General features: G+C 48.0%; 57 protein-coding genes (2 of these 57 only partly in view). 16 read left to right on the forward strand and 41 right to left on the reverse strand.

The annotated features are described in order from the left end of the window. The 3 genes from HP398_RS23235 to HP398_RS23245 form a co-directional block, all read right to left on the reverse strand. Positions 1-682: the 5' portion of a stalk domain-containing protein gene (locus tag HP398_RS23235; protein WP_254476309.1), read on the reverse strand. 152 nt of this gene lie to the left of the window's left edge; 682 of the gene's 834 nt are visible here — the first part of the coding sequence; the start codon lies at positions 680-682; its stop codon lies off the left edge, out of view. Positions 683-758: 76 nt separating this feature from the next. After that, on the reverse strand, positions 759-1,697 hold the full coding sequence (locus tag HP398_RS23240) for an AEC family transporter (RefSeq protein WP_069847811.1): 939 nt from the start codon (positions 1,695-1,697) through the stop codon (positions 759-761). 13 nt (positions 1,698-1,710) lie between these two features. After that, on the reverse strand, positions 1,711-2,112 hold the full coding sequence (locus HP398_RS23245; RefSeq protein ID WP_017250604.1) for a hypothetical protein: 402 nt from the start codon (positions 2,110-2,112) through the stop codon (positions 1,711-1,713). An 818-nt stretch (positions 2,113-2,930) separates the two neighbouring features. Between HP398_RS23245 and HP398_RS23250 the strand changes: the two genes are divergently transcribed. The 5 genes from HP398_RS23250 to HP398_RS23270 all read left to right on the forward strand — a co-directional run bounded on the left by HP398_RS23250 (position 2,931) and on the right by HP398_RS23270 (position 7,011). Next, on the forward strand, positions 2,931-3,758 hold the full coding sequence (locus HP398_RS23250) for an amino acid ABC transporter substrate-binding protein (RefSeq protein ID WP_173623761.1): 828 nt from the start codon (positions 2,931-2,933) through the stop codon (positions 3,756-3,758). A gap of 80 nt (positions 3,759-3,838) precedes the next feature. Beyond that, the gene (locus tag HP398_RS23255) at positions 3,839-4,672 is read left to right on the forward strand and encodes an amino acid ABC transporter substrate-binding protein (RefSeq protein WP_173623762.1); all 834 of its coding nucleotides are present in this window, start codon (positions 3,839-3,841) and stop codon (positions 4,670-4,672) included. Continuing rightward, positions 4,659-5,354: an amino acid ABC transporter permease gene (locus HP398_RS23260; RefSeq protein ID WP_017250607.1), complete on the forward strand. Its 696-nt coding sequence runs from the start codon at positions 4,659-4,661 to the stop codon at positions 5,352-5,354. Before HP398_RS23255 ends, HP398_RS23260 begins: the two co-directional genes overlap by 14 nt. Before the next feature lie 17 nt (positions 5,355-5,371). After that, a complete protein-coding gene (locus HP398_RS23265) occupies positions 5,372-6,106 on the forward strand; it encodes an amino acid ABC transporter ATP-binding protein (protein WP_017250608.1) in 735 nt (244 codons plus the stop codon). A 530-nt stretch (positions 6,107-6,636) separates the two neighbouring features. After that, positions 6,637-7,011, forward strand: coding sequence for a YybH family protein (locus HP398_RS23270; protein ID WP_017250610.1), 375 nt, complete (start codon positions 6,637-6,639; stop codon positions 7,009-7,011). Between the two features lie 89 nt (positions 7,012-7,100). Here the strand turns inward: HP398_RS23270 and HP398_RS23275 are convergent, their stop codons facing one another. Both HP398_RS23275 and HP398_RS23280 read right to left on the reverse strand, forming a co-directional pair. Then, the gene (locus HP398_RS23275) at positions 7,101-7,871 is read right to left on the reverse strand and encodes an ANT(4')-I family aminoglycoside nucleotidyltransferase (protein WP_173623763.1); all 771 of its coding nucleotides are present in this window, start codon (positions 7,869-7,871) and stop codon (positions 7,101-7,103) included. A gap of 162 nt (positions 7,872-8,033) precedes the next feature. After that, positions 8,034-8,957 carry a LysR family transcriptional regulator gene (locus HP398_RS23280; RefSeq protein ID WP_173623764.1) on the reverse strand — a complete coding sequence of 308 codons (924 nt, stop codon included), beginning with the start codon at positions 8,955-8,957 and terminating at the stop codon, positions 8,034-8,036. Positions 8,958-9,101: 144 nt separating this feature from the next. On the opposite strand from HP398_RS23280, the gene HP398_RS23285 reads away from it, so the two are divergent. Further along, on the forward strand, positions 9,102-9,584 hold the full coding sequence (locus HP398_RS23285; RefSeq protein ID WP_017250613.1) for a DinB family protein: 483 nt from the start codon (positions 9,102-9,104) through the stop codon (positions 9,582-9,584). Positions 9,585-9,657: 73 nt separating this feature from the next. On the opposite strand, the gene HP398_RS23290 is transcribed toward HP398_RS23285, so the two are convergent. Together HP398_RS23290 and HP398_RS23295 are read right to left on the reverse strand one after the other, a co-directional pair. Continuing rightward, on the reverse strand, positions 9,658-10,173 hold the full coding sequence (locus HP398_RS23290) for a DUF3841 domain-containing protein (RefSeq protein ID WP_017250614.1): 516 nt from the start codon (positions 10,171-10,173) through the stop codon (positions 9,658-9,660). Positions 10,174-10,292: 119 nt separating this feature from the next. Further along, the gene (locus HP398_RS23295; protein ID WP_017250615.1) at positions 10,293-10,844 is read right to left on the reverse strand and encodes a nitroreductase family protein; all 552 of its coding nucleotides are present in this window, start codon (positions 10,842-10,844) and stop codon (positions 10,293-10,295) included. A gap of 157 nt (positions 10,845-11,001) precedes the next feature. On the opposite strand from HP398_RS23295, the gene HP398_RS23300 reads away from it, so the two are divergent. Further along, the gene (locus HP398_RS23300; RefSeq protein WP_173623765.1) at positions 11,002-11,718 is read left to right on the forward strand and encodes a GDSL-type esterase/lipase family protein; all 717 of its coding nucleotides are present in this window, start codon (positions 11,002-11,004) and stop codon (positions 11,716-11,718) included. 40 nt (positions 11,719-11,758) lie between these two features. Here HP398_RS23300 and HP398_RS23305 read toward each other — a convergent pair whose 3' ends face one another. Next, positions 11,759-12,541 (reverse strand): SagB/ThcOx family dehydrogenase, encoded by a 783-nt coding sequence (locus HP398_RS23305; protein ID WP_173623766.1) that lies wholly within the window; start codon positions 12,539-12,541, stop codon positions 11,759-11,761. Between the two features lie 125 nt (positions 12,542-12,666). On the opposite strand from HP398_RS23305, the gene HP398_RS23310 reads away from it, so the two are divergent. After that, complete coding sequence (locus tag HP398_RS23310; RefSeq protein ID WP_173623767.1) at positions 12,667-13,548, forward strand: LysR family transcriptional regulator; 882 nt, start codon at positions 12,667-12,669, stop codon at positions 13,546-13,548. A gap of 21 nt (positions 13,549-13,569) precedes the next feature. Here the strand turns inward: HP398_RS23310 and HP398_RS23315 are convergent, their stop codons facing one another. After that, entirely contained in the window at positions 13,570-14,349 is a 780-nt protein-coding gene (locus tag HP398_RS23315) for a GNAT family N-acetyltransferase (RefSeq protein ID WP_017250619.1), read from the reverse strand. A 29-nt stretch (positions 14,350-14,378) separates the two neighbouring features. Further along, the gene (locus tag HP398_RS23320; protein ID WP_173623768.1) at positions 14,379-15,806 is read right to left on the reverse strand and encodes an aminotransferase-like domain-containing protein; all 1,428 of its coding nucleotides are present in this window, start codon (positions 15,804-15,806) and stop codon (positions 14,379-14,381) included. A gap of 165 nt (positions 15,807-15,971) precedes the next feature. Here HP398_RS23320 and HP398_RS23325 point away from each other — a divergent pair, with 165 nt between their 5' ends. Next, positions 15,972-16,874, forward strand: a complete 903-nt coding sequence (locus HP398_RS23325) for a DMT family transporter (protein WP_173623769.1) — start codon at positions 15,972-15,974, stop codon at positions 16,872-16,874. Here HP398_RS23325 and HP398_RS23330 read toward each other — a convergent pair. After that, complete coding sequence (locus HP398_RS23330; RefSeq protein ID WP_173623770.1) at positions 16,839-17,702, reverse strand: alpha/beta fold hydrolase; 864 nt, start codon at positions 17,700-17,702, stop codon at positions 16,839-16,841. The two genes, HP398_RS23325 and HP398_RS23330, sit on opposite strands and share 36 nt — an antisense overlap. A 45-nt stretch (positions 17,703-17,747) precedes the next feature. On the opposite strand from HP398_RS23330, the gene HP398_RS23335 reads away from it, so the two are divergent. Continuing rightward, positions 17,748-18,674: a helix-turn-helix transcriptional regulator gene (locus HP398_RS23335; protein WP_173623771.1), complete on the forward strand. Its 927-nt coding sequence runs from the start codon at positions 17,748-17,750 to the stop codon at positions 18,672-18,674. Between the two features lie 92 nt (positions 18,675-18,766). Here HP398_RS23335 and HP398_RS23340 read toward each other — a convergent pair whose 3' ends face one another. The 4 genes from HP398_RS23340 to HP398_RS23355 all read right to left on the reverse strand — a co-directional run bounded on the left by HP398_RS23340 (position 18,767) and on the right by HP398_RS23355 (position 23,409). Further along, positions 18,767-19,849, reverse strand: coding sequence for a glycoside hydrolase family 15 protein (locus HP398_RS23340; protein ID WP_173623772.1), 1,083 nt, complete (start codon positions 19,847-19,849; stop codon positions 18,767-18,769). 167 nt (positions 19,850-20,016) lie between these two features. After that, the gene (locus HP398_RS23345; protein ID WP_017250625.1) at positions 20,017-20,841 is read right to left on the reverse strand and encodes an inositol monophosphatase family protein; all 825 of its coding nucleotides are present in this window, start codon (positions 20,839-20,841) and stop codon (positions 20,017-20,019) included. A 268-nt stretch (positions 20,842-21,109) separates the two neighbouring features. Then, the gene (locus tag HP398_RS23350) at positions 21,110-21,322 is read right to left on the reverse strand and encodes a CstA-like transporter-associated (seleno)protein (RefSeq protein ID WP_017250626.1); all 213 of its coding nucleotides are present in this window, start codon (positions 21,320-21,322) and stop codon (positions 21,110-21,112) included. After that, positions 21,319-23,409 (reverse strand): carbon starvation CstA family protein, encoded by a 2,091-nt coding sequence (locus HP398_RS23355; protein ID WP_173623773.1) that lies wholly within the window; start codon positions 23,407-23,409, stop codon positions 21,319-21,321. The genes HP398_RS23350 and HP398_RS23355 overlap by 4 nt, the downstream gene beginning before the upstream one ends. 257 nt (positions 23,410-23,666) lie before the next feature. Here HP398_RS23355 and HP398_RS23360 point away from each other — a divergent pair, with 257 nt between their 5' ends. Beyond that, a complete protein-coding gene (locus tag HP398_RS23360) occupies positions 23,667-24,152 on the forward strand; it encodes an LPXTG cell wall anchor domain-containing protein (protein ID WP_017250628.1) in 486 nt (161 codons plus the stop codon). A 63-nt stretch (positions 24,153-24,215) separates the two neighbouring features. On the opposite strand, the gene HP398_RS23365 is transcribed toward HP398_RS23360, so the two are convergent. The 6 genes from HP398_RS23365 to trxA all read right to left on the reverse strand — a co-directional run bounded on the left by HP398_RS23365 (position 24,216) and on the right by trxA (position 30,015). Then, complete coding sequence (locus tag HP398_RS23365) at positions 24,216-24,998, reverse strand: LytR/AlgR family response regulator transcription factor (protein WP_173623774.1); 783 nt, start codon at positions 24,996-24,998, stop codon at positions 24,216-24,218. Next, positions 24,973-26,700: a sensor histidine kinase gene (locus HP398_RS23370; protein ID WP_173623775.1), complete on the reverse strand. Its 1,728-nt coding sequence runs from the start codon at positions 26,698-26,700 to the stop codon at positions 24,973-24,975. Before HP398_RS23370 ends, HP398_RS23365 begins: the two co-directional genes overlap by 26 nt. A gap of 160 nt (positions 26,701-26,860) precedes the next feature. After that, positions 26,861-27,688: a GNAT family N-acetyltransferase gene (locus HP398_RS23375; protein WP_173623776.1), complete on the reverse strand. Its 828-nt coding sequence runs from the start codon at positions 27,686-27,688 to the stop codon at positions 26,861-26,863. 42 nt (positions 27,689-27,730) lie between these two features. Next, positions 27,731-28,285 (reverse strand): sigma-70 family RNA polymerase sigma factor, encoded by a 555-nt coding sequence (locus HP398_RS23380; RefSeq protein WP_371736778.1) that lies wholly within the window; start codon positions 28,283-28,285, stop codon positions 27,731-27,733. Between the two features lie 95 nt (positions 28,286-28,380). Next, positions 28,381-29,472 carry a 4-hydroxyphenylpyruvate dioxygenase gene (gene hppD / locus HP398_RS23385; RefSeq protein ID WP_017250633.1) on the reverse strand — a complete coding sequence of 364 codons (1,092 nt, stop codon included), beginning with the start codon at positions 29,470-29,472 and terminating at the stop codon, positions 28,381-28,383. A gap of 225 nt (positions 29,473-29,697) precedes the next feature. Continuing rightward, a complete protein-coding gene (trxA, locus tag HP398_RS23390) occupies positions 29,698-30,015 on the reverse strand; it encodes a thioredoxin (RefSeq protein ID WP_017250634.1) in 318 nt (105 codons plus the stop codon). Positions 30,016-30,305: 290 nt separating this feature from the next. Between trxA and HP398_RS23395 the strand changes: the two genes are divergently transcribed. Both HP398_RS23395 and HP398_RS23400 read left to right on the forward strand, forming a co-directional pair. Further along, entirely contained in the window at positions 30,306-30,722 is a 417-nt protein-coding gene (locus tag HP398_RS23395) for an RrF2 family transcriptional regulator (protein WP_017250636.1), read from the forward strand. Positions 30,723-30,811: 89 nt separating this feature from the next. After that, a complete protein-coding gene (locus HP398_RS23400; RefSeq protein ID WP_173623777.1) occupies positions 30,812-31,492 on the forward strand; it encodes a class I SAM-dependent methyltransferase in 681 nt (226 codons plus the stop codon). A gap of 51 nt (positions 31,493-31,543) precedes the next feature. Here HP398_RS23400 and HP398_RS23405 read toward each other — a convergent pair whose 3' ends face one another. The 6 genes from HP398_RS23405 to HP398_RS23430 all read right to left on the reverse strand — a co-directional run bounded on the left by HP398_RS23405 (position 31,544) and on the right by HP398_RS23430 (position 38,423). After that, positions 31,544-32,809, reverse strand: a complete 1,266-nt coding sequence (locus HP398_RS23405; RefSeq protein WP_173623778.1) for a hypothetical protein — start codon at positions 32,807-32,809, stop codon at positions 31,544-31,546. A 169-nt stretch (positions 32,810-32,978) separates the two neighbouring features. After that, a complete protein-coding gene (locus tag HP398_RS23410; protein WP_017250639.1) occupies positions 32,979-34,166 on the reverse strand; it encodes a hypothetical protein in 1,188 nt (395 codons plus the stop codon). Between the two features lie 28 nt (positions 34,167-34,194). Beyond that, complete coding sequence (locus tag HP398_RS23415) at positions 34,195-34,686, reverse strand: hypothetical protein (RefSeq protein ID WP_254476311.1); 492 nt, start codon at positions 34,684-34,686, stop codon at positions 34,195-34,197. A 57-nt stretch (positions 34,687-34,743) separates the two neighbouring features. Beyond that, a complete protein-coding gene (locus tag HP398_RS23420) occupies positions 34,744-36,186 on the reverse strand; it encodes a sensor histidine kinase (protein WP_173623780.1) in 1,443 nt (480 codons plus the stop codon). Position 36,187: 1 nt separating this feature from the next. Beyond that, positions 36,188-36,847: a response regulator transcription factor gene (locus HP398_RS23425; RefSeq protein WP_017250642.1), complete on the reverse strand. Its 660-nt coding sequence runs from the start codon at positions 36,845-36,847 to the stop codon at positions 36,188-36,190. 157 nt (positions 36,848-37,004) lie between these two features. Next, entirely contained in the window at positions 37,005-38,423 is a 1,419-nt protein-coding gene (locus HP398_RS23430) for a hypothetical protein (RefSeq protein ID WP_017250643.1), read from the reverse strand. 133 nt (positions 38,424-38,556) lie between these two features. On the opposite strand from HP398_RS23430, the gene HP398_RS23435 reads away from it, so the two are divergent. Continuing rightward, positions 38,557-40,230 carry a M14 family metallopeptidase gene (locus HP398_RS23435; RefSeq protein WP_173623781.1) on the forward strand — a complete coding sequence of 558 codons (1,674 nt, stop codon included), beginning with the start codon at positions 38,557-38,559 and terminating at the stop codon, positions 40,228-40,230. A gap of 221 nt (positions 40,231-40,451) precedes the next feature. On the opposite strand, the gene HP398_RS31005 is transcribed toward HP398_RS23435, so the two are convergent. Both HP398_RS31005 and HP398_RS23445 read right to left on the reverse strand, forming a co-directional pair. After that, complete coding sequence (locus HP398_RS31005) at positions 40,452-41,396, reverse strand: methyl-accepting chemotaxis protein (protein WP_173623782.1); 945 nt, start codon at positions 41,394-41,396, stop codon at positions 40,452-40,454. A 24-nt stretch (positions 41,397-41,420) separates the two neighbouring features. Further along, positions 41,421-42,176 carry a hypothetical protein gene (locus HP398_RS23445; RefSeq protein WP_017250646.1) on the reverse strand — a complete coding sequence of 252 codons (756 nt, stop codon included), beginning with the start codon at positions 42,174-42,176 and terminating at the stop codon, positions 41,421-41,423. An 84-nt stretch (positions 42,177-42,260) separates the two neighbouring features. Here HP398_RS23445 and HP398_RS23450 point away from each other — a divergent pair, with 84 nt between their 5' ends. Next, a complete protein-coding gene (locus tag HP398_RS23450) occupies positions 42,261-43,673 on the forward strand; it encodes an RsmB/NOP family class I SAM-dependent RNA methyltransferase (protein ID WP_173623783.1) in 1,413 nt (470 codons plus the stop codon). A gap of 77 nt (positions 43,674-43,750) precedes the next feature. Here HP398_RS23450 and HP398_RS23455 read toward each other — a convergent pair whose 3' ends face one another. The 11 genes from HP398_RS23455 to HP398_RS23505 form a co-directional block, all read right to left on the reverse strand. Then, a complete protein-coding gene (locus HP398_RS23455) occupies positions 43,751-43,996 on the reverse strand; it encodes a hypothetical protein (RefSeq protein WP_017250648.1) in 246 nt (81 codons plus the stop codon). Positions 43,997-44,149: 153 nt separating this feature from the next. Then, on the reverse strand, positions 44,150-44,788 hold the full coding sequence (locus HP398_RS23460) for a LysE family translocator (RefSeq protein WP_017250649.1): 639 nt from the start codon (positions 44,786-44,788) through the stop codon (positions 44,150-44,152). A gap of 5 nt (positions 44,789-44,793) precedes the next feature. Then, positions 44,794-45,228 (reverse strand): Lrp/AsnC family transcriptional regulator, encoded by a 435-nt coding sequence (locus HP398_RS23465; RefSeq protein WP_173623784.1) that lies wholly within the window; start codon positions 45,226-45,228, stop codon positions 44,794-44,796. A 624-nt stretch (positions 45,229-45,852) separates the two neighbouring features. Then, on the reverse strand, positions 45,853-47,343 hold the full coding sequence (locus tag HP398_RS23470) for a DEAD/DEAH box helicase (protein WP_017250652.1): 1,491 nt from the start codon (positions 47,341-47,343) through the stop codon (positions 45,853-45,855). A 284-nt stretch (positions 47,344-47,627) separates the two neighbouring features. After that, a complete protein-coding gene (locus HP398_RS23475) occupies positions 47,628-48,704 on the reverse strand; it encodes a M42 family metallopeptidase (protein WP_017250653.1) in 1,077 nt (358 codons plus the stop codon). 141 nt (positions 48,705-48,845) lie between these two features. Further along, positions 48,846-50,132 (reverse strand): MDR family MFS transporter, encoded by a 1,287-nt coding sequence (locus HP398_RS23480; RefSeq protein ID WP_173623785.1) that lies wholly within the window; start codon positions 50,130-50,132, stop codon positions 48,846-48,848. A gap of 77 nt (positions 50,133-50,209) precedes the next feature. Next, a complete protein-coding gene (locus HP398_RS23485) occupies positions 50,210-50,812 on the reverse strand; it encodes a TetR/AcrR family transcriptional regulator (protein ID WP_017250654.1) in 603 nt (200 codons plus the stop codon). Between the two features lie 150 nt (positions 50,813-50,962). Next, entirely contained in the window at positions 50,963-52,399 is a 1,437-nt protein-coding gene (gene pepV / locus HP398_RS23490) for a dipeptidase PepV (protein ID WP_173623786.1), read from the reverse strand. Beyond that, entirely contained in the window at positions 52,386-53,117 is a 732-nt protein-coding gene (locus tag HP398_RS23495; RefSeq protein WP_017250656.1) for a GTP pyrophosphokinase, read from the reverse strand. The genes pepV and HP398_RS23495 overlap by 14 nt, the downstream gene beginning before the upstream one ends. A 133-nt stretch (positions 53,118-53,250) precedes the next feature. Beyond that, positions 53,251-55,332 carry a methyl-accepting chemotaxis protein gene (locus tag HP398_RS23500; protein WP_173623787.1) on the reverse strand — a complete coding sequence of 694 codons (2,082 nt, stop codon included), beginning with the start codon at positions 55,330-55,332 and terminating at the stop codon, positions 53,251-53,253. Between the two features lie 121 nt (positions 55,333-55,453). Then, positions 55,454-55,927, reverse strand: coding sequence for an N-acetyltransferase (locus tag HP398_RS23505; protein ID WP_007722846.1), 474 nt, complete (start codon positions 55,925-55,927; stop codon positions 55,454-55,456). Positions 55,928-56,127: 200 nt separating this feature from the next. On the opposite strand from HP398_RS23505, the gene HP398_RS23510 reads away from it, so the two are divergent. Further along, positions 56,128-56,721, forward strand: coding sequence for a TetR/AcrR family transcriptional regulator (locus HP398_RS23510; protein ID WP_017250658.1), 594 nt, complete (start codon positions 56,128-56,130; stop codon positions 56,719-56,721). Positions 56,722-56,760: 39 nt separating this feature from the next. Here the strand turns inward: HP398_RS23510 and HP398_RS23515 are convergent, their stop codons facing one another. Continuing rightward, on the reverse strand, positions 56,761-57,671 hold the 3' portion of the coding sequence (locus HP398_RS23515) for a peptide ABC transporter substrate-binding protein (RefSeq protein ID WP_173623788.1). Its footprint extends 766 nt past the window's final position; 911 of the gene's 1,677 nt are visible here — the last part of the coding sequence; its start codon lies off the right edge, out of view; its stop codon occupies positions 56,761-56,763.

Here is a 57,671-nt window from a genome sequence, read left to right on the forward strand (position 1 = left end):
TTTGTTTGACATACACAAAAAGCTGCTCCCAGCTCTGCTCGACTTTGGTTACTTGCAGTCCGTAGCCAGGATTCGGCGAGGACCCGCGTGCGATGACATAAAGATCTCCCTGCTTGTGAATGCCTTGCTGTTCTTTTACCGAGTCAATAAATGTACGTTCCTGTTCCGTCAGCTTATCGGCATCAACAAGCGTAAAGCCACTCTCTTCTCCGGCCATCACAATTTCCACCGCCTTTTTCTCGGCATTCCACGTGATTTGATGTCCGGCCTGCTCTGCCATCCATCTCAACGGCAAATACACTTGCTTGTCACGCACGATTGCGCCCTGCCCATCTTGCAGCGACTTGCCATTCAACGCTACTTTTCCTGAAGCCAGTTGAAACGTCAGCGTACCTTTTGCCAGCTTCATTTCTCCATTCGTTGCGTCTTGTTTCCAAGTGCCTTCTAAAATCCGGCTCGCATCCTCGGCAGAGACATACGTACGCTGCTGGACGAGAATCGGTTCTTTTGCCAAGGTAGATTGCTCTCCGTTTACTAAGATCGCAGTTGTCGCTGTTTGTGCTGTGCTAGCCCCTGCCGCCTGCACAGGGTAAGCTGCCAACATCTGGAGTGTCAATGCAACTGCCAAAATCGATTTGCCTTTCATTGTTGTTCCTCCATCCCTGATCATCATTTTCGTCATTCTTTACTTGTTAGACATAGGTTACCTCTGATTCGTTTCACTATGACTGAGATTGGCGAGAGATTAGTGCGAGAGATTAGTGCAAGAGCCAATTTCCCATGACCAGAACAACCGGGATGGACAAGAGCGCCAGCAAGGTAGAACAAACCGTCGTCATGGCACCCATCTCCTCATCTGCCGCGTAGCGCCCGAATAAGATCGAGGCCAATGTCAGGGTGGGCATTGCTACTTGCACAAGGGAAACGCTGACAATATCGCTGTCGATTGAAAAAACGGACAAAAGAAAAGCCGTCATCAGCGGAAAAACAACTAATTTAAACGTGAGTGGCATACTCAAAAGCTTTAATGACACTTGCGGTTTATTGCGCAAAAACATAGGCAAGAGCATACCAATGTACATCATGGCTAACGGAGAAGCGAGCTTGGACAGCGTTCCAAACAGTTGCTTCACAGGCTCAGGTGGCACAAACCCGATGATGGCAGAACCGAGTCCAAAAACGATTGCAATCATCGGGATGTTAATGAGTGTCTTGAGCCCTTTTAAGGAGAAGCTTCCTTTTTCCTGGAGCATCATCACACCAACGGTCCATAGCACAACATCCACGCCTGCGTCGAAAATAGCGGCCAAGAGCGCCCCTTTTGGTCCAAACAATGCCGCACAAAGCGGTAAACCGATGAAGCCTGTATTCCCCAAGCCGGACAAGAGCGCGATCTCCCGACGTTTTTTCACCGGAAGCGGAAGTGCACGCGCACCTAACCAGCCGATGAAAATGCCCAGGCAGTTTAGGATAATTGAAATGAAGAATATTGCAAAAATTTGGTATAAAATTTGTTGATCAATGGTTGTCTGAAAGATCCCGTCTAAAATAATACACGGCATGGCAACATTTACAATAATCGTGATGACGAGTTGGCGGGAGTCCGCAGTCAAGGGTTGCCGGTAGCCGATTAAGCTACCGATCCCAATGATGACAGCCATGATGAGGATGGACTGCTGCAACGTTTGTAGTTCCATGCTGCCCTCCTGCCTACATTTCTACCGGAAGCCATTCGAGTTCGGTCGGCTCCCCTTTTTCACATGTTCGTAGCAAATCTCCGCACAAAGGAACAACTTGCTCAAGCGGAACGCACCAGGAAAGGGGAAAGGCAACTTCACTACCCTCGATGACGAGCGTGGACATTACCGCCGATTGCTTGTCTGCCGCAAGTACAAAGTGCTGCTCAACCGGCTCATGTTCTTTCCATTGCACTAATACTTTACCGTTGTTCCCGCCTGCTACGACCAAATCCACATGGTCTCCATACGCTGCGTGTACCAACGTCCGCGTTACTCCGTCCAATTGAGCGATTTCCTTCAGCACTTCATGCCAAGCTACATGCTTTTGCTCCATTCCACTTCCATCTGTATACATACGCCAGTCGTTTAACATGTTGATTGACTCCTTTTATCGGTGCGCTCTCCTATGAAGAACAAGCACGTAATTGCTTGTAGGCCTTTCAATTCGTACTAATTGTACGCTTCTTGACGAGGAACCTCAACCACTACTTCTGCGGCAAGTTTCGTTCCATGCACATAGCCACCGTATGAATGGAGAATCCTTAAAAGAGATAAAAAGTGTAAACGTTCTGTAGTGGTGGGGAGGAAACAGGAGAAAACGCTCAGCTTCTTGTCCCACCCGCTGGGGGATTCACTGCCCGACTCCATGCAAAAAGCGAAACCGCGTCCAAAGTGGTCATTCCAGGATGCCTTTTTAGAGGTGGACGCTTAAGAGCGTGTTTCGCTTTTTGCATTCCGTCTCGGTCGGTGTACCAAAGATCTTCGCTGTTTTCTCCTGTTTCCTCTAAGCGCTTTCCGTGCTTATCCCGCTTTTTAAAGCTTTGAAAGAATGAAGGAATGTCATTAGTTACGACAGAGAAGAATATTTCCAGACGTAGCGACTTGTGGAGTCCTACCGAGCGGAGAAGCGATTAGCGGGCAAAAGAAACTTAGGCGTGCCCACACGACGAAGCTGCTACCACTTTTGCGTTTCCCCGCTAATCGCTTCGGAGCGGACAGTCTCAGCCCCCAGCAGGACGGAGCCTGGAGCCTAGACTGGAAATATTCTTCTCCCCACCGCAGCTACATAGAACGTTGTCCCCTTCAATTCAAAGTAATCAAATAGGATTTAACAATTTAAAGATTGACAAAGGCATGAACGACCACTACTATGAATCCATGAAATCCGATTAACATAAAGGGGATTACAACATGAAAAAAGTCATTCTGTCTACCTTACTATCTTGCCTGCTACTGGGAATGGCTGGCTGCGGCACTTCTGGTTCTCCTTCTCAGCCGAATCCTACGACTCCGCCTGCTGATCAAGCAGCTTCGCAAAATTTGCTAGAAAAAGTGAAAACCGAGAAAAAACTCGTCATTGGTACGGAAGGTACATACTCTCCGTTTACGTACCATGATCAGTCGGGCAAATTGACCGGCTATGATGTGGAGGTTATCACGGAGGTTGCCAAGCGGCTCGGTGTAGAGCCTATGTTCCAGGAAACCCAGTGGGATGCCATGTTTGCGGGACTCGACTCTAAGCGCTTTGACGTCATTGCCAATCAAGTAGGAATCCGTCCTGATCGTCAGGAAAAGTACGATTTCTCCAAGCCATATACGATTTCCCGTGCGGTTTTGGTGACTCACAAGGACAATGACACCGTCAAAGATTTCAAGGATATCAAAGGGTTAAAAGCCGGACAATCCATGACCAGCAACTACGCTGACCTCGCACGCGCCAATGAGGCAGAAATCGTCGGTGTAGACAATTTCAATCAAGCCATTGACCTGATTGCACAAAAACGCGTGGACGTTGTGCTCAACGATAATTTGTCAGTACTTGATTTCCTGAAACAAAAGCCTGATACGCCCATCAAAGTCGTGGCGAAAAATGCAGAGGGCCAACCAACCGGTTTTATGTTCCGTAAAGGAAGCACAGAACTGACTGACGCGATTAATAAGGTGCTCGATGAGATGCAGCAGGACGGCACCCTTTCCAAGATTTCCGTCAAATGGTTCGGCGAAGATATCACGAAGTAATTCTTAGTCATTGACAAAATTGTCTGTCCCTTTTAGTATGTTCCTATTCAAATTCACATCGGTTTAGTGGGGGTTAATTTATGAAAAAACTATTTTTTTCCCTTCTCGCTTCCACTCTGTTAGTCGCATTGGCAGGCTGCGGGTCGTCTTCAACGGGACAACCACCGCAAAATATTGCCACTCCTGCCCCAACAGAAGAGAAAAAAGAACAAAACTTGTTGGAAAAAGTAAAAGCCGACGGAAAAATTCTGATTGGAACCGAGGGCACGTATGCGCCGTTTACGTTCCACGATCAGTCTGGCAAGCTGACGGGCTATGATGTGGAGGTCGTGACAGAGGTAGCGAAGCGCATCGGAGTAGAGCCTGTTTTTCAAGAAACACAATGGGATGCGATGTTTGCTGGACTCGACTCCAAGCGCTTTGATGTCGTAGCGAATCAGGTAGGCATTCGCCCGGATCGTGAGGAAAAATACGATTTCTCCAATCCATACACCGTATCCACAGCGGTCCTTGTCACCCATAAAGACAACACGACCGTAAAAGGCTTCGAGGATATCAAAGGTCTGAAAGCAGCCCAAACATTGACGAGCAACCTCACAGATATCGCGAAGAAAAACGGAGCGGAAATCGTCGGTGTGGAAGGCTTTAACCAAGCGATCGATTTGCTTGTTTCCAAGCGTGTAGACATTACGATCAACGACGGGATTTCCCTGTTGGACTTCATGAAGCAAAAGCCTGATGTTCCTATCAAAATTATCGCAAAAGATCCGAACGTAGCGAAAAACGGTTTCCTCTTCCGCAAGGGTAGCACAGAGCTGGTTGATGCATTCAACAAAGCACTGGACGACATGACGAAAGATGGTACCCTCGCAAAAATATCAGAGAAATGGTTTGGTGCAGATGTCTCTAAGTAGCTTCTTTGAAAACCCAGAACGCCTGAACCGATGGATCGATATCGCGCAAAGCTCCTTTCTTCCTCTGTTGAAAGGAGCCTTGCTCTATTCTTTGACAATCGCCATCGCCTCCTTTTTCATTGGTCTGATCATTGCGGTTCTCACTGCGCTGGCACGTCTATCCGGCATAAAGCCGCTGATTGCCATCGCCCGCTTTTATGTATCGATCATTCGCGGTACTCCTTTATTGGTCCAATTATTCATCATTTTTTATGGCTTGCCGAGCATCGGCTTGATGATCGATCCGATACCGTCGGCAATCATCGGCTTCTCTCTCAGCGTCGGTGCCTATTCCTCCGAGGTGGTACGTGCCGCGATCTTGTCCATTCACAAAGGGCAATGGGAAGCAGCCTACTCCATGGGGATGACCTACTGGCAAGCACTGCGCAGAGTCGTGCTCCCTCAGGCAGCTCGCGTCTCCATTCCTCCTTTGTCCAACTCGTTTATTAGTTTGGTCAAGGATACTTCGCTGGCTTCGGTCGTTCTGGTACCAGAGATGTTCCGCAAAGCCCAAGAAGTCGTCGCTGCGACATATGAGCCGCTGCTCGTCTATGCGGAAGCAGCCCTTATCTACTGGGTGATTTGCTTCATACTCTCTATTATCCAGGATCGCATCGAAAACAAGCTGGACCGTTATGTCTAAAAAGCAGGTGAAAACGCATGATTACGATCACGGATGTGCATAAACAATTCAATACCTTACATGTACTCAAAGGCATTTCTCTCTCGGTGGAAAAAGGAAAGGTAGTCGTCATCATCGGTCCTTCTGGCTCCGGGAAAACAACCTTGCTTCGCTGCCTGAATGCACTTGAGGTTCCGACCAGCGGTAGCGTCCAAATCGGCGACGTCAAGCTGGACTTTTCCAAAAAAGTAGAGAGAACGAGTATTCCGAAGCTGCGAAAGCAGACCGGGATGGTGTTTCAAAACTACAATCTGTTCCCGCACATGACAGCCCTTGAAAATGTGATGGAGGGACCCGTCACTGTCAAAAAAGTAGACAAAGAAAAAGCACGTGCGAAAGCCGCTGCTCTCCTGACAAAAGTAGGTCTCGGTGACAAGCTGGACCATTATCCTGCACAGTTGTCTGGTGGACAGCAGCAGCGTGTAGGGATTGCTCGGGCACTGGCGATGGACCCGCAAGTCATGCTATTTGACGAGCCTACCTCCGCTCTTGACCCGGAGCTCGTTGGCGAAGTGTTGAGGGTGATGAAGGAGCTTGCCCAGGAAGGGATGACGATGATCGTCGTCACGCACGAGATGGGGTTCGCCCGGGAAGTTGCCGACGAGGTTATTTTCATGGACCAAGGCGTCATCGTGGAGAGAGATACACCGTCCCATTTGTTCGCAAAGCCACGTGAGGAACGCACACGTCAATTTTTGCAGCATTTGAAGTAAGAACCAGAAAAAAGACTCTGTCTCTTGTATAAGAGCACAGAGTCTTTTCTTTGCAATAGTGCCTTAATCATCAATGAAGCAAATCACTAGGAAAATAATAATGAGAATCCAAATGAACCCGCCACCAAAAAAGCCGAAACCATCGCGATTGCACCCCATCATTTACCTCTCCTCTCATTGAAATCAGATGGAAGCACCGATCTGCTGGCAAGGATCGGTACTCCATTCAGCTTATGACGACCGCATCTCTCCTGTATGGATGCCTGTCTATCCCAGTGATTAAAAAGAAAAAAACGGGTGCTTGCCCTCCGCATTTATACAAAACCTAAAATTAACAAATGCTTCATGTTCTCTCTACTCTTCCTTAACATCAGACAACTATCATGAATGTGTCAGACCCTACGATGGACATTACGTCCTCCATTTCCGCCCGAATAGCCCCCTTCTACATCGGGCGGGCTTTTTTTCTTTGCCGTAAACCTATACTATATGGATAAATAGACCATTTTTAGCGGAGAGAGGGATCATTTGTGGAAGGCTATAAACAGGCGTTAGCGCAATATATTGACGCTACCAATACACATGACTTTGCAAATGTAGAAAAAATGCTTCATCCGAACGCCATTTACTGGTTTTCCGACAAGACTTGTACATCCATGAGTGAGATCCGCGCTTACTTTGAAAATGCATGGCATCTGATCAAGGATGAAGTCTATGCGGCTACGGATGTCCAGTGGATTGCTGTCGATCAAAGTTCCGCTAGCTGTGTATATACGTATCAATATCAAGGCTATTACAACGGGGAATTCGTCACGGGAAGTGGCAGAGCTACGAATATTTTTACGAAAACAGAGACAGGGGAATGGAAGCTCATTCATGAGCATCTGAGCGGCAAAGTGGAGTAAGCCCCAAAAATAAAAGCCTCGCTAGGAAGCAAGGCTTTCTTGGTAAGTCGAGACCCCTCGTACAAGGGGTCTCGTTTGTTTTTTATCGATTAAAAAGGGATTCGCTCTGAATGAATCACATACTGATGCTGGGCAGCCCACTCTTGGAGACCATCCCAGAATAATTCGCAAGCGCTAACGATTTTTGCTGGATCAGTCAGATCCCCCGCCATCACCAATCTGGCTACCTGATCGAATCCAGCCGGACGATGCGGCAATTCCATCGCTTCCGGCAAAACCTTGGCCCCTGTCGAGTAAAGCTTTCGGTTGTGCAGCCCGATCAACATCGCACCGTATTGGGCAAACTCCATAGCCAAGTAGGGCAGATAGGTATGTGGGCCGTTTAGATTTACGTTTCGCAACTTGCCAATAAACTCGTACATTTCCCCTACGAGAATACCGTTGATTCCCTCTGTGAACTCTTCCTGCGCTGGTGATTCTGCTGCTTTTTTGAGCGTTTCAAAAAAGTCCTTCGGATCGTACAGACTCAGTGGAGTAAAGAATGGGCCATGTGTCAGCGGCCAATCATCTTCGACAGTAGCGGCAGTGTTCAGCAAAACATCTGCACTGCACACATTTACTTCAGCCTTCCAAGGTCCCGCTGACCATTCGTAGCTAAATTCTATTTCTTCCCCTGATTCTTCTAATACACAAAACATCTCGATATCCGAATAAGGGCCGTCTGTCCCTCGAGAAATGGAACCATACACCCCAATGGCGAGAACTTTTTCTTTGTACACTTCATGTAATCTCGCAGCTATTTCTTGGCAGATTTGAAATCGTTCACTTCGAGATATTTTTACAGGTCCATTCATGTTCATTTACGTACATCTCCCTTGATCTATTTTGGGGTAGTTGACACAAATACATGAATGGAGGACCTCGGGATTAACGGGGGACTTTTTTTGGATGCATGTGAACTTCCTCCCATCGACCAGATCGTGGTTCGTAATGATATGCATTTTACCAAGGAAAGGAAAATCTTACGAGCGATTTTTATTCGTGTTGGGAGCATGAGTGTTGTCGATGGCCGATTGAATATACGCTTGTAGCGTATCGATGAAGGTACGAGCGGCAAACCCCATATATTTGTCTCTGCGATAAACCAAACAGATGTCTTGGCTGGGTGTCGGATGCAAGAGGTTGATGATCGCAATCTCTTCGTCGTTTATGTTTTGCAGCAATAAGCTAGGCAGAATACAGCCCCCGATCCCCTTTTTCACTAGAGTCAATAGAGACAGGAGTGTGGTTGTTTCGATATGAGGCTGCAAGCGAAAGCCTTCCTGTATGCAATAGCGATTGATGAGCTGTCTCACTTGATGATCCGACGGAAACATCACCGTTTTCACATCTTGAAGCTGCTCAAACTTGATTGCCTTTTCCTTGGCAAGTGGATGTGCGGTATGAACCGCAAGCGCGAACTCTTCGTGAAATAGCGGAATGACAGTGATTCTCTCATCCGGCTCAGGTAACACAGTCACGCCCAAATCAATCTCGCCGGATGTGATTTGCTCCACTATTCTTGTAGACTCAATGACGGATAAGGATGTTTTTGGATACAAGCGGTGGAATTCTACAAGAAGAGCATCAAACAACAAATCGGCATCGCCAGGCAGGACACCGATCGTGAGCGTGCCCCCTTCGTTGTTTTTCATGGCAGCAATCGCTTCGCGTGCGTAGTCGATATGGGAAAAAACATGCCGACTCTGTTCCAGCAATACCTTTCCTGCTTCTGTCAGCGTGATTCGCTTGCCTAAGCGGTCAAACAGCGGGACACCCAGCTCATTCTCTAAAAACTTGATTTGCTGACTGAGATTGGACTGCGAGGTACACAGCTTTTCTGAGGCCCGGGAAAAATGCATTTCCTCACATATTGCCATAAAATACTCCAATTGCCTGAGCTCCATTGCTTCACCTCTTGTGCCCATTATCATTTTTACTAATCATTCTAATCGGAAAAGCATGATTGTTGCGATTTCCCCTACGACGTACACTTTAGTTGACGGTAAGATCGCTGTCAATCATAGGAAAATGATAGGGAGGTTTGTCTCATGTCTCAAAGCATGATCACTACAGCCACATCCGTTCGTCAAATTGGCCTGCAACAGATTCCGTTGATTCCTGAGGAGCTATTGGATGTGCAATCCCCCGCTTTTTCAAATACACTTCGCTGGAATATCGGGCATATCGTCTTTTGTTTTCAGCATTTTCTGTCCATCGGCTTGCCTTACCAATCTGACCTGCCCGCTTCCTACGCTACTCTTTTTCAGACGGGAACGAAGCCTTCTGACTGGACGACTGCACCACCCTCGATAGATGAGCTGATTTACTACTTGTCCGTACAGCTTGAACGGTTGGCCTCCGTCACCCCTGACGAGCTAGAGGCAGCATTGCCAGCCCCCATTACAATGGGTCCCTTCCAGTTTACGACGGTTGGAGAAGTCTTTAACTTTGCCGTCATGCACGAGTCCATCCATCTGGGGATCATTTCAAGCATGGTAAAAGTCGTAGCGCAGGAAGCAGCAGCAAAGTAATTGCAAAAAAACGAGACCTGTGAATGGTCTCGTTTTTTCTTCCCCAACCGTGTGCCTCGAGCGTGAGCAACATTTACCTTGCAAGAAAGTACTCGACACTTTTGACATTCGCTATGTCTATTTTCCCCGTTGTTCCTTGCAATTCTCTATCCTCATAGGCGTCCCAACTGGAATCTCGCTTTCTATTCCAGGCAAAGATACGCTCCCAGCTTTCCTCTTTTGAAATCGTACCTTTTCCTTGATGATATTCTTCATATTCCTGTTCACTGTTAGCTAAGAAGTCATTATTTAATACCATATGCCACTCATCATAGTCAGAGAGTAAAACGTCTTGTTCATCCAATTCCACTTTGATTCGAACGAACTGGACTCCACTTTCAAAATAGCCTGTACGCCTCAAATCAGGTTTATCCACCCATAACCAAATCGGGTATTCTCCCCTATACTTCGCTACTCTCTTTTTCATCTGATGAATCATCCATTCGTATTCCTTAGGGAACATCGCATGTTTTCGGTCCCCTTGTAAAAAACCCCGTTCTCGAGCCAATTCCCACACTTCTTGGTTTTGTAACGTCCAAAAAACCCTCATGTCATACACCCTAATCGCATATTTCAAGTTACGTAAACATAATCAAGCACTAGTGTAGCAGGAAGTTGTCCAGTTATCACGAAAAAACGAGACCTCAGATTGGTCTCGTTTTTTTCCATTTATTCGAACCGAGTGAACTTTTCTTCAGCAGATGTGCGTGTGCGTGCTGCTGGTACATTTTCCTGATCGAAAAAACCGAGGTGCAGAAAACCAACGATTTTCTCTCCTGGCGTAACACCCAAGATGGCGTGTGCCTTCGGATCCCAGTTGTGCGCGTTCGTTTTCCAGACTACGCCTAATCCACGCTCCCATGCGAGCAACTGGAAGTTTTGAATGAGAGCTGCCGTCGCACTGAAATCTTCTTCCCATTGTTTTTGGCGCGGATCTTCTTTCATGATGACGACCAAATAGGCTGCCGGTTGGTTGTACATGTCTCGGCGCGCCTGATGGGCTTCTGGGGGATAGCAGGTGATCAACTTCTCTACAAACGCTTCTTTTTTCTCTGAAGATACAAACAGAAATCTCCAAGGCTCACGAATACCATGGTTCGGCGCGTACACAGCGTCATTCAATAGCTCCAAAACAAGTTCTTCGGACACAGTATCTGGTTTATAGTCTTTTTTAATAGAGCGGCGCTCTCGAATGATTTTGGCAATGGACACAACGGTCACCCTCTTCTCTTAGACTCCCACACTTTGATAATGGTTATCAATCTTATTCAGAACATATGTTATCGTGTACACTCGGCAAAATCAAGTAAGAAGTAAACGAAACTGCACACCACGCTTACAGGGATATGGTAAACTTTTGGACGAGGAGGGATGTAGCTTGGACGAACAGCGCCCAGCTCTCATAAAGCCCGGATTTTTCAGTATCGATGCGCCAGCAGACAGACGACGCAACGAATTTGACTTTCATAATGAAGCGCTGCTCTTCCACCAGCAGCCCGTCGATTTTGTTTTTTTCGGCGATTCCATCACGCATTGGTGGGATCTCGCTACCTTTTTTGGTCGGTCGGGTCAGACCATCGTGAATCGTGGAATCGGCGGTGACACAACCGAACAGGCCCGCAGACGTTTTGCCGCAGATGTCCTTCAATTGAAGCCACGTTACGTGGTGATCATGATCGGGATTAACAATACGTGGGCGTTGGATACATTCTTGCCTTCCGACCGACTAACACCTCAAGAGATTAACCAGCAGGTGACCCGTGATGTAGAAGCAATGGTGCATGCGGCTCTCGAGCAAGGCATTCAGCCCATTCTTTGTTCCCTTTTGCCTACATGCATGGACCGATACGCACGCAACTATGAGCGAAACCAACTCGTCATCACGATCAATGAACGTTTTCAAGCGATTGCTGAACAAACAGACTGTCTCTATGTCGATTACCACTCCCGCATGACGGACGCAGATGGTATCACACTGCGCAAGGAATTGGCTGACGACGGACTTCATCCGCATGTCCTCGGCTACCAGCTCATGGCGACCGTTCTCCGCGATACACTTTCTGCACACGACATCGCACTTGGCACACCATCATGAATAAAGGATGCGGCTTCTTATGCCCATCCTTTTTTGCTGCTTATTCCGGTCGACGATCCGTCAGCCAATGCCCACCTGCAATTTTGCCCACGGATGCCATCAAAATAGACAAATGGGACTTGCCATCGATGCCTAAATATTCGTTCATGTCATGATCCATCCAGTGACCAATTGTCGTTACCCCAAGCCCCAGTCCGTTTGCTACCAAATGCAGGTTCTGCGACACGTGCCCGGAATCCCACCAGATATAGCGGTACGCACGTTCTTTGTATTTGTCTTTCGTGCGATCCACCATCGCTGTCCAAACGAAATTGACAGCAGCCCGTCTCGTTACCTCTTGCTCTTCCGTGAACAGATAGGCGATCTCGGACGTGTCTTCTCTCTTCAATCCTTCCAAGCACCAATTCTGTACATCCAGATGATACAGGCCTTTCTCCAGTCCCTCCACGTTGTTAATCATCAGATACGTCTCAATCGGATACAGGGCACCGGCAGACGGCGTCGTGCGTAATTGATAGTCACCCATATCATCTGTGATGCCCTGTGTACCCCACAGTAGGAGATTCAATTCGTTAAGCGTCATTGACTGCTTCAAGAAATTACGCTTGGATCTTCGATTAGCGAGGACCTCCCACAAATCGACGGACGCTGGAAACTGTGGCTTGCCTAAATCAACGCGGGCAAATACCTCTTCATAACGCAAATACGTCGCAGGTCTTTTGGAAAAATCGTAACGAGAGGCCCAGCCTTTTTCCAGCTCGCCCACTCGGTAAGAGGTCGCCTCGATAAATTCATTTGCAATTCGCTGCCATTCGGGATGCATCTATGTTCCTCCTCGTATTTTCTTACTGGTGATGCCTTTTACTATACGAAGCTCTTTTCCATTAGTAAAACAATGATTTATAATATTTTTCATAAGAAAAAACTAATGAAAAGGAACCAGGAGACATGACGCTTACCCAACTGCAAGTGTTTGTCGCCGCAGCAAAAGCTGGAAGCTTCACGCGGGCAGCAGAAGAAATCGGCTTTACGCAATCCGCCGTCTCGCAAATGATTCAGTCCCTGGAAAAAGAGCTCGGTGTCAGTCTTTTTCAACGAAGTCGCAGCGGGATCACTCCGACGAGCATCGGAGAGCGAATGCTTGCGCACGCTCGCGACATTTTGAACATCACATCCTGCATGACGGAGGAAGCAAACGTGGCCCGCGGGATTTCGTCCGGTACCCTGCGTATTGCCTCGATCCCCAGCGTCGCCTCCCGCTTTTTACCTGGACTTTTGGGTAGCTTTCGCAAGCGGTTTCCGGCCGTGGACATCCTGCTTTTGGAAGGCGATAGTGATGAAATTAGCAACTGGCTGCACAGCTCAGTTGTCGACATTGCCTTTACCGTTATGCCTGATAAGGAAATGCAAACGTTGCCGCTCTTGCAAGACGAAATGATGGTCATTTTACCAGATACCCATCCACTGAAAGACAGTCAGACCCTTCGTTTTTCCGAAATTGCGGAGCGTTGTTTTATCATGCCAAAGGATGGCTGCATCCGAAAAATGCTGCAAGAGAATCACATTACCCCAACGGTAACGTTTGAAGTACGTGAGGTGTATACGATTTTGACCATGGTGCAGGAGTATATCGGCGTCACCATCATGCCTGAGCTGTACATGCCACCTGTCATCCCCAAAGTCGTCGCGATCCCTCTGTCGCCCCCTATTACAAGGGAAGTGGTGCTCGCGGTGCGCAACTGGCAGTCGATCTCCCCACTCACGGCAGAGTTCGCCGTTCATAGCCAGCAATATGTAAAAGGCATGGACTTCACGCCAACGAGCAAGTAGCCCCACGAACAAAGCCCTCGCCTATTGGGATTGGCGGGGCTTTTGGTGTGCGAGAAGCTCTGTTAGCCATTTTTCAAATTTGTTGGCACTCATGATTTCATGTGTAATAAATTCACCCTGATAAAACAAGCCAAAGGTCGTCCATATGACAGGCGCGTTCTGTGCTGCTTCCCTCGTTGTCAGCTTGTACGAATGAAAGGGAACACTTTTCGCTTCCGCTACTTTTCTCAATTCTTCCAAAACACCAACAGCAAATGGACACTGTGCTGTGTAATAAATGGTGACGCCATTCTCCTTTGAAGAAGTTGTTCCTGTTTTCTTCAAGGACGGTATAGCAGCTTGTTCATTCCATTTCCATGCCACTAATTGAAAATACGGTTCTGCTTGATCTGCCAGCTCAAACCCCATATGTTCAAAAAAACGTCTCTCACTCAAATACGGGTACTTGTTCTTCCCTACGATATGAACGATTCCGTCCATGCCACGTTTGATAGCATCCTCCTTGCAATGATGCAACAATTGTTTCGCATACCCGTTCTCTTTATATCTGCCAGACACCCACAAGCAGTTGATATACATATAATTGGGCGCTTCAATTGGAACCCAGGCCATTTCCGCAGGCAAGTATTCAATAAACACTTTTGCCCGCTCATCTAAGCGATAAAACACCAATCCTTCATCCATTCGCTCTGTCAGCCACTTCTTCTTCTCGGCTACTTCATGCTCGTATTGTTTTGCACCTAATGCACAGCATATGTGCTCCGTTTCTATATTCTTTTTTGTTATTTCTATATACCCCATTTACTTCCACCTCCATCTTTCCTCTGCTTTTATATACTATCGCGGACGATTTGACCCAGTCTTTCGATACCAGATTCAAAATCGGCGATCGACGAGTACCCATACGACAGCCGGACATATCCTTCTTGCGTCTCCCCGTAAATCTTGCCCGGATTCAGCAGAATGCCCTGGCGTTTGGCTGCTGTAAAGAGCTCCATCATCGAGAGCTTTCCGTTCATTTTCAGCCAGATGAAAAATCCTCCAGCAGGCACTTCCCACGTCGCGTGTTCACTCATGTGCTTCGTAAGTGCCCGGATGGCAGACGCTCGTCTCGTAATTAGCTGCTCTCTGACCTTGTACATATGCCTCTCATACAAGCCACTCGCCAGCCACTCCTCCGCCACACGTTGCGATAGCGAGCTAACCCCGTAATCCGTCTGCATCTTGATATCGGCCAGGCGTTCGATGACTGGCTCTGGCCCCACTACCCATCCAATCCGCAAGCCGGGAGTCAGTGTCTTGGACAGGCTCCCGATGTACAGGACATGTCCATGTTTATCTCTTGCCTTGAGCGGCAGAGGTGGAGGCTCATTCGTCCACAGCTCGCGGTAAATGTCATCCTCGATAACAGGCAGACGCTCTTCTTCACATACACGCAGCAGCTCCAGCCGGCGGTTCTCTGTCATCAGGATGCCTGTTGGATTATGAAAGCACGGATTGGTGTACAGAATCGCCCCTTGCTCCTGTTTTCGCCTCGCATAGATCGCCTGCGCAATCATCCCCTGACGATCCATCGGCAATCCCGCAAGCTCCATCCCCGCCGACTGGAACACATGCAAAGAATTGAGATACGAAGGCTGTTCCAAAAACACGGTTGAACCTCGATGCAATAACCCGACCGAAATTAATTGGAGTGCCTGCAATGCACCAGACACGATGAAGACAGAAGACGGCGAAGCTGTAATTCCTTGTCGTCCGACATAATCACTGACCGCTTGGCGCAGGGGAAGGTACCCTCTCGGCTCTTCATATCCAAATCCGCTTAGGTTCCTCGTCACTCGCTCCATGACTTGCTTCATCGCTTCGACTGGAAACATGTCTGGGGAGAGCTCTCCTTTGCTCAACTGAATCAGGTCTGCCTGGAATTCACGCGTATTGATTTCTTGAACCGCCGTCATGCTTGGCTTGTGCAATCCAGATCTGACGTACTCACTCCAATCCGGAGGTCGTGTCGTAGCCAACAGCGTCCAGGTGTTATTGACGACGACAGTGCCCATCCCCAGCTTTCCCTCGATCAACCCGTCTGCGGTCAATTCCTCCAATGCTGCAATGACCGTGCTCCGATTGACTTCGAACAATTGTGCCAAGTCGCGTTGGCTGGGGATTTTGCTGCCAATCGGCCATTCTCCTGTCGAAATTTTTCCTTTGATAAAATCAATAATTTTCCGATATTTCGGCAACCGTTTCTCTCTGTGCAACCTGATCGATCCCCTTCATCTTCCTCATCTTAATAGGTAAAAGTGGTTGGTTTTTTTGATAGCCGAGTGGTTGCAGATATTTTACCACTTCTTGATTACCATAGAAAAGAAAGAAGAAACAGTGAATAGGTGGTTGGTTTTTTCATTCAAAGGAGGGAAGTTATCTTGTTGCATCATGTCAGAAGTCGTATTTTCGCTGCACATGCTATCAGCATTTTGTTATGGGCCTCGGCCTTTGCTGGTATTCGCGTTGGGCTGCAAGCTTACTCGCCGGAGCATCTCTCGCTGCTTCGCTTTCTTATCGGCTCTCTTTTTCTCGGGATACTCGCACTCTTTTTCCGTATCCGTCTGCCAGAGTTAAAGGATGTCCCAGCTATCTTTATGCTTGGGGGCTTGGGTTTCGCCGTTTATCATACAGCGCTCAACTACGGGGAGATGACTGTAAGTGCAGGTGTAGCCAGCCTCTTGGTCACGACTACGCCTATCTTTTCCGCTCTCCTCGCTCTCCTATTTTTCCGGGAGCATTTCGGGGTAAGAGGCTGGCTAGGTGCACTGATCAGTTTTCTCGGAGTCTCCATCTGCACGATTGGCACAGGGGAGACCCTTCCTATATCAGACGGAATATTCTTGATTTTATTGGCAACCATTAGCGAAAGCATTTACTTTGCGTTTCAGAAGCCACTCGTAGAAAAATACGGCGTTTTCGCATTTACCGCCTACACCTTATGGGCAGGTACCTTATGTATGCTCTTCTTTCTGCCCGGGCTTGGCACAGCGATAGCCCAAGCGCCTTGGGATGTGACACTCAGTGTTGTGTATTTGGGCATTTTCCCTAGTGTTGTTGCTTATTTGTCCCTCGCCTATGTGACTTCTGTCGTTGGTACCTCGGAGGCTACTACCTCCCTTTACATGACGCCAGTGCTCGCTTTTCTGATTGCTTGGGTGTGGCTGGGTGAAGGTCCTACGCTTGTGACGATGGCTGGTGGCGTTGTGACGCTTGTCGGTGTCCTGCTCGCAACGATGAAGCCGCGGTTATCCAGAAGGACTGTCAAGCACCAAGCCTTTTAGAAACTCCAGTATTTCCATGCTTGTCGCTATTGGCGCATCGATCGGCATCAAGTGCTTGGCGTTTGGAATGACTACCGTTTTGCTTTGCGGATGCCTCGTAACTTTTTGGATGAGAGAGAGCTTCACATCGAGCTTTGGCTCAGTCTCTGCTGGGAGAAACAGAACCGGGCATCTCATTTGTGCGTAGGCATCTTCATAGTGCAAATCACAGACTGTCTCCATGATTTGAAGGTTAATCGTAGTCGGTATCTGGTATGTGATCAGCCCATCAGACAGAGGATAGATCGTCACATGCTGAAACCATTTTTCGTAATACGGGTCCCACGGATACCAATGCTGCCTCGCGTATGACGCAAACTCCTCTCGATACTGGAACGCTGGCACTGCACGCTTGCGATACTGCTCCAAAATTTCAGCTTTTGATCCTTCCCGCTCGCCATTTGGGCCCACAAAATCAATCATGCCTGAATCCAGATTGATCAGTGATCGCACACGGTCAGGGTACCTCGCTGCAAAAAAGGTGGCGAAATCTCCGCCGAGAGAATTGCCAATCAGATGCGCTCTATCTACCCCAGCATGATCGAGTACTGCCCGTATATCCTCACATTGCGTACCTATATCGTAGCCAGTAGCCGCATGCTCCGATTGGCCATGCCCACGCAAATCCATACAAATGATGTGGAAATCCTCTGAAAAATAAGGTAACATGTCGTTCCAGATAGATGAGTTCCCGCCTTGGGGGTGCAAGAACAGGATTGTTTCACCATTTCGTGCCCCTTCCAACACATGCAACCTCGTCCCTTGCTGATAAATCATCACTGATTTCACTTTGACTCACCCTTTCATTCGTTTTAGCTAAAGCGAGGAATACATATGAACCGAACAGGTCGTTTACTAGAACTGCTTGCACTTTTCCACACAGGAAAAACCTTTACCGTGAGCGATTTAGCCAATACGTTGTCTGTGTCCAAACGAACGATGCTGCGTGACTTGCACTTGCTCAGCGAGGCTGGTGCGCCCTTGCAAGCTTCCCCCGGTCCTGGCGGCGGTTACAGGCTGATTCGATCCCATCAGATAGCGCCCCTTGCTCTCACGACAGAGGAAGCCGTTGCGCTAATATTGTCGTATGAAGCTCTTCTCTCCTACACGGACAAGCCATTTGCAAAAGAAACCCTGTCTGTGATAGCCAAGCTGCTCGCGAGCCTTCCAACAGACGCTTTGATGAGAGTAGAGCATCTACGCAAAAAATTGCGGGTAACGAACCCGATAAGAAGTGTGGAGGCGCCCTTTTTGCGACCGCTCTTGGATGCTGCTCTTTCCCAACAAGCTGTGGAAATTGCGTACGACTCCCTGAATCGACGAAGCACCCGCATCATTCAGCCCGATTATTTGTACGCCTTCGATGGCTACTGGTACTGCAAATGCTTCTGCTTTCTCAGGGGATGCACGGTCAAACTGCGCGTTGACCGCATCCAAGCCATGACGATCGTGGATACCCCTACCTTCGTCCCTGATCCGCATGTCTCGCAGTATGAAGAACTAGAGCAGCTTCCCCTGCGAATTCGTTTGACGAGAAAAGGCTGCAAACTAGCCGAAAGCCACCATCAATTCGGCAATCAGATTACGCTTCTGGCAGATGGTTCCGGTTTCATTACCGACACTGTCGCTCCCTCCGAAATCGATTGGGTAGCCCGGTTTGTACTCGGTCTGGGAAGGGAAGCGACAGTAGACGAGCCTGCTGAGCTAATCGACTGGCTGCATAAAGAGCTTCATGCCCTGTGTCATTTTTATCCCGTTTGAACGCCACTCTGTTCGGTCCTGAGATGAGCATAGCAACAAATGGTGTCAATCGATGTCAGTAATAAGAAAAGCCAGGAAGACTCTCTTCCTGGCTAGTACTGCATGCCGAGCTCTGCCGCCAACACGAGATACATCGCATGCGACCAAAGGAGCGGCACAGCGGGATGCCCTGCCCTCTCCACCCACATCTCATAATGAGCCGGGGAAAGCAAATGCTCCTGTACTTGTTCAGGCAGTCCGCTCGCTTGCCGCTGGGAAACAATCCACGCTGCTATCTTTTCCGCTTCTTCACGCCTGCCCGTTTTCACGTAATACCAGCCCAACCACGCAGATAATAGCAGCCACTGCCCCCCGCCATAATACGTATCGGTCGGGTAGCGATGCACGCCGTATCCTGCGCGCAGCTCCTCTTCTATGGCCTGCACGGTTCGGATCATGAGCGGATCATCCACGTCGACGATCCCATACGGCAGGGCCAGCCAGAGAAGACTCGCATCCACCGAATGATCCCCAACGGACTTTATCAATCGCCTGTTGGCTGTGCCATGCTCGCGTATGAATTGGCGAATGGTCTCTCCTTGCTGAGCGAGTTCGAAAGCTCGGTCGGACAAATAAGGCTCCATCGCCTTGATCCCGGCATAAATAGCTCCTAGCGTTACTGGGTGGATTCGGTCTCCTCCCTCTTCCCAGCAATCAAAGTTAGGGAGCTGCCAGCACGCCACTACATAGTCAATCGTCAGTTCAATAGATGGCTTCAACTCGTGAATCAAGTCATGCTCCCCACTCATCCGCACATGCTCAGCCAGCCCCCACAACCATGTCCCGTAGCCATCGAGCTGAAAGCTGCCCCATTCGCCTGCTACTTCTTCTCCGTCCGCTGTATAGCGCGTATGCAAATAGCGGTCGTTCCCCGCATCATTTTTGTCTAATCCTTTTTTTACTGCCGAAATGGCTGCTCTTGCCTTTGCCTCATGCTTTCGGATCACATCATCGCACCATTGGTAAAACTTGCGGGCGCTCTCATGGTTGCCGGTACGGTTCATCGCGTAGGCCGTAAATGTTCCATCGCGGAGCCATGCATATTGATAGTGAATAAATGCGGGTGAAGCGAGATACGCCCCCGTACTCGCTTGATGCTGAAGGATCAACTTTACACTTTCCTCAATCAGGGTCATGGTTATCCCCCCTTATTCGGACAAGCCGACTTCGTAACAAATACAGTCGCTGCTCGTCTTCCGGCTATGCTTTTATAGCATATGCAACCGACGTCCAAACGAAAACCCAATATGCATAGCAAAAGAAAACCCACTGGATGCGCATATCCAGCGGGTTCTTGTGACATTTAATTTTGTGAAGGTACATCCGTCTGTTCGGATTTCAAGTAATGCTGCAGCTCCTCATAAAAAGTCGGGTTGCAAGCCATCACGCTGCTTTTTTGGTCGTACGGCAGTGGTGTCCCCATCATGGTCGTCACCCGGCCACCCGCTTCCTCTACAATAATGCGAGCTGCCCCGAAATCCCACGCATTGAGCTGCATACTGACGTAGCCATCCAGTCTACCCGCAGCCACATACGCCATCTCCAGAGCGGCGCTTCCTAGCAGGCGCATTCCGCGAACCTTCCCAGCAAGCTTTTTCACGATCAAGTCGATGCCGATCTGCTCAGCACGCTTGTTCCAAAATACACTCGTGCATAACAAAGCTTGTTCCAGGCTTACTGCTCGATTCACCTGCAAGGGACGATCATTGAGAAAAGCCCCTTCCCCTTTTACCGCATAAAATAACTCGTCTCTGGAAGGATCGTAAACCGCTCCGACCATTCCCTCTCCTTTATGGTAAACGGCAATGGAAACGGAAAAATTGATTTGCTGATGAACAAAATTGGTCGTGCCATCAATCGGGTCGATGACCCAAAGCGTGTCATACTGCTTGTAATCCTCCGCATGTGCACTCTCTTCTCCAAGAATGCCGTGATCAGGGAAGCGTGCAAGAATCATCTGAATGACGTGATTCTCCACTTCTTTATCTACGGCTGTAACAAGATCGGAGGCTGATGTTTTATACTCGACGGTAAAAGGCTCCTTCATTCGCTTCAGACTCAGCTCACCCGCTGAACGGGCGCATTGCAAAGCGAGCTCCTTGAGAGCCGCCAGTGTTGATGCTTGCACACGTATCGCCACCTAAAACTTGACTTATTTTTTCGCAAAGCACGCCCCTTTCACCTAGAAAGAGAGGCTTCGACGTTTTATTTAAAAATGATGAGACAGCTCGTGCTAAAAAACGGCCATGCTATATTATTTAGTGTACCATACTTTACCTGCTGTTACACCACACGTTAGCCATGAGGAATGCGCCTGAAAACGCCCGAATGATTGAAAAAAGGTGTCTCCCTCGTCATTATCTGACTGTGGAGACACCCTTTTTTACATGACTACTTTAGCAGCAGCGCGTTACGCCGCCTTTTTCAAAGCGTTCAGTCAAGGCGTACATGTAGTACTCACGCTCTGTCATCGGAAAGATACCTGGCGCCCCATGCGTCTCGTACCAATGGGCGAGATAGCGATCATAGTCGGGCATTCCGAAAATCGTTTTAATAGCCGAGCTCACTTTGCGCATTGCCTTTCGCATGGCTCTTAGCTTGCGCCTCATGCTACGTGATGCCCTTTCCCGTCAAATACATTTCCTTTGGACTTGATGTACGGCGACTCCTGCAACGGATAGTGCTTGCCACGGAGAATATTGATCCATACCCGCGTTCCGTCGAGAATGATCCCAATCGTAATGACCATGAAGATCGCACATACCACAGCATCGATCTGGTCGTTGAAGATCATTTTTTGTGCAGCTTCCACCGTTTTTACCCCTTTTGGAAGCGTACCGGCATCCAGTGCCTTTTGGAATGCTTCTGCATGCGAGAGGAATCCGATTTTTGGATCAGGATGGAACAGCTTTTGCCAGCCCGCTGTCAACGTAGCCGTCGTCAGCCAAGCCATCGGTACGAGTGTGATCCATGAGTAGGCGGCTTTGCCCATTTTGAAAATAATCGTCGTTCCCACCGTAAACGCAATCGCGGCGAGCATCTGGTTGGCGATACCAAAGAGCGGCCACAGGGTGTAAATGCCTCCCAACGGGTCCATGACACCTTGGAGCAGGAAGTATCCCCATCCGATGGTAATGATCCCAGAACCAATCAGATTACCCGGCAGCCAGTTGACTTCCTTCATTTTCGGAATGACGTTTCCGAGCATGTCTTGTACCATAAATCGGCCGACACGCGTTCCCGCATCGATCGTCGTCAAAATAAAGACTGCCTCAAACAAGATCGCAAAGTGATACCAGAATGCCATTAATGCCTTGCCACCTAAAACACCCGAGAAAATCGTCGCCATCCCGATTGCTAGTGACGGCGCTCCGCCCGTCCGGGAAAGGATCGTCTTTTCCTGAATGTCGTTGGCGAGCGTTGTTAATTGGTCAGGGGTTACAGTATAGCCCCAGCCCGTTATCGTCGTCGCAACCTGGACTGCATCCACGCCAATTGCTGCGGCCGGTGAGTTGATCGCAAAATAGACACCGGGAGTCAGCACGCACGCTGCAATCATCGCCATAACCGCGACGCCAGACTCCATCAGCATTCCACCGTAACCAATCAGTGGCGCATGCGATTCCTTCGCGATCATCTTCGGCGTCGTTCCGGATGATACAAGAGAATGGAATCCCGATACGGCTCCGCACGCGATGGTAATAAACAAGAAGGGGAACAGATTTCCTGCGAAAACAGGGCCAGTTCCATCAATGAACTTCGTCAGTGCTGGCATTTGCAACGGCGGCAGTGTCAGCACGATTCCCACCGCCAATACCGCAATCGTCCCTACCTTCAAGAATGAGCTGAGATAATCGCGCGGTGCCAAGAGCAGCCACACAGGCAAAACTGAGGCAATGAAGCCGTACACAATAATCATCCAAGCAAGCTGTACCTTGGAAAAAGTGAAGGCTGGTCCCCATGTTGGCGATGCAGCTACGATTTGACCGAGCCACAGGGAAAAGAACAACAACGCCAGCCCGATGATCGAGCCCTCTAATACCTGCCCAGGTCGTATATACCGCATATACAATCCCATCAATATAGCAATGGGTAGCGTCATGAATATCGTGAAGGTAGCCCACGGCGATTCTGCAAGAGCGTTCACAACAACCATCGCCAAAACAGCAATCAGGATAATCATAATGGCAATGATACCAATCAGCGCGAGTGCTCCGCCTACTGGACCGATCTCTTCCTTGGCAATTTGACCAAGAGATTTACCGTTGCGACGCATCGATCCGAACAAAATAATGAAGTCCTGCACCGCTCCACCGATCACAACCCCGACGATAATCCAGATCGTTCCCGGCAAATATCCCATTTGCGCAGCCAGCGTAGGACCTACAAGCGGGCCTGCACCTGCAATCGCAGCAAAATGGTGCCCGAACAACACCCATTTGTTCGTTGGCACAAAGTCTTTGCCATCGTTGTTCACTTCCGCCGGAGTGGCGCGATTGTCGTCGAGCGACATGATTTTACGAGCAATGAATTTGCTGTAAAAACGATAAGCTACAGCATAAGTGCAGAACGCAGCGGTCAATAACCAGAACGAGTTGACAGATTCCCCTTGCCATAGCGCTATCATTCCGAATCCGACAGCACCCAATGCGGCTATCCCGCCCCAGATCAGGAGGGAAAGAAGCCATTTTTTCATCCGAGTCGCCCCCTTCTATTTATGTAATATTCAGGCAATAAATCCTTAAAAAAACGTATCACATCGGACGAGATCCCAACATAAAAAATGGCTGAACCGTACAAAAACAAGCACAAGCTGCACCATCCTCGTTTGAGTGTAAGCGCGTTCAATTTTGGGACGTAGAAAGTCTCCGCCCCGAGTCTGATCCAAACTCCTCCACAATATGTTAAAGTTATACATAAATTGGTATGGAAATCAAAAAGGAGAATACGCACATGCGACGAATCGGGGGTTACATCATTATCGGAATCGGAGCGATTTTTGTTCTGGCAACCTACCTGAACATTCCGCTCGCGATAGATTTGCTATGGCCAGTCTTTCTTCTCATTCCAGCAATCGGGTTTCATATTTTCTTCTTTATGAATCCGCAGCCAAATCGAGCTGGATTACTTGTACCAGGAGGGATCTTGCTCGTCTACGCTCCGCTCTTCTTTTTCAGTCAGCTATTTTTTGGCGGTGATATGAGCACGACGTGGCCCTTTTTTCTCATTGGTCCTGCCGTTGGGCTTACCGAGCTGTACATATTCGGCAATCGCAAACCCGCTCTCTTGATCCCTATTGGTATCCTCACCGTCATTGCCATCGTGTTTTTGATCGCGAATCTGGCGTCCACCCAAGTAGGCGGCATCCTTGGCTTGCTCCTGATCGTATTGGGCGGTATTATGGTGACGCGTAAGAAAAACGATCACTATCCCATGTAAGCAGTCGAAAAAAACAGACCAATCCTCCCCTCCCAAACGGGACGCAGGATTGGTCTGTTTCCTTTAAAACCCCAGTCGTTTCTTCAATTCCTTCACGACATTGCGGCTAACAGGCACTTCTGTTTTGCGATGATCTTCCATGACTAGATGAATCGAGCCTTTGAACCAAGGAACGAGCTCTGCCGTTTTGGATAAATTGACAATAAAAGCGCGATGCGTCCGAAAAAACTGCTGGCGTGACAGCCTGCTCTCCAGCTCCTGCAGCGTAAACGTGGTCGCATATTGCTCACCAGCTGTATAAATGCTCGCATACCTTCCTTCCAAGGTAGCATAGACAATTTCGTTTGGATCAATCAACATGATCTTTCCGTTTTTTTCCACCGGGACTCGACGCGGCTGAGTATCGACCAGCACATTTTGCAGAAGAGACTGTAGCCTTTCCTCCAACAGTGGTGACGCGTCCAATGCAGGCTCACTTTTCCGTCTCATTTTTCGTACCCGATTCATCGTCTTTTCCAGACGCATTTCGCTGAACGGCTTGACAATATAATCAACGGCTTCCGCCTCAAATGCTCGAACCGCATGAAATTCATACGCACTTGCAAAGATGATGACAGGTGGATTGACCATGGATTCCAGAAGCTCCTGCCCCACATCGACGCCATCCCTGTCCTGCAAATGGATGTCCAAAAAAACCGCATCCGGCTCAGTCTGAAGAACCGCTTCCAACGCCTCTTCTCCGCTGCCCGCCTCTCCTACTACGGACACTTCCGAGAACTGCTCCAGCAAATACCGCAGTTCTTCTCTGGCTGGCGTCTCATCATCGACGATGAACACTTTGAGCACTGACGTTCACCCCTATCGGTAATTGTATGGTGCATGTTGTGCCGCTCCCGCTTTTGCTCTCGATCACGATTCCATACGGTTCTCCGTAGATCGACTGGAGACGGCTTTTTACATTGGCAAGACCGATCCCAGATAATTGCCGCCCTGCACTCTTCTCAGCTAGAGCTGGCTTGAATGGGTCCACTTCCATTCCGACTCCATTATCTGCCACTGTCAGTTCGACGATTTGCTTTTCTTTGCGGCGTGCACGAATCACTACGGTTCCCCCTTCGCGCTTGGGCAACAGCCCGTGCTTGACCGCATTTTCTACCAGGGGCTGCAAAATCAGTCCTGGTACGGTAAACCGCTCTATGCCTTCCTCGATGTCGTACTCTACATGGAGCTTGTCTCCGAACCTCGCACGTTCGATGGCCAGATACGCTTCGATATGCTCCAGCTCACGCGCCAGACTGACATATCCGCCAGAGTCATGCAAATTTCGCCGGAAGTACTCCCCCAAATGAATCAACAGTTCGCGCGCCTGTTCGGGACGGAAGCGAATAAATGAAACGATCGTATTGAGCGCATTGAACAAGAAATGCGGATTGATCTGCGCATGCAAGGCTCTGATTTCTGCGTCTGCCAACAGGCGGGACTGCTTCTCCAGCTCAGCCAGTTCGAGCTGACTCGATATCAGGTTCCCCAATCCGCGTACGAGTTCCAAGTCCACTGCTGACAATTTGCGTGAGCGATCCTGATACAGCTTGAGTACACCCGCCACTTCACGTCTTCGCATCAGGGGGACAAGGATCGCATAGCGCAAGGAACAATTCGTCTCCCTGCACCCAATCTCTTCCTTCGTCTGCGCAATCTTCACTTCTTTGGTCGATAAAACTTCACGGGTCGCCTTGGTCGTTATGCCTTCTCCCACTACGTGATGGGACGAGCCTGCGCCAACATGCGCAAGCACAGAGCGCGTATCAGTAATCGCAACCGCTGCTACACGCGTCGTGCGCAATATTTCCTCCGCTACCTTTTGAGCCGAGTCGTACGTCAGTCCTTGACGCAAGTAAGACAGCGTTTTGTCCGCTACTTGCAGCGTTCGCTGGGCTTGGAGCGCGCCAATCCGATCTTCTTCCTTTTTGGCTAAATCAATAATAATGATCAAAATAGCAATCCCGACTGAGTTGACGACAGACATCGGTACACTAATAGCCTGCACCAATGCCAAAGCGTCAGCGTAAGGACGTGCGATGAGCAAAACAATTCCCATTTGCAGCCACTCCGCCAAAAAACCAACAACGAGTGCTGTCGTCCACCCGATTTTTTTGCTGCGGTTACGGCGGAACTGATAGATTAATCCCGCAAACAAGCCCTCGCTTATCGTCGAGATGGCACATGCCAAGTCCGTAAAGCCCCCCAAAGAATAGCGATGTATCCCGGCAATCAGCCCCGTCATTAGCCCTACCCAAGGACCAGCCAGCAAGCCTGCCACAACGGTCCCGATCACACGTGAATTCGCAATCGCATCCTGATACCAGATGCCATTGTATGTACCCAGTATGGAAATAGCGGAAAAAATGACGACCATTAGTGCTTTTTCTCGCCATGTCGCTTGCTGGTTCAATATGCTGCGGAATGCACGTACACGTGTAAACAGCAAGGCCACCACGATCAAAACAGCCGTCCGCTCCGTCAATGGAACCATTAATGCCATATTCATTGGTTGATCCCTCTCAATCGCTGCCCGATGATTCCTGTTCGTTTCTATAACTAATCAAAATATTCACTTTTCACATTGTATTTCCCTTTAGATTCTCCTCCTTTCCTAGCAAAAAAGGTTGCCGAAGTGATTTCGACAACCCATAGATACGCGTATCGTTTTAATATTCGAACTCCAGTATTTTACACTTTTCCTTAGGCTCAAATCCTAGCTTTGTCCCCAGACGTACCGATTCCTCGTTGGTTTCCAGAGTGGTCCAGTGCGGTGTCAGTCCATGTTCCATGCAATGCTCTAGGTACGCCGCGCAAGCAAGCGTAGCAAAGCCTTTGTTCATGTCGACTTCCTCGTACGTTTCCACGCTAATTTCATGGTCACGCTCATGGACACAGCAAGACAGGCAAGCACTCACAATCGTATTTCCTTTACATACGCAGAATCCTACACCCCACTGCAAAAAATCATCCACCGAATGATAGAATTCTTCTACAACCTCTATCAAGATGTTGTCAGGGTCGTTTTCAATGACACCCGCGTCAATTTTTTTCAAACTGTATCCTTCAGGAAGAGGACGGTAGCTGATCTTTCGCGCTTGGAATTGCTCGGGATTGAACTGGTAGTAATACTCCCAATCCGTTTCTATCTCTCGATGCGAGATCGCTTTGGTCACTGCCTCCTCCCACGCTTCATCAGGCACAACTGCCAGAAAATGAGTGCCCCCGCACGATTCAGTCGTATATCTGCGCAATTCTCCCTCAATAAAGGTACCCAGATCCACTGTGAACGCTTCATTGGCAGCATCCCCTACGAAGATACTGATCACGCCGGTTTGATCGACCAATGCTGTCCGGGGCTGCTCCACATCATCTACGTAAATCGCTCCTCGATTTGTCCCATTGATAATCGCATGGATGGTCAAATCGTTTACGTTATCAGGTGATAGCAACGTCTTGATTTTTGCATAATCCTTTGGTTCCAATCGACGAATCATCGCAATTTCTGCCCTTTCTCTCTCTTTTGGTCATCTGTGTACTTATGCGGCTAATAGCGGAGCGAAGTCATCCAGACTCAGCTTCCGCACGAAAGTCGGGTCATCGTCCACGTTCCTTTCCTGGGAGGATTCTAGCTCTTCTGCAAGCAGCACACGAGCCCGGTGCAGCCGGGATTTCACTGTGCCTTCTGGGACACCTACTCGCAAGGCGACTTGCTTGATCGGCAAATCCTCGTAATAGTGAAGCCAAACAACGATGCGCAGCTCATGCTCCAGCTTCCATACTGCCTCTGTTAGTTCAATAGCTTCGTAGGAAGCCTGTATCGATTTTTCCTCTATTTGTAGCGGAGACAGCTCTACGGTTGGACTTCGTTTCTTTTTTCGCTGCCATTGTCTGCATTCGTTTATGAGAATTTGGATCATCCATGTTTTAAAATAAGCCGGCTCTCGCAGCGTTCGGATGGCTCTGAATGCTTTCATCACCGTATCCTGCACCACATCGGCACAATCCTCATCCCGCCCGACATAGGTTCGTGCCACACCATACAATATTTGGTTCCTACTAGTATAGATGATAGAGGCGGTCATATGGTTCATGAGATTTTATTTTTTCTGCTTCGCAAATAGAAAAAGACCATCCCTTTAGCTTTTTCAGCTTGAGATGGTCTTGTCATGCTCGTTACATCAATAAATTACAGGTTACCTCTGCGCTCCTGTTCGCGCTCCAGCGCCTCGAACAGTGCCTTGAAGTTGCCATTCCCGAAGCCGCGTGCTCCTTTGCGCTGGATAATCTCGATGAACAACGTCGGACGGTCTACAATCGGCTTGCTGAACAGCTGCAAGAGATAACCTTCGTCGTCTCTATCGACCAAGACACCCAGCTTTCTCAGCGCCTCGATATCTTCATCAATTTCCCCAACACGCTCTTTCAAATCTTCGTAGTACGCATCTGGCACCATGAGGAAATCCACACCGTTATCACGCAGTTTCGATACAGTGTCGATGATATCGTTGGTCAGGATGGCAATATGCTGAACGCCTGGCCCTTTGTAGAACTCCAAAAACTCCTGAATCTGCGACTTGCGGCGTCCTTCTGCTGGCTCATTGATCGGGAACTTGATGCGTCCCGTTCCACTTTGCATCACTTTGGACATGAGCGCAGAATACTCCGTCGAGATGTCGTCCTCACTGAAATTTTGTACGGCTGTAAAGCCCATGACCTTTTGGTAATATTCCACCCACTCATCCATGACCTCAACATTACCAACGATGTGGTCGATGCCGATGATACCTGTACCCTCACCTTTGACTTGTGATTGGTAAGCTTTAAAGCCTGGGAAGAATGGTCCGTTGTAATTTTTCCGTTCGATAAAGGAGTGAATGTTTTCGCCGTACGTACCGATAATCGCTTTTTTGACCGTCCCGAATTCATCGGTATACTCAGTCGGTTCCATGATCGGAATGGCTCCGCGAGAAACGGCCTCCCGGTAAGCCTGCTCACAATCCTCTACACGCAGGGCAACGTCTTTGACTCCGTCCCCATGCTTTTTCACAAATTCCGCGATCGGGCTGTCAGGCGTAAGCGCACCACTGATCACGAACGTCATATGCTTCTGCTTCAAGACGTAGGAAACCTTTTCCCGAGAACCTGTCTCCAAGCCTGCATAGGCTACTGCTTCAAATCCAAACGCATTTGTGAAATAGTGCATCGCTTGCTTGGCGTTCCCTGTATAAAACTCCAGGTAGTCCCAGTCCTGAATCGGGAAAAAATCGGTATTGCTCATTGCCTACCCCTCCGCTTTCTTTTTCAATTATTGACATTATTTTGTTAATTGGGATTATTTTGTCGTTATCTTGAGAGTACATTGGAAGCGCTTCCTCGTGCAAGAGCACGGAACAACGCGAAAACGCTCAAACGCTTTCATTTATTAAAGTACGCATGCGAGTAACAACTGGATACCAAAAAGCCACCGATCAAGTTGACCGATGGCTTTCGCTGCGTTTTCCTATTACCTATGTTTGAAAACAAATTGTTTCAGTTCCGCTAGAGGGGCCGCTCCTACGACTTTGTCGATCAATTCCCCGTTTTTGAGCAAGATGGTCGTTGGCAAACTCATTATGCCATACTGATTGGCGATCTCCGTTTGTTCATCGACATTGACCTTTAGGACTCTCACTTCGCTGCTATGCTCCCCATCAAACGATTCGAGTATCGGCCCAAAAAAGCGGCATGGCCCGCACCAAGGTGCCCAAAAATTGACGAGCGTATAGCCTTCGCTTTTTACATCATGTTGAAAGGTAGTGTCTGTCGTGTGGCAAATGCTCATTTGTACTTTCCTCCCCTTTTTATGTTGAACAGTTTTTCGAAGTGACCATTACAGACCTGTAATATCCTCAATAGAGACAAAAAAATAACTCGCTGTACTTGGATCATTTCAAACAACTCATTCGTAGACTTATTGTATCTATAATATCCTTTAAAGATTTTTTGTGTCAAGTTGCACCTTCCTAAAATGGGCATCGAAAGTGCAGATGATAGCACGAATCACTCTTCCCCTTGCTCATGCTTCCGATTCACTTTATGATGGATGTATTAAGTCCATGATTGAGGTGTCTTATGAAGTATTCACAGGCAACAGACTATGCCCTCCATGCGATGCTCTATCTGGTGGCAGAAACGCCTGATAAACCCGTTAGTGTCCAGCTTTTGGCAGAGAAGCTAGGCGTTTCACAAACGTACCTATCCAAAATGCTGACGAAACTGGTTAAGGCTGGGTTGATCCACTCGGTCTCTGGCGCAAATGGCGGATACAAGCTCAAACGCAACCAGGATGATATATCGTTTCTGGATGTTATCCAAGCCATTGAAGGGACAACCTCCTTGTTTGAATGCAGCTTCCATCATGATAGTGCCTGTCTGATTCAACAGGTTGTGGCAGACGCTGAGCAGCAAATGATGCAGACGCTGAAGAGTAAAAAAATTGCTGACTTGGTCGCACATATCCCCAAACAACCTCATGAGCCTTTGACGTAAAACAACTTCCCTGAAAAGCTCCGGCCGCCTCGACCGGAGTTTTTCTTCATAATGGTATCGTTCATTCAATGAGAAAGGCGTGAACAATGATGAGCCAATGGACGGAACAAGCCGCCAAGCAATGGGATCAATTTGCAGAAGACTGGCGAAAACGAAGTGAGCACATGTGGGAAAAAGGCAGCCGCAGCACCATCCTCCCCTTTTTTATGAAGCATGTACCTGTCGGATCGGGACCTGTTCTCGATGCAGGCTGTGGTGACGGCTATGCCAGTTGCAAGCTTGCAGAGCATGGCTATCAGGTGGAGGGCATCGACATTGCCGGGGAAATGATTCGTCTCGCTCATGACCGGGTCATTTCCTTCCCAGGCTCTGTTCATTTTCAGACAGGAGACATCAGTGAGCTTCCTTTTGCCAATGATTCATTCGCCGGTGTGCTCTCGATTAACGTAGTGGAATTCACCCCGTCTCCGCTCCAGACACTCAAGGAGCTTCACCGCGTGCTCGCTCCTGGAGGAATTCTCGTCTTGGGTATCCTCGGTCCTACAGCTGGCCCACGAGCTCATAGCTATCGCAGACTCTATGAAGAGGCAACCATCCAAAATACGATGATGCCCTGGGAAGCCAAGCAGTTGGCGAGCGAAAATGGCTTCACACTGTTGGGTGAAGAACCGGTATACAAAGATGGAATTACGCCAGATATCGCAGGTCGCTTAAGCGTAGAGCTGCGGGAGGCTGTCAGCTTTTTGACCTTGTTTGCTTTGCGGAAATAAAAAAAGAGCCGCATACGCGACTCCTACTTGATCATTTTAGTGATGCTCCCATTAGTGCTTATATTCAATGACATCTTCGACTGTGCCTGTTCCTTTCTCCAAATTGACGTCGGTAAAGTGCACCTTATATTTCGCCGACGGATTTCCATTTGGATACCAGTATACGTCAATGAATTGCAATACATCGTCCACTGTCACACCCGTAGCGGAAATTTTATAAGCACTTTCCGATGGGGTAAAATTCTTCGCTTTCATAGCCTCTTTTGCTTTTTCGATAAAAGGGGCTGCTTTTTCTTGCGGAAGAGGTCCCATAACGACACCAAGCTCATTGATCACTTTTGCATTTTGCACTGTCGCTGTCCCTTTCTCGACATCGACATCGATAAAGTTGACAACATAGCCTTTCGATTGCTCTTTATCTCTCCATAGAACCATTAAGGTTTTGTCTTTCTTGCTCCCGAAATGCATCACTTCATATCCATTTTTTGGCAGCTCAATCTTCTCTGCTTTCAAAGCCTCTTTTGCTTTTGTAATAAACGGAGCAGCCTGTTGATCTGTCAATTTCCAGGAATCCTTTTTTTGTTGCTTGGCCTCCTTTTCATCCTCCTCTTCCAAAGCAATGAGCTCATCGTAATTGTCTACATAGACATCATCGATATTCCCCGTCCCTTTCTCCAAATCGACATCTGCAAATCGCACGGAGTAATACTTTCCTCCCTTTTGCCCCGCCTCAGGACGCCAGGTAATTTGAACACTTTCCAGCACATCGTCATAAGTACGGCTGCTGCTTGACATCTTGTACCCGCTCGCTGGCAGAGCTATATTTTTTGCTTTCAAAGCCTCTTTTGCTTGTTCAATAAACGGAGCAGCATGTTTTTCTGTCAGCTCCTCTTCGAAGGAACCTGGACGATTAATGACATTTACCGTTTTGAGAGTCGCTGTTCCTTTCTCTACATCGATACCCTCAAATTCGGCGACATACGCCTTGTCCTTCACGTTGGTTTCAGATCGCCATAAGACAGTCAAGGTATTGCTCTTTTTGCTACCATAATTCCGAGCCTTGTAACCACTTTCTGGGAGAGAAATGTTTTTCGCTTGAAATGCTTCCTTTGCTTTTGCAAGAAACGGAGCCGCCTGTTGATCTGTCAGTTTCAAGAGATCGAATTCCTCATCTGTTGCCTCGGCTGCAACGTTATCTTTCGTATCGTTGAGTGCGGCGCTGGCAGCTACAGGGGAGAACATGGCTGTCACTGTCAATGCGCTCATAACAGAGAGATTTAACCATGCAGCCGTTTTTTTCGTTTTGGACTTTTTCATCGTACTACCTCCAAGGTTTTTACTTTGGATCGAGTGTTTCTACTCGTCATCCATAGAATAGCTGCTGATTGTCATGGTTTAATCGGGAGGTTGTCAAGGTTTTGTCAAAACAAAAGAGCCGCTATACGCGACTCCCCATGTTCTTCGTCCACATGCTAGGAGGAGCTTGTTACGAAGGATCTTTTCTCCTAACTTCAAGGTGCATTAATTCACCTATTCCTTTGTCCAAATCAACGTCATCAAAAGAAGCAATATAAACCCTATCCTTTATAGAAGCATGATCAGTCCCTTCAGCAACGCCGTCGGGATACCAGCGTATATCCACCTCTGGTGGTCGTTTCGGTTGATCATCGTAGTACGAAATCGTGCTGCTAATCCAATAGCCACTTTCAGGAAGTTTTACCTGCTTCGCTTGAAAAGCGTCTTTTGCCATCTGGATATAAGGGGCTACCTGTGATGGTGTCAGTTTTACACGCCTGATAATCGGCTCTGGTGCTTTTTCTTGCACGATTCTCGTTTCTTCTTCGTCTGTTTCTACGTTCTCAACTGTACCTGTTCCTTTTTTTAAATCAACATCTGAAAATTGCACGTAATAAAGCTTGTCATGAACAGCTTGATAAACATTATTGCTTCTCGTATATATTGGGTACCAGTAAAGATCGACAAGCGCTATCGTCTCTTTCTCCGTAATGGGCTTTATGAGCAAGCATCCTGCCAGATCGTAGCCACTTTGCGGAATTTTGATATTCTTGTCTTTCCAAACTTTTTTTGCTTGGTCAATATATGGGGCGAACATCGTATTTGGTTTGAACGATGCGATGTCCCTGCGTATACAAATCTCGATCTCTTTAATTGTACCTGTCCCTTTTTTAAAATCCACATCAGTCAAATTGACAAAATAGCTTTCCTGAAGTCCTTTGAAAGGTCGTTCGGCTCCTGCCTTTACTTTTGGATGCCACCATATCTCAGCGGTCGTTGTTTCCTCGCTTATGTCACCGAAAATATCAAGCTCGTAATTATTATCAGGTAGGTCGATATGATTGGCGATAAATGCATCAGTTGCCAACTTGACGAAGGGCTCTCGCTGTTCTTTACTAAAGTCATTAAGACTTAAACTCACTGAACTTTCTTTGGGTTTCGGATTATCGTTTTTCTTCTTTTCCTGCTGCTCTTCATCCTCTTTCGGTTGAAAAGCGCTTGACGCTGTTGTTTCCGTTTGGATAACATCTTTGTTTTTATTGATTTCAGCCAAGCCAAATGTCGTCGGGGAGTAGCTCAAAGCGAGGGCTAACACGCTCAACACTCCAATACTTAGCCATAATCCCATCTTTATTTTTGTTTGTGTCAGTTTTTCCACAATTCTATCTCCTTACACTCTCTGCTTCTTATTCTACGTTTTCGCCATACCAATTAGATTCACCGTAATTCCAAACTACCCCAAGTTCAACCATTTTCCCTACGCCTTTGTCCACATCAGCGTTGTAAAACAATGCGTAGTAAACCTTTTCCTTGATCTTAGTCTCTTGGCCAAAAACAACGCCATTGGGATACCAGGATATTTCAACATCATTTCTACCTTTCGTCACAGTGCTGCTGATCCAATAACCAGTTTCAGGGGGGGCCATGCCTTGCGCTACGAACGCTTCTCTTGCTATCCGAATAAAGGGAGCCGCCTGTTCCTTTGTCAACGGATCAAAGAAGTTTTTATTCTTCTCATCATTTTGCTTCAGAGTGGTTTCTTCGTTTTCCACGTTTGCTGGTGGAGAAGCTTCCGTTATGATGACATCCTTTTTGCTGTCCAGAACAGCCGGGCCGAAAGCAGCCGGAGAAAAGAAGGCCGCCACACCTAGTATGCCGATAACAACAAGACTAAGCATGAAGCCATGGGACTTTATCTTTATTTTCTTGAAATTTCGCAATAGATGCCTCCACCGTTACGTCGAAGTTTGTACTGGAACCTTTGTGTAAACCGATGTTCCCCCGTTTAATCGGCTTTTCATATAAATACTTCCATGGTGTGCCGTGGCAATCGCTTTGCACAGAGACAGCCCTAAACCGTGTCCGTTCTTTTTTCGATCCCTCGAACTATCCAGCATAAAAAATGGTTGAAATACATTCGCCAAATGCTCTTCCGGCACCCCACAACCTTGGTCTTCCACGCAAAAAACAACAAAAGAGTCTTCTGCATAAACAGCAAGTCTTATGACTGTATCGTTTTCAGACGCTTTGGAGGCATTTTCCACCAAATTGCTTAACAACACCAAATAAAGCTCCGGATCGACAGTTACGGTAGAGACAGAATACGCTACTTCCAGCGTTTGCCCCCTTCTGTCCAACGTAAACTGGGAAATGATTTTCAACTGCTGTATGAGGGAAGAAACATCGACTTGCCGCTTGTTGGGTGGCTCCCCATTTCCAAGGCGAAAAAGCTCCAACAGCTTTTTGGACATACCGTCAAGCCGCTTGCTTTCCGCTTGAATGAAACGCAGAGCCTGCTCGACGTCTTTTTCTTCCAGGTGATAATTCTGAAGCAAACTAGCATAGCCCATGATGGATGTAAGCGGCGTTTTGAATTCATGGGCCAGACTTACGATAAACGCCTCTCTTTCCGTTACACCCCTCTGCAGAAGCTCCATGTTGGATTGGATCGCCTCCGCCATATAATTGAAGTCAACCGCGAGCTGGCCAATCTCATCGGCATGCTGAACCGTTATGCGATGCTGATAGCTTCCTTTTGCAATCCCTTGAGCCTGTTGGCTTAACATGCCGAGTGGACGCAAGGCTTGTCTGATCAGGACAAACAAGCCAACCGCAAAGACCGTCAAACCAACCAATACCCAAGAAGAGATCTGTAAGGAGAGTGACTTCTGGTCATCGATCAGACTCGTTATGTCATGGGCGTAATCCAATCGAAGCAGTTGGTCATCCATTTCCATCCAGCTGGAAACAAACAGTACGGTGCGCGCATCTATGTTTCGAATCACATAGCTTCTTCTCCCATCTTTGGGTGGGACAAGACTCATTACCTTCTCTTCTTCATTCGATATACTGCTAAAATGCTTTTCACCAGATTCACCCGTTATGGCAAGATGGCTTCTCTGATCAGTAAAATACTGACCATAATTTTGAAAAGATTTCGTTAAAATGTCTTTCAGCAACGTCGGATAGTAATCATCAATCGTACTTTCATACATTTTCAGTGAGTTCCCGATCATGCTATGGTTCTCAAGAGAACTGCTGATTTCCCTTTGAAGATTGTACTCAATGGAAACCTCGATGATCCGGTAGGAAACAAAGACGATGACCACTGTCACCAATCCAAACACCATGAGATAGATTCGCATCCACAGAGGCGTTTTCTTCATCCTCTCACGCATCTTACAACTCCATTCGATAACCAATTTTGTGCACAGTATGAATATGATCGGACAAACCTAGTTTTGTTCGCAGATTCAAGACATGTGTATCAATTGTTCGGGTGCTGCCATAAAAGTCATAACCCCAGACCTGATTCAGTAAACTTTCACGAGAAAAAGCAATATTCGGATTATGCACCAAAAACTCAAGCAACTCATATTCCTTCGGGGTTAACGTGACGAGCTGATTATTTTTGTACACTTTGCGGCTATGGTAATCCACTGTCACATCGCCTACGGTCAATGTTTCCAATACAACCTGATGACTTCTTCTCAGAGCGACTTCCACTCGTGCCAACAACTCCAGCAAATCAAAAGGTTTTGTAATATAATCCTCAGCACCAAGACGCAAACCTTGTACTTTGTCCATAACACTTGTCTTGGCTGTAACAAAAATGACCGGGATATTCTTTTTCTTAAAGGATTCCAACAGTGTGAACCCGTCAACTCCAGGCAGCATGATGTCAAGGAGCGCCAAGTGATACTCCTTTTCTTCGAGTTCGTTCAACGCCGTGTTACCGTCGGATGAAACTTTACAGACATAGCCCGAGGCGCCTAATGTCATTTTGATTAGCTCGGATATGGATGGATCATCTTCAGCGATTAGGATAGAATATGCCATTTCCTTACACCTCCACCATCATTACACATTCCCGATGTTTTCTTGTCAACAAAATGTAAAAATACAGCTCCACACGTAAACAAAAAGACCCGTACGATCACTACTTTATAAAGTGATCGTACGGGTCACATTCAATATAGACTACCGCCTTTTTTACTTAACGGTACTGAATATTATTCAGTTGCATCCACATCAATTTACTATCAATCAACATCGCAAGCGTCATCTCATCCATTCCATGCAGTTGACGGTACAGACGTTGGGTTTCGACCAAGTCATTGTAGGTCAAGAACGGATAGTCTGGTCTGCCGAATGTCCCGTCCGGAAAATAAGCGTAATGCAAATCGCCATTCCCGAGAATCCACTGCGATCCGAGGTTTACGACACCGTAGAGCATGATGTCTGCTAAGTCTCTGTCCGTCTGGTCCCCGAATTGCAGGTAGCTTTTGTAGAGAAAATTGATTTCGGCCAACTGATGATTCAAAGAAACATGTGTCTGAATCATTGGATTCGTTGCTGTTGCGTAGTCAGAAACCAGCCACCCTTGCTGTACACCAGCGACGACAAAACGGTTCGTGGCTGCGTGATTGTGAAAGTAAGAAGCATATTTTTTCGCCGATTGGCAAAAGTCTGTTTCTTGGTACTGATCACAGCCCCGCAGCATCAGATCAGCCGCTCCTGTGTTGAATCTCGTATCGTAAAAGCCCTCTGGTATCCCGTAATCACCGCTTAACCACAAGGAGCGCGGCTGTGTCTTCCAGTATCCCTGAGGCTCCTGCTGCTTCAGGCTCGCTTTCAACATTACATAGCCCATATCCCGGGCAGCCTTGCTTCCACCTGTATATAAAAAGGAGCGAAGGACATAATTTTCAGGAATTCGCCAAAAGGAGGACTCCGAAGTCGGCTCGTACGTGGAAGGGCTTTGATAGTAATACCCATCGTACAGCCATTTTGCCTTTTCCGTAACGTCCAAGTTAAGCCAGACGCTGTCAATCGATTGTTCTCCCCAAGGAACGAGTGGATCTCTCGAATCGAGCGCCCACATTTCGCTGATAAAGCCAGCTTTCATCGGCAGCTTGATCACAAGCTCGACACCAGAAGACGTCTGTTTTACTTCAACTGGTAGCGCCAAAGCCGGCTTTTCTTCAATCGTGGCTCTGCCTTTATCCACGTAGGTAATGGGTTTGCCTAACCAAATATACCTGCCCTCTGTCTCTACAAAACCAGAGGCAAGCGGAAGAGTCTGGACTTGATCAAGCGTGACGACCTTCCAATACGGTTTCTTCGACTCATCATAGGCTCGATAGCGGAACATCATGTTCTGACTGTTACCCTGAATCGGAATGGTGAAAACGTAAGGCATCATATTGCGCTGGCCTGTCATTTTATGGGCCCAATACGTGACACCATCTGGGAATCGAAATTCTTGTTTTTGGTGAATCGCGCCATTCAGGTGGTTAACATTCTCCGATTCTGTTGGTTTTTTCCATTCGTTTGCAGAAATATGGCTCGGAAAGAAACTACTTACGGCGATGGCCGTCATCAAAAGGAGCATTCTGCTGATTTTTCTGACCATGTCATCCCCCTATTTTATTAAAGGAGAACCGAAAGTCCTACTTTAAAATGAATATTTCGTAGCGATTATTATTTTTATAATAATCTGATAAATTAATCATAGGTGTCTTATTTTATTTCTCAGGAGGGAATTTATGGACAAGAAAGTACGCTACGTTGTTTCTACAGCACTCGTAATATCTCTGTTCACCAGCCCCTCAATCATCCATGCCACCCAAGCTGAACCACAACCCCACATTCCTTATTACGGAATAGGGCCAACCTATGTACAGCCTGCACAGATTGAGAGCTTGTTCCCCAAGCCAACTATCCAGTTTGGGACACCCGGCTTCCAAGAAGGAAAAGAAGCTTTTACATCCCAGGAAGAAATGATGGCTTACATAAGCAAGTTAGCTACAGGCAACAAGGAAATCAAGCTACTATCCATCGGTACATCATTGGAAGGTCGCGACATCCCCCTGCTGCTATTCAGCAAAGACCACAACAAGCTCAAACAAAACAAGGAGAAACCACTCATCTGGCTACAGGCACAAATCCACGGAAATGAACCCGCCTCTGGTGAATCTGCTCTCGTGATCGCCAAATGGCTGGCAGAAGGAAAGCTTGGCCCCGACCTCCTGGATCAAGTAAACGTCGCGATTGTTCCTCGCATCAACCCGGACGGCTCCTACCAGTTTAAACGCTACATCGCGACAGAGCTGGATGCCAACCGTGACTACATGAAGGTAGAATATCCAGAGGTGCAATCGGTTCACCAGGCGATCAATACCTATCAACCTGATGTGGTGCTTGACGCCCATGAATACGGCGTCTCTTCCAGCCAGCTTCGCGATGTAGGGGAAAAAGGCGCGATCTCTTCCTACGACGTTCTGATCTCTTCCGCGAAAAACTTGAATATCCCCGCCAACCTTCGTAAAATGTCAGACAACCTGCTCTTGGCTGACGTTCAAAAAGCACTCGACAAGGAGCAACTTTCTCATCACGCATACTATACGCTGGCAAAAGGCAAGGACGGAAAAGTGACCGCAACAGAAGGCAGCACAGAAACGAGAATCGGCCGCAATGCCTTGGGCTTGAAAAACACGTTGACGTTTTTGGTGGAAACACGCGGCATCGGCATTGGACGCGCCGATTTTGAGCGCCGTGTATACAGTCAGGCCGTGACTCACGCTGCTGTCATCCAATCAACAGCGGCCAACGCCAAAGCAATCAAGTCCTCCGTGACGCAGGCACGCGCAGAAATCACGGAAAAAGGCAAAAAAGCAAACGACAACGACAAACTCGTCATCCTGAGTGAGAATAAGCGAGTACCGGGTCAATCTCTCGAAGTGGTCGATCTAGCCACGGCAAAAAAAGTGTCTACCCCCATCGACTGGGTAAGCTCCACGGATGCCTATCCCGTACTCGAACGCGAGCGCCCCACTGCTTATCTTATGCCTCCTGGCTACCATGACGTTGCAGCCAAGCTGGAACTGCTCGGTGTTTCGGTAAGCAAGCTATCAAAAGAAACGACCATAGCGGTAGAAAGCTACACCATTTTGGAAAACAAGGTGAATCCGATATACGAGAATGGGCATTTCACCAACCAAGTGACTGCAAATGTAACAGAAACAACGAAAACCTTTCCTGCGGGTAGCTACGTGTTCAGCATGGCCCAGCCAAACGCCAACTTCATTGCTTTGGCCTTGGAACCGGAATCAGTAGACAGCTACGTCACGTTTAACTTCTTTCCCGTTGAAAAGGGCGATGAAGTCCCGGTATATCGCTATATGCTGGAGCAATCGCTACCCACCACACCAAAAAACTAAAGGAAAAAATCCCCTCTCTAAAGTTAGACTCCTGAGAGGGGATTTTTGTTACATGTATGGGCTTACTTTATTTCAAACACTTCTTGGGCAAGCCCTGCCAGCTTTTGCGTATTGTCGCTCACTTCGACCATTGTCGCAGAAAACGGAAGTGAAACAAAGTGAACAAATACCAAAAAGTCCGCATCGCTTGGATACGGACTCCTGATTCTTTTTCCTTATGATCACAATACCTTTTTGACATCCTTTACGCTCGACGCGAGCATTTGCTCTACTGCGTTGGCGTCCCTCACGTGCTTGGTCAAGCCTTCATTCAGCTCGTCCAGCAAGCCCTTCGCATCACTTACCTGTTGGGACACATCGTCAGCAAATCGCTTTTGGTGCGCGATGATTTCCATCACACCTGACACTTCGCCGTTCAGTACCTGGAAAGCGTTCACGATCTGATCCGTCTTCTCCGCAGCATCCTTGCTGATAGAAAGCCCATTTTTGATCGCACTGCTGCTTTTTTCACTGTTGGACAACGCTTCTTTTGTTTCTTCCTGAATCTTGCCGATCAATTCTGCAATCGTCTTGGTCGAGTTCGCGGTCATCTCGGCCAGCTTCCGTACTTCATCCGCTACTACAGCAAAGCCTCGGCCCTGTTCACCCGCACGGGCCGCTTCTATCGCAGCATTCAAAGCGAGAAGGTTGGTCTGATTGGCAATGTCGCTGATCACCTTGACGATGCTCGTAATTTCCGAAGAGCGCTCTTCCAAGCGGCTCATGGATTTGGACGTATGGACCGATTCTTTGTCGAGCAGGCTCATGACTTCTACAACGTCGGTCATGGCCTTCTTGCCTTCATCTGCACGCGCTACCGATTGTTTACAGATGTCTGTCAGGCGCTCTCCTCGAACCGATAACTGACTCGCAGATTCATCATCCCGCTCGTTAATACCCTGGATATTATCTACGACACGCTTCATCCTCGTTACCAATCGCACCATTTGATCGGATTCGGCGTTCATCGCTTGGTTCGAAGTGAGGATCGCACCCATCTGTTCGTAAATACCGCGAAGCTCATGTTTCCAAGCGTCTTGTTGTCCTGCCATTGTGGTTGTGGGAGTTGCCACTGTCGTCGCTGCTGTCTCTTTTACTGCTAGGCCTTTGTCTTTTTTCCAAAACATCCGCTTCCCTCTCCTTTGTACCCATCAATTGTCACCTCGGCGGCTATATACGCGGGACTCGATTATTCCCGGATGTTGTTTCGCCAAGCTCAGCAAGTTTTCCAAGAAATAATAGTGACCCTCCAAGAGCTCCACGTCTTTACGCTCAAAATGCTTCGCCTGCAAATACTGCTGCATTTCCAAAGCATAGCGCTCCAGTTTATCGTGAAAATCGTTGGCACGAAGCATTTGCTCCACTTCTGGATATTCTGTTTTCAGGCGACTCAGCTCACTGTATACACGTCCACCCTCCAGAATCATCTGGTAGGCCGTACGCTCGAGCGTAGCTGTCGTAGCTGCCTCCTGTTCCTCACGCTCCTCGCGCAAAGCTGCCAAGTACGTGATAAAATGGTAGACAGTTAAAAACAATGGTCCTAAAAATAGAATGATCCCTGCTTTGTACACATGCTGATTGGACAAATTGCTGATGAGCAGGAACAAGTGAAACAAGATCGCACCCAACCATACATAGATGATGATTTGGTGATTGATCTTCCCTGCCTTTTGGTGGCGTGAAAAGGCAAAGGTAAGTCCGAGCAGATAAAAGGCAAGTAACGTAAAGCTGGCAGAAAACAAAGCCATCTCCATATCGATCAGCCAATCTGCGTCGGCGGGTATTTCGATAAAGAATTCAAAAGCGAGCACCAGCAGTGAGAACAGCAACCCCATGATCCAAAACCGGCTTACTTCCGAGTCATTTCTCCGCCGGGAGCGGTAGCGTTTTGCACGGGATCCTTCCATAATGCTCTCACCTCATTCTCTATGATTCGCCATGATTCTATCTTTTCCTTTCACATGGGGCCAAAATCTGACACGGAGGCTGTTATGACAAAAAATTTACCAACACCATTTACCGAGCGCATGCAAACCTTGCTCGGACACGATTATGAGGCATTTGTTTCCTCGTATGATCAGCCTGTGGCACACGGCTTGCGGGTCAATCCGTTGAAGGTGGGTCGTGACGATTTTTTGAAAATCTCGCCGTTTGCTCTGGAAGCAGTCCCTTGGTGCGAAAACGGTTTTCGCTACAAAGAGCCAGATCGTCCCGGCAAGCATCCTTTTCACTCCGCTGGCATGTACTATTTGCAGGAGCCCAGCGCGATGTCCGCTGCCGAAGCACTCGGTGCACAACCTGGTGAGCGCATCCTCGACCTGTGTGCAGCGCCAGGAGGGAAATCGACGCAGCTTGCAGCGTTTTTGCGTGGACAAGGAATGCTTGTGGCAAACGAAATCCATCCTGTTCGTGCAAAAGCCTTGTCAGAAAATCTGGAGCGCTGCGGCGTGACCAATGCCGTCGTGACCAACGAAACGCCTGAACGCTTACAGGAGCGATTCCCCCAGTTTTTTGACCGAATTTTAGTAGACGCTCCATGCTCTGGCGAAGGAATGTTCCGCAAGCTACCCGAAGCAATCGAAGACTGGAGCCCTGCAAAAGTAACCGAGTGCCACCTCATGCAAGGCGATATTCTTGAAGCGGCCGCTGCAATGCTGAAGCCAGGCGGGACGTTGGTCTACTCCACCTGCACATTCGCTCCGTTGGAAAATGAGCAGTCACTCGTTAACTTCCTGGGACGTCATCCGGAATTTGAGATCGTCTCGCTGCCACATGTAGATTGCTTTTCTGCTGGCCAACCAGAGTGGGCCTCGCCGCAGAACGAGCAGCTCACTCAGACAGCCAGATTGTGGCCGCATCGTCTACAGGGAGAAGGTCATTACCTCGCCAAGCTGCAAAAGAGTGATACCACTGAAGTTCATGAACCTGCCGGGAAGCGTAAAGAAAAGCGTGCGGCAAAATCGGCTCCGGCAGGTCGTAAAGAAGCCATGGCAGCTTGGCGTACGTTCGCGGATGAAGCACTCCCGGCGCTCTCCAAACCATTCGATGATGAATCAGCTTTTCTTTTGTTCGGCGAACAGCTCTACTACTCACCTGCTCCCGAGCTCGACTGGGACAAGCTCAAGGTCGCGCGCGTCGGTCTACACCTAGGAACTGTAAAAAAGAACAGATTTGAACCTGCACACGCCTTGGCACTCTCCCTCTCTCCTGCGGAGGCAGTCCGTGTCGCTCCGTATGGCGCAGACGATCCTGAGATGTTGCGGTACTTAAAAGGAGAAGCGCTCACGCGTGATGGTGAAAGCGGCTGGACGCTGGTTACTGTAGATGGATTCCCCATCGGTTGGGGCAAACAATCTGAAGGGCAACTCAAAAATCATTATCCAAAGGGTCTACGCTGGTTGTAAATTTGCATCAAAAATAAAAAAGCGCACAAGTCTACACGAAATGCATTCGTGACTGCTTGTGGGCTTTTCTCTTTTTCTTATGATCGCCCTCTGCGGGGCGGATTGTCTACTACCGTCAACGAGCCATTTCTTATATAACGCAATATTTTTGAAACAGATATCCCTGTTGCATTGGCTATTTGCATCGCATTTGAATTCGGATAACTTCTCACGTAATTGCGAATCATCTGGTAGTCTTGTATTTCGTTTTCTCCGCAAACCTGGCAAGTGTACTCTCCCCGGCCCATCGGACTGCCGCATTTCAAGCACGTATCCGTCGTCATCACTGGTTCTCCTCACACCCTGTACTATGGTACTTTCACAAGAAAGGGTTCTATCTTCCTATCTATTACCCAAATCACATGGGAGGAAAACACTATTTTCGATCGCGATTCCTGTATTCTATTTAAAATTCGATGCAGTCATTCCGAACTCCTTTAAAAAGGCCAGTATGGAGGCATCAGACAGCTTTTTGCGTAAAGGACAATCGCAAACCCAATGAGAAAGACACCACTGAGTCCATGAAAAACGTTGAGCCAACCTGGGCGAAAAAATCGTGCCAAATACGCGGCCAACAAAGCTACCAGCCCCAAGAACAATAAAGTCGATAACAGACAGCCTGTAGCAAACAAGAACAACTCTGTTGAATGAACAAAAGTGCCAGATGCCAATAGTGAGCCAAAAACTCCCGCCCAAAACAGAATGGTCAGTGGATTCGCGAGCGTCAGAAGCACGCCGTGCCAAAAGCTGTTTCGACCCGATGGAGCATGCTGGACTGGAGCTTGTTCATGTACGCCTCTGCCTTTTATGGCACGCAAGGTTTGAATCCCAAACCAAGTCAAAATCAGAGCTCCCATAATCAAAACCATCTGTTTGACCCAATGGATTTGTAACAGCAGCGACAGTCCCCCGACCGCCCCCACCATATAAACCGCATCTACGAGTGCAACCCCCAGTACCATCATGAGTGCATCCCGAAATCGCCGAGTCATCGAGCGATGCAATACTCCCAGACAAACCGGACCAACGGATAGCTGGAGCATCATCCCGAATAATAGACCGTTCCAGATCGCCATCAGGTTCACATCTCCTCTTTCATGGAAGACAGGACGATCATCGTATTCGTCTTGCTTACACCATCTATTTGCTTCAATGTTTCAGAGATGAATCGTTCCAGATCGGCCGTCCCTTTTACAGCAACCTTCAATACATAATCGTAAGCTCCCGCAATATGATGGCATTCCAGCACAGAGTCTGCCTGCAAGACCGTTTCACGGAAGCCAGCGATATGCTCCGTTTTTTCGATTTCCACCATCACAAATGCAATCAGGTGAAGCCCTAGCTGTTCCCGATCCAGCTTCACCGTGAATTGCTTGATGAGTCCTGTATCCTCCAGCTTGCGTATTCTCTCGGAGACCGCAGGCACGGACAAATGAACCTGCTTACTGATGTCTGAGCTGGTGATTCGGGCATTTTCCCGCAATAAGCGGAGGATTTGTTCATCAATCCGATCCATTTGATCTCCCTCCTTGTTTTCCATTCATTATAACAACTTCTTTCAAAGAGAAAGGTATTCGGTGTAAGAACCTTATACTTTTAACTATTTATCCGTATTTCTTCATTTTTTTCTGTACGACATGTAATCTCAGAGCGTATTCCTAACAGATTTAGGTCATCCTTCGATTTCAGGTACGAAAAAAGCTTATTCCTCCTCCTGATCGAAGTGGGAATAAGCCTTTTTAGGAGCCTTACTGCTCTTCTTTATTCAAGTTCGCAATCTTTGCCCCTTGCTCCAGAAGAGCTTCATATCCATACTTGCTCTTGATTCTCTCTATTTCTTTTTCCACGCTAGCACTATCCTGTATGCAAGTTCTGTCCTCCGACAGTGTATACGTAATCCATTTATGTTCATAGCTCATTACCGTAATAAAGAAAAATGCTGAGTTACATTACCAACACAATATATATTGTGTTCGACGTATGATAAACTTTGTCCCGAGCAAAGGATAAGAACTTGGGCATGCCATGGCTGTTACATAAAGAATTGCAAGCGTCCATAAAACTTCATAAAAAAAAGAACATCCAAATCAAAAAAACTGCCCAGACCCGTTTCGAATCTGGACAGTTTCTCTTACCATCTTTACTTATTTCCACGCGTTTTCCCAGCGGATGAGGATTGGCTAAACGGTCTTCCACCCTTGGCAGAGCGAGCGGCTCCACCTTTTCCCGCTTTCTTGGCATCGGCTGGCTTCCCAGATTTACCTGCTTTACGCGCTGCAATCGCTTCTGCCTTCTTGCGATTTTTCTCATATTGCGTCTGCAATTCACCCAGCTCACGCGCCATTTTCCTTTTGTAGCCTGGTTTTACCTTCGTCTTTTTCTTCAAGGCTTCACGTACAGGAGTGAACTCTTTGTCTTTTTCCTTCTGTTGCTCTTTCGCCTGTTGTGCACGCAGCTCAATGAAATGAGCTTCCCGTTCTTCCGCACGTTGACGGCGACCCGCATCCAGATGGCGACCTTCCTGCAAAATTCTTTCCTCGATCGATGCCTTCGTAGCTTTGGCAAAACGCCCCATCAAGTTCTTCTGACGAGGAGAAATGAGGGAGATGGCTTTACCTTTTTGTCCCGCACGACCCGTACGTCCAACGCGGTGAATGTAGCTATCCACGTCATTCGGCAAATCGTAGTTGATGACATGTGTTACGCCTTCTACGTCGAGTCCACGAGCCGCGATATCTGTCGCGATCAAGTATTGGAAACGAATCTCACGGAATTGCTTCATCAGTTGTTCCCGCTTGTTTTGGGACAAATCACCGTACAGTGCTTTCGCAGCGAGGCCATTTTCCTGCAATCGAGCTGTAAGCTGCTGTACACGTACTTGCGTATTGGCAAACACGATGGTCAAGAACGGCTGCTCTTGCTCCAGCACATCCACGAGAGCGTCCGTCTTATCGCTTTGGTTCACTACATAGTAAAATTGTTCAATGCGCTCAACAGTCTTCTGCTTACCCTCAATCTTGATATGCGGTGGCTGCTTCATGAAGCGGTGCGCCAGTCTTTTCACCAAATCAGGCATCGTAGCAGAGAACAACAGCACCTGACGCTGGGAAGGCGTGTGCACGATCACTTGCTCCACATCTTCCAAGAAGCCCATTTCCATCATTTTATCTGCTTCATCCAGCACCAATGTGGAGATGCGTCCGAAATGGAGCGATCCGCGCTTCATATGATCCAGCACGCGGCCTGGTGTTCCGACTACAACATGTACGGTTTCTTTCAGCTTGCTAAGTTGCTTGTCGATATCCGTTCCACCATGCAGAGACAGCACGTTTACATTCAGGTGCTTACCCAGCTTTTCTACTTCTTTGGCAATCTGAATGGAAAGCTCACGTGTCGGGGTGAGAATGAGCGCTTGAATGTCGCGTTTTCCCTCTTCCAAAGCGTTGAGGATCGGCAGCATGAATGCAGCTGTTTTTCCCGTACCTGTCTGAGCTTGTCCGATTAGATCTTTGCCTTCCATAATGAGAGGAATAGCTTCCTCTTGAATTTGTGTCGGTTCTTTATAATACAGGTCTTGAATCCCTTGCATCAGCTCCGGACGAAAACCAAAAGACGCAAACGATTTTGCCATAACTTCCACTTCCTTTCACAAGCGAACCAATTCGCCACACCATGACTGCATGGACAGTGGATGCGATAAAACCGGCTCTCATCAATCAAATTCATCCTAGGCAGGTTGTTGCCCTTGCGAAATCCTATCCTACCTATACTAAAGGAGTACTCTCGAAAAAACAACTAAACCGTTCAACTCCCGGGTATTTTTCTCCGAGGCTCGTGATTTCATAACCTCTCCATCATCACAAAAAACACCCTCTCCATCGCAATGATACATGCATGGAGAGGGTTTCGCCTATCTCATCTATCGAGCAGTTGTTGAACCGTTTCCTTATCGAGCTTCTTGATGACAGCTGTCAGCAACTGGGCAGCCTGCTCGAAATCGCTTTTTGCCATAATCGCATTATGGCTGTGAATATACCGTGTCGCAAAGCCGACGACAATCGACGGGCAGCCAATGCCGCTTGTATGGAATTTCGCTGCGTCTGTTCCGCCTCCTGCGAGGGCATCCACCTGGATATGGATGCCGAGCTCCTCTGCTGTGTCGAATACGAGATCGCGCAATCCGGTATGTGGAATCATCGTGGCATCAAATAACATAACGAGCGGACCGTCCCCCACGTTGCAGGTCATCGGATACGATTCATTTCCAGGCGTGTCATATGCGAGTCCAACATCGACAGCAAAAGCAATATCCGGTTCAACCAGCGACGCTACTGTGCCAGCACCGCGCGTCCCAACTTCTTCTTGAACGGTTGCACCGGCGTATAGCACATTTGGATGCTCTTCCGACTGCAAACGTTTCAGCACCTCGATTGCCAGCGCACACCCCGCTCGATTATCGAGCGCCTTTGCGACCCACAGCTCTCCGTTGCGCATCGTCGTAAAATCACTGTCAGGAACAATCCAATCACCAGGGCGAACACCCATTTCCTTCGCATCTGCTTCATCTTTTGCCCCGATGTCAATGTACAAATCCTTGAGCTTCATGACTTTTTCCCGCTCTTCTTTTTCCAGAGCGTGTGGTGCCTTCGAGCCAATGAGCCCGAGATACTCACCTTTGCGTGTCTTGACCTTCACGCGTTGTGAGAGAATATTGTGCGTCCACCATCCGCCGAGCTGAATAAAACGCAAGTACCCTTTTGGCGTGATATGTGTCACCATGAAGCCCACTTCATCCAAATGTCCCGCGAGCAAAATTTTCGGACCGTTTTCTACCCCCGTCTTCTTCCCGAGTACCCCACCCAGTCGATCCTTTACCAACTCGTCGCTGAGAGGCTGTAAGTACTCCTCCATCTTCACCCTGACTTCGCGCTCGTGCCCAGGTACTCCGTCCGTTTCCGTCAAATCCTTGATCAATTTCGTGAGATCGTCCATCCTTTATCTCCTTTTCGATACTGACGTATTCCCTTTACGATTTCGAGAAACCGCTTACAAAATCCTTTTATTTCCAAGTTGCTGACACCCTATTTGTTATTGTTTCCCCAACCAGTGTCCCGAATGCGCTCGAGTACTTCTTCATGCTGTCGCATTTGATTGGGTGGCCTTCGTAGCAGCTTCTCGTTCTTGCCCACCCCTTTTCGTAATCCGATGAAATAGCACGAGACAAATCAATCCCATCCCTGCAAAAATTCCGGTGATCGCAACGTTAGGAACCCACGCACTGACAAGAATAAACAAACCTGCACTACTGACCCCTACAATGCTAAATAGGGAATGTACAGCCATATACGTGCTCCGCGCATGATCCGGCACCATATTGGCGAGTAGCGCTTGTTTTACCGGAATGTGCATCACTTCACCCAGTGTAGCGAAGAACATGGCAATGAGTAAGACAGCGGGAGAGTTGCTGAAGCTAATCCAGGCATACCCGCAAAAGTACAGGACCAGGCCTGACAGGAGCACGGCCCTATCTCTCAAGCCCTTCACCACGTAGGAGATTAAAACGGTCAAGCAAACAACCAGCAACGTGTTTTCTGTTTTTAAAAGGCCTAACAAGTTCATCCCATCCACCTGAATAGCAAGAAACGAAAATAACTGCTCAGGCTCCGGGATATCTTGCACTAAACGAAGGCCTATGACATTGGTCAATTGCTCCTCTACAGCTATAATGAGCAGATTCGCTATGGTAAACAGCAGAAAAATCCGATGCTTGAGCACTTCTTTATAAGCTCCCATGACATCTGCCATAAAACTCGAATCTTTTTGTCTTTGTTTGCCAGACGCTGAGCGTGCACCTTTTTCTGGCACATACGTTTCCTTGATAAACAGGATCGTAATAGCGAGCGAAATCGCGATGCTTACAGCCACACCGAGAAATAAGGCAAAGTAATGCTTGTCGAACAAAAAAGCCCCCACCAATCCTCCTATCGCTACCGCCAGATTATTCAACCAATAGGAAGCCGTAAAAATCGCTCGCCTGTTCTCAGGCTGACTCACATCAATAATGAGTGCTTGGTATGCAGGACCTGACGCCCCCAAACAAAAGTTATTGAACAGAAACAAAATAAATGTGATCCAGGGCGAGTTGACAAAGGCTACACCAAGAAAACTGAGGAAGATGACCGCCTCACACACAACGATAACTTTTTTTCGCCCGATCCTGTCTGCCACATATCCCCCTGCAAAAGAGCCTGCGACACTCGCTGCCATCACGCCTAAAAACATGAAGCCCGTTACAACCGTCCCCAATTGCTTGGAGAAAAAAACAATCAAGTACGGGGTCACAGTCATGCTCGCCATCGTCGTCAAAAATTGTAACATCAGCCTGATCTGAATGTTGCTGTCGAACTTCCAAAAACTCATCGTGACCACTCCTCTTTACGTAACGATTGATTAATCAATCATTTATATTCTAAAAAAAAAAAAACCGATGGAGAATGCTAGCGATTCTTCGGTCCAAAAAGCTGCATGGCAAACGGAACGAATTTTTCCCACATGTTGCTTTGTGGCTCATCGGTCAAATTCACACGCAGACCAATTAACAGACTCATGTACGCTGTCGCCACGTATTTAGGGTCTTGGACATGCAAGAGTCCTTTCTCTTGTCCATTGATCAAGAGCTCGGCAATTTTCGTACGAAATGTGTTGTGAAACGCATCTAACTCAGCAAATGAATGGGCAAAACGATTGTAGTAGCCAACTACTTGGACGACCAGACGCAAGTACGAATCGAACGCGGCGAAAAGCTTGATGTGATTGGTCACCATTCTCTCTAATTCCAGTAATGGCTCAGATGCTTGGGGATCAAAGTCAAGCAGTTTGACCGAATGCTCTTGTAATGGCTCCGTGACGGCAGCATGAAAGAGCTGATCCTTGTTTTCAAAGTACGTGAAAACACTGCCAAAGCTCACTCCAGATGCCTTCGCGACTTTTGCAATGGTGGTATCATCATAGCCGCGCTCGGCAAACAAGAGAACGGCCTGCTGAAGAATCGTTTCCCGCTTTTGCTTCATTTTTAGCACTTGTTCTTCTGAAAGTGGCATGCTGTACAGGCTCCTTGCTGATGAATGATTAATCGATCAATCGTTACTTGCATTATAGTACTGACTTCCAGCATTTGCAAAGAGTTTTGTCTCTCCTGATTCAGCAAAAAATAAAAACGGCTGGCACTTGTGTCCAGCCGCTTGCTATTCCTACTTCGCTAATTCATAGATCGCTTGCGCGTAAATCGCTGTCGCTTTGATCAGATCATCCACGAAAATATATTCATCTCGCTGGTGGGCACTGTCAGGACGACCTGGGAAAAGCGGTCCGAATGCTACCCCAACATCCAGCGAACGGCCGTAGGTAGCGCCGCCAATTGCAATGATGCCTGCTTCCTCGCCTGTTTGTTCCGTATACACGCGTTGCAGTGTCGTCACCAAAGGGTGATTCGGGTTGACGCGGTGCGGTGTCAGATGCTCAGCCACTTCGAGCGTAAATGCCCCTTCACTGAATTGTTCAGCAAGAACGGCCGACCATTTTTCGAAGGCAACAGAATGTGGGTAACGGATATTCAGACGGAAAAGCGCATCCTGCTTTTCGTCATACTCGATCACACCTGTGTTCAGTGTGAGCGCACCCATTTCTTCATCATCATGCGCGATGCCAATCGCTTCACCGTAATGCTGCTTGTGCAAATAACGATCAGCCAAACTTACAAATACTGCTCCGCGTTCATCCAAGGACAAGGTGCGCAAAAAGTGAATGAGCTCAGTACCCGCGTTGACACCTTTGCTCGGGTCCATTCCGTGAACCGAAACGCCCTCCATGTGCAGCACTACGAGACCGTCCTGCTCCTCCACTTTTCCTTTCAAGCCAGTCGCTTCCAAGTGCTGGCGATAACTTTGTGCAATCGCCTCACTATTCAAGCCGATTGGCGCAAGCGTTGCTACAGCCTTGTCTGGAACCATGTTCATCCGCAAGCCAGCCTGTAAGGAAACGAGCTTTGCCGCCACATTAACCGCAGCAGGTATTCCGAGGCTTTGGAAGGATGCAAGCGTCTGCCGCAATGACAGATCAGTCAACCCTTTTTCCGCATAGATCAGCGGGAAGTCTGCATCTGGTGTAAAGCCCATCGTCGGCATTTCTTCCGTTTCAAAATACGTGTTCACACACTGCCAGCTCGATTCTTCATCCGTACCGAAAATAAAGCGCACGCGCTTCGACAGCGGCAATCCCAACTCCATCACGATCTTCGCTGCGAAAATGGCCGCCATCGTCGGTCCCTTGTCGTCAATCGCACCACGGGCCACCATGCGTCCATCCACGATCTCGGCTGCATACGGAGGCGTACTCCAGCCCTCGCCTTCCGGTACGACATCGACATGGCTCAGAATGCCGATCAATTCCTCACCTTGTCCGAATTCAGCGTGCCCTGCATACCCGCGGACGTCTTTGGTTGTCATGCCTGCTTTTTCACACACGCCTAGAGCAAAGTCAAGCGCTTGCCGAATCCCTTCTCCAAAAGGGGCACCTTCCCGTGCTGACTCGGGGTCTAATACACTTTTAATCTGCAAAAATTGTTGTGTCGTCGCAATCAGTTCGTCCTTGCGTTTCTTTGTTTCTTCCAGCCAATTAACGCTTGTCATTCTCTTCTCCAGTCCTCTCATTCATGCTTCCTTCGTCCATTGCCGCATCGACGTCGAGATCCAGCTCCACCAACGATAACAATGACTCCATTGGCACTTCTTTTTTCGTAAATTCTGCTTGGGCGTCTTTAATTTCGTCCCGGATGTTGTTCATTTCGCTATCAAGCTTGTAAGACGCCTTGGCAGCCTCGAACAATCTTTGCCGTATATCGGATGGGATAATTCCCTCGTATTTATAATTCAGCGAGTGCTCAATCGTCGCCCAAAAATTCATTCCCAATGTGCGAATCTGAATTTCTACCGGAATGGTCACTTGCCCACCCGCCATCATGATCGGATACTCCACGGCAAGGTGATAGCCGCGATATCCGCTTTCTTTTGGGGTAGAGACATAATCCTTCTCCAAATACACACGCATGTCTCCGCGGTTGCGGATCATCTCAACGACTGCAGGTATATCATCAATAAACTGGCAAATGACGCGGATGCCTGCGATATCGCGAATTTCCCAGCAGATATTCTCATCAATCGGAAACTGCAAGCGGTTTGCCTTGTTGTAAATACTCGGGATCGATTTGACCCTGCCCACCGCAAACTCAATCGGTGAATGCTCCTTGCGTTTGCGCAGCTCGTTACGGATATTTTTAATTTTGACTTTGATTTCTTCTACAGCTTGTTCGAACGGTAGCAGATATAGTTCCCAATCTAGTTTGTGCACGCTTACGTCCCTCCGGCTTGAAACTCTCCATCGTCCTTATCATTCAACATTTTGTGTGAGATATCCTTCCAAAATACAAAAAGAGACGGGAGAAAAGGCAGTTGTCACTGGCTTTTGCTCCGTCCCTCTTTTCTTAATTTTCGCGCGAAACAAAGGTTGCAAGTGAGCTTCTCAGCTCTTCTGCTAGAATGGCCAGCTGATTCGCAGCATCTGCGATAAGCTCCATCGCTGCACTCTGCTCCTCTACCGCAGCCGAGATGCTTTGGACACCGGCAGCCGCTTGCATCGATGCGGACGATACTTCACCAGCGACAACGGCTACCTGCTGGGCATCTGGCGCCATACGCTTGAATGCTTCACTGACACCATTAATTTCTTGCGACACCCCGAGGATGTTTTCCTCGATGTGTTGGAACATCTCCTGCGATTGGTGTGCTGTTTTTATGCCGCGGGCGGTCGTTTGGGCACCCTCGACCATCCTGGCGACTGCTTCCTTCGTATCCTTTTGTACGTCTCCAATCATGCCTACGATCTGCTGGGCAGCGCTGTTGGTATCTTCTGCCAGCTTGCGCACTTCCCCAGCGACGACGGCAAATCCCTTGCCATGCTCTCCTGCTCTGGCTGCTTCGATCGCAGCATTCAAAGCTAGCAGATTGGTCTGTCGGGCAATTTCTGTAATGACGGAGATAATTCTCGAAATGTCCTTCGATCGCCCTTCCAATACATGAATGACATCCGTTGCAGCTTCTACCGAACGATTGATTTCGTCCATGCTGTCCATCACATCTGCGATCGCGCGTCTGCCAGCGTGTGCATGCTGCTTCATTTCTTCCGCAGATACAGTCACCCGTTCTACATTTTCCGTTACGACCGCCACATCTTTCGTCAAATCAACAGCTAGATTCAAGGTTTGTCCCATTTTTTCTACCTGACTGTCAGCAGATGCAGCCACTTGATCGACGACGAGGACAATTTGCTGACTGGAAGCGGCAATCTCACTGGTGTTTCCCTGGATATTTCGCACCGCACCGGAAACGGAAGCGGCTGCCTGCTGAATCTGAAACAAAATTTTGCGTAGTTGCTTCTGCATCGTAACGAGAGACTCTGCAAGCTCCCCCAATTCATCTTTTCGTTTTAATAGCTTGTCAGGAATCTCACGCGAAAAATCCCCATGTCCGATCCGCTCTGCCACGGAAAGCATGCCGCGAAACGAGCGACGAAGCCAATTTGCTGTAAATAACGAGATGATGACGATTAGCAAGAGGACGACACCATTAAAGGCAATCATGGCATCCCGAATGCGGGTTGGGCCCTCCAGTATTTCGGTCATATTCATCTCTGCCAAAATCGCCCACGTCTTCTTCCCCACTTTGACCTGATCATAGGACACGAGCACTTGCTGTCCTAAGTAATCCATGCTTTCGACCGTTCCTTCGGATTGTTGGGTGAGCAAGACCTGATCAACGATGGGCGTATCTACTTTTTGCTGTAATAACGTATTTGGCTCACTGCCCAGTTGTGAGCGCATGAGCTTGTCCGGACCACCCACCAAGTAAATCTTCCCGGTTTCCCCAAGTCCCTCTCGTTGATTGAATATTCTAGAAATATAATCCATGGATACTTCGACTACTATTTGCCCGATGATGTAACCTCGCTCGTAGATCGGCGCTGCCATGTATACCCCTGGCGCTCCTCCAGATGGCTCGTAAATGCCTAGATCTGACATTTCTGCGCTTTGGGTTTTCTTGACTTGCTGCACAGTCTGGCCAAGTACAGAGTCAGCGTGTGGGCCTGTCAGGAGATTGGTACCAAAATCGGCCTGCGGCTTTGTCTCGTACACGATGTCCCCTTGTGCATTCAACAGAAAAGCATTTACGAAGCCGTAGCGAGCGACCTCCATTTTCAATTCGTTGGTATACCTCGCTTGCACTTCTTCGTAGGTAGGCGATTCTCGTCCTTGCCGCCACACGTCCTCAAACGAAGAAAGGGCAGACATTACTGTTCCCGATGCAGCCAGCGTATCCACGTTCCTGGCTCGCTCACGAAAGTAATTTTCCACCTGTTCCTTGTTGCTGTGACGCAGCGCTTCCAGTGTAGCGGCGCTTCCGTTCAACAATTCCTGCTTGGATTCCTGATAAGCAAACACTCCCGCTGCCGTCAGCGGTACACTTCCTGCCAGTAGTAGTACGAGCAGTATACGAGCGCCTAATTTCATGGAAGAGCCCCCTATTTTTTCCAATCTCATTTTCTGGTATACTTATAGAATATTATTTATATTTCTACTATTCATATGAATATAGTACCAGAAAAGGAAAAAGGAAGGCTAGACCAAAGTATCAGGCTGTTTCGAAAATCATAGCAATTTCGTCGCACATCGGCAGCTTGGAGCAATTAATACAATCCTTCCAAGCTTTTTGCGGCAGTGTTTCCTTGGCAACCACCCAAAACCCGCACTTTTCAAAAAACACTTGTTGATAGGTCAGCGCCAGTACACGCTTAATTCCCAGAAGGCGACATTGCTCAACCAAATGAAGAACCAGATGTTTCCCTACGCCCATCCCCTTCGCTTTTTCCGAGATAGCCAAGGAGCGGATCTCAGCCAGATCCTCCCACAAAATATGTAGGCCTGCGACACCTACGACCGAATCTCCATCATGAGCGACAATAAAGGATTGCAAGTTTTCTAAGAAAGACAGCTTCGTACGTGGTAGCATCAAGCCTTGCTGTGCATATTCATTAACAATCTCCAACATGGCATCCACGTCTTTCATCGTAGCCTGACGTACTGCCAGTGCCTTTGCAACACCCATTTTACTCTCCTCCACCCCATGCATTTCGAGCCTGGCATGATTTAATATTTATTCATTATAGTATATAAATATACATTCGAGCTGCGCAGAAGTCTATCCTTTTTTCACCTAATTTATGCTCAATTGCATGAACTATTCTTTTGTTAGGTAACCGTTGTGTTATAATCAAGCGTACGAGTTCATAAGGAGGTGCTACATACTTGACGACGAGACGGGAACGGAAAAAGCGCGAAACACGCGAAAAAATCTTCAATGCGGCTATCAAGCTTTTCAAAACGCACGGCTTTGAAGCAACCACAATCGACATGATTTCCGAAGAAGCGGATGTTGCACGCGGTACGATCTTTCTGCATTTCACTTCAAAGGAAGCCATTCTCGCTAACTGGGGATATGAGCGTCTGCATGAAATCGAGGAGCGCCGGGAAGAGTGGGATTATGGTAACGAATGCAAATCGAAGGTGCTCCGGATCTACAAGATCATGAATGAAGTCACCATCACCAATTTCGATTTCATCAAAGTCGTCGTAGAATCCTCGATGAAACATCGGAAAGTGCTTGAGAATGAAAAGAACATGTACTTTGAATTGCGTCAACTTTTCGCTGACCTGATTGAAGAAGCGCAAGAAAAGAATCAATTGAAAAGTAAATTCAACCCTCTTGTCGCTGCGAATATGTTGGAAAACATTTACTATAACGCTCTTTATGATTGGGTACGCAGCGAAGGCGCCTGGGCACTCGAAGAAATCATGGAAGAGAAGGTCTCTATCGTATTCGAAGGGCTGGTCGTGGAATAATCCGACTGACCAGCCCTTCGAATGTGACTACTGTATGATTTATTCGAAATATGCCCATTTGTACTGTGCATATCCCAAACCTGAAATGACTACGCCTTTCAACTTGGGGTTCTGCGCATACACCGTAGACTTGAAATAAAACGGAATGACTGGCATTTCGTCCACCAAGATTTTCTCAGCCTCTTGCAAGATCGCTTTTCGTTTGGCAGCATCCTTCTCCTTGGCAGAAGCCGCCAATAGATCGGCATATTGACGATTCTCCCAACGAGTATGGTTGTTGCCTTCCTTCGTTCGGAATATTTCTAGGAAGTTGATCGGATCGTTGAAATCCCCTGTCCACCCCATCCGCGCTACTTGGTACTTCCCATTTTTCACGTTTTCATAGTAGACATTCCATTCCTGATTCTCCAGCTTGACATGCACACCCAAGTTTTTTTGCCACATGTCCTGTACGGCTTGCGCTATTTTGGTCTGTGCTTCCTCTGTATTATAGGACAGTGTAATCGGCGGGAGCTGGTCGACGCTAGCGTACCCTTCTTCCTTCATGCCTTCCGCCAACAGCTGCTTGGCTTTTTCTATGTCGTTGTCTGGAAACAAGCCTTGCTCGTTCTCAGCAAACATCGTAGGCGGCACTACGGCTGTTGCAACCAATTCCCCTCCTTGGGTGATGTTCTCCACGATGTCTTTCCGGTTAATCGCGTATGAAAAGGCTTGGCGAATTTTTTTGTTGTGGAAAGGCTTTTGCTCTGTGTTGAATTCATACCAATACGTCCCGGCTTTTGGCGTGATCACCAGCAATCCTTTTTCCTTCAGAGTAGGCATCGCGTCAAGTGGAAGATTGCCAGTTGGGGCACCTGCCCAATCGAGATCGCCGCCCTCCAGCATCGAGAGCTCTGTATTTGCGTCATTGATCATATTCATTTCGATTTTGGTCAGCTTGACAGCGTCTG

Source organism: Brevibacillus sp. HB1.4B (assembly GCF_013284285.1).
In the GTDB taxonomy this organism is placed as follows: Bacteria; Bacillota; Bacilli; order Brevibacillales; family Brevibacillaceae; genus Brevibacillus; species Brevibacillus porteri.

Bases quoted from the DNA above. Each gene is read 5' to 3' on its own strand.
- HP398_RS23240 (WP_069847811.1), bottom strand. From the start codon at position 1,697: ATGGAACTACAAACGTTGCAGCAGTCCATCCTCATCATGGCTGTCATC.
- HP398_RS23245 (WP_017250604.1), bottom strand. From the start codon at position 2,112: ATGTTAAACGACTGGCGTATGTATACAGATGGAAGTGGAATGGAGCAA.
- HP398_RS23250 (WP_173623761.1), top strand. From the start codon at position 2,931: ATGAAAAAAGTCATTCTGTCTACCTTACTATCTTGCCTGCTACTGGGA.
- HP398_RS23255 (WP_173623762.1), top strand. From the start codon at position 3,839: ATGAAAAAACTATTTTTTTCCCTTCTCGCTTCCACTCTGTTAGTCGCA.
- HP398_RS23260 (WP_017250607.1), top strand. From the start codon at position 4,659: ATGTCTCTAAGTAGCTTCTTTGAAAACCCAGAACGCCTGAACCGATGG.
- HP398_RS23265 (WP_017250608.1), top strand. From the start codon at position 5,372: ATGATTACGATCACGGATGTGCATAAACAATTCAATACCTTACATGTA.
- HP398_RS23275 (WP_173623763.1), bottom strand. From the start codon at position 7,871: ATGAACATGAATGGACCTGTAAAAATATCTCGAAGTGAACGATTTCAA.
- HP398_RS23280 (WP_173623764.1), bottom strand. From the start codon at position 8,957: ATGGAGCTCAGGCAATTGGAGTATTTTATGGCAATATGTGAGGAAATG.
- HP398_RS23285 (WP_017250613.1), top strand. From the start codon at position 9,102: ATGTCTCAAAGCATGATCACTACAGCCACATCCGTTCGTCAAATTGGC.
- HP398_RS23290 (WP_017250614.1), bottom strand. From the start codon at position 10,173: ATGAGGGTTTTTTGGACGTTACAAAACCAAGAAGTGTGGGAATTGGCT.
- HP398_RS23305 (WP_173623766.1), bottom strand. From the start codon at position 12,541: ATGCATCCCGAATGGCAGCGAATTGCAAATGAATTTATCGAGGCGACC.
- HP398_RS23310 (WP_173623767.1), top strand. From the start codon at position 12,667: ATGACGCTTACCCAACTGCAAGTGTTTGTCGCCGCAGCAAAAGCTGGA.
- HP398_RS23315 (WP_017250619.1), bottom strand. From the start codon at position 14,349: ATGGGGTATATAGAAATAACAAAAAAGAATATAGAAACGGAGCACATA.
- HP398_RS23335 (WP_173623771.1), top strand. From the start codon at position 17,748: ATGAACCGAACAGGTCGTTTACTAGAACTGCTTGCACTTTTCCACACA.
- HP398_RS23340 (WP_173623772.1), bottom strand. From the start codon at position 19,849: ATGACCCTGATTGAGGAAAGTGTAAAGTTGATCCTTCAGCATCAAGCG.
- HP398_RS23350 (WP_017250626.1), bottom strand. From the start codon at position 21,322: ATGAGGCGCAAGCTAAGAGCCATGCGAAAGGCAATGCGCAAAGTGAGC.
- HP398_RS23355 (WP_173623773.1), bottom strand. From the start codon at position 23,409: ATGAAAAAATGGCTTCTTTCCCTCCTGATCTGGGGCGGGATAGCCGCA.
- HP398_RS23360 (WP_017250628.1), top strand. From the start codon at position 23,667: ATGCGACGAATCGGGGGTTACATCATTATCGGAATCGGAGCGATTTTT.
- HP398_RS23370 (WP_173623775.1), bottom strand. From the start codon at position 26,700: ATGAATATGGCATTAATGGTTCCATTGACGGAGCGGACGGCTGTTTTG.
- HP398_RS23375 (WP_173623776.1), bottom strand. From the start codon at position 27,688: ATGATTCGTCGATTGGAACCAAAGGATTATGCAAAAATCAAGACGTTG.
- HP398_RS23380 (WP_371736778.1), bottom strand. From the start codon at position 28,285: ATGAACCATATGACCGCCTCTATCATCTATACTAGTAGGAACCAAATA.
- hppD (WP_017250633.1), bottom strand. From the start codon at position 29,472: ATGAGCAATACCGATTTTTTCCCGATTCAGGACTGGGACTACCTGGAG.
- trxA (WP_017250634.1), bottom strand. From the start codon at position 30,015: ATGAGCATTTGCCACACGACAGACACTACCTTTCAACATGATGTAAAA.
- HP398_RS23395 (WP_017250636.1), top strand. From the start codon at position 30,306: ATGAAGTATTCACAGGCAACAGACTATGCCCTCCATGCGATGCTCTAT.
- HP398_RS23400 (WP_173623777.1), top strand. From the start codon at position 30,812: ATGAGCCAATGGACGGAACAAGCCGCCAAGCAATGGGATCAATTTGCA.
- HP398_RS23405 (WP_173623778.1), bottom strand. From the start codon at position 32,809: ATGAAAAAGTCCAAAACGAAAAAAACGGCTGCATGGTTAAATCTCTCT.
- HP398_RS23415 (WP_254476311.1), bottom strand. From the start codon at position 34,686: ATGCTTAGTCTTGTTGTTATCGGCATACTAGGTGTGGCGGCCTTCTTT.
- HP398_RS23420 (WP_173623780.1), bottom strand. From the start codon at position 36,186: ATGCGTGAGAGGATGAAGAAAACGCCTCTGTGGATGCGAATCTATCTC.
- HP398_RS23425 (WP_017250642.1), bottom strand. From the start codon at position 36,847: ATGGCATATTCTATCCTAATCGCTGAAGATGATCCATCCATATCCGAG.
- HP398_RS23430 (WP_017250643.1), bottom strand. From the start codon at position 38,423: ATGGTCAGAAAAATCAGCAGAATGCTCCTTTTGATGACGGCCATCGCC.
- HP398_RS23435 (WP_173623781.1), top strand. From the start codon at position 38,557: ATGGACAAGAAAGTACGCTACGTTGTTTCTACAGCACTCGTAATATCT.
- HP398_RS31005 (WP_173623782.1), bottom strand. From the start codon at position 41,396: ATGTTTTGGAAAAAAGACAAAGGCCTAGCAGTAAAAGAGACAGCAGCG.
- HP398_RS23445 (WP_017250646.1), bottom strand. From the start codon at position 42,176: ATGGAAGGATCCCGTGCAAAACGCTACCGCTCCCGGCGGAGAAATGAC.
- HP398_RS23450 (WP_173623783.1), top strand. From the start codon at position 42,261: ATGACAAAAAATTTACCAACACCATTTACCGAGCGCATGCAAACCTTG.
- HP398_RS23455 (WP_017250648.1), bottom strand. From the start codon at position 43,996: ATGACGACGGATACGTGCTTGAAATGCGGCAGTCCGATGGGCCGGGGA.
- HP398_RS23460 (WP_017250649.1), bottom strand. From the start codon at position 44,788: ATGGCGATCTGGAACGGTCTATTATTCGGGATGATGCTCCAGCTATCC.
- HP398_RS23465 (WP_173623784.1), bottom strand. From the start codon at position 45,228: ATGGATCGGATTGATGAACAAATCCTCCGCTTATTGCGGGAAAATGCC.
- HP398_RS23470 (WP_017250652.1), bottom strand. From the start codon at position 47,343: ATGGCAAAATCGTTTGCGTCTTTTGGTTTTCGTCCGGAGCTGATGCAA.
- HP398_RS23475 (WP_017250653.1), bottom strand. From the start codon at position 48,704: ATGGACGATCTCACGAAATTGATCAAGGATTTGACGGAAACGGACGGA.
- HP398_RS23480 (WP_173623785.1), bottom strand. From the start codon at position 50,132: ATGAGTTTTTGGAAGTTCGACAGCAACATTCAGATCAGGCTGATGTTA.
- HP398_RS23485 (WP_017250654.1), bottom strand. From the start codon at position 50,812: ATGCCACTTTCAGAAGAACAAGTGCTAAAAATGAAGCAAAAGCGGGAA.
- pepV (WP_173623786.1), bottom strand. From the start codon at position 52,399: ATGACAAGCGTTAATTGGCTGGAAGAAACAAAGAAACGCAAGGACGAA.
- HP398_RS23500 (WP_173623787.1), bottom strand. From the start codon at position 55,332: ATGAAATTAGGCGCTCGTATACTGCTCGTACTACTACTGGCAGGAAGT.
- HP398_RS23505 (WP_007722846.1), bottom strand. From the start codon at position 55,927: ATGGGTGTTGCAAAGGCACTGGCAGTACGTCAGGCTACGATGAAAGAC.